Source organism: Stenotrophomonas sp. YJH_SMC_27 (genome assembly GCF_059369815.1).
In genome coordinates, this window is sequence record NZ_JCAFTA010000016.1 from 57162 (window position 1) to 110695 (window position 53534).

General features: G+C 67.3%; 47 protein-coding genes and 3 tRNA genes (1 of these 50 only partly in view). 23 read left to right on the forward strand and 27 right to left on the reverse strand.

The genetic code is table 11. The features are described 5' to 3' along the window. From AC5P7R_RS19295 to AC5P7R_RS19315, 5 genes are all read right to left on the reverse strand, one after another. On the reverse strand, window positions 1-980 hold the 5' portion of the coding sequence (locus tag AC5P7R_RS19295; RefSeq protein WP_021204188.1) for an acetylglutamate kinase. It extends 349 nt beyond the left edge of the window; the window shows 980 of its 1329 coding nt (coding positions 1-980); it begins with the start codon at window positions 978-980; the stop codon falls past the left edge of the window. A 25-nt stretch (window positions 981-1005) separates the two neighbouring features. Beyond that, window positions 1006-2094: an acetylornithine deacetylase gene (locus tag AC5P7R_RS19300; protein ID WP_021204187.1), complete on the reverse strand. Its 1089-nt coding sequence runs from the start codon at window positions 2092-2094 to the stop codon at window positions 1006-1008. A gap of 148 nt (window positions 2095-2242) precedes the next feature. Beyond that, window positions 2243-3436, reverse strand: coding sequence for an argininosuccinate synthase (locus AC5P7R_RS19305; protein WP_019660501.1), 1194 nt, complete (start codon window positions 3434-3436; stop codon window positions 2243-2245). A gap of 62 nt (window positions 3437-3498) precedes the next feature. Next, on the reverse strand, window positions 3499-4509 hold the full coding sequence (locus AC5P7R_RS19310) for an N-acetylornithine carbamoyltransferase (RefSeq protein ID WP_019660502.1): 1011 nt from the start codon (window positions 4507-4509) through the stop codon (window positions 3499-3501). A 318-nt stretch (window positions 4510-4827) separates the two neighbouring features. Next, window positions 4828-5391 (reverse strand): glycine zipper 2TM domain-containing protein, encoded by a 564-nt coding sequence (locus tag AC5P7R_RS19315; RefSeq protein ID WP_026347073.1) that lies wholly within the window; start codon window positions 5389-5391, stop codon window positions 4828-4830. A 187-nt stretch (window positions 5392-5578) separates the two neighbouring features. Between AC5P7R_RS19315 and cysS the strand changes: the two genes are divergently transcribed. Genes cysS through AC5P7R_RS19330 form a run of 3 tightly spaced genes read left to right on the forward strand, consistent with a single transcriptional unit; the run spans window position 5579 to window position 8709 of the window. Beyond that, a complete protein-coding gene (gene cysS / locus AC5P7R_RS19320; protein ID WP_021204184.1) occupies window positions 5579-6955 on the forward strand; it encodes a cysteine--tRNA ligase in 1377 nt (458 codons plus the stop codon). A 57-nt stretch (window positions 6956-7012) separates the two neighbouring features. After that, window positions 7013-7465, forward strand: a complete 453-nt coding sequence (locus AC5P7R_RS19325; protein WP_021204183.1) for a SufE family protein — start codon at window positions 7013-7015, stop codon at window positions 7463-7465. Beyond that, window positions 7462-8709, forward strand: coding sequence for an MFS transporter (locus AC5P7R_RS19330; protein ID WP_495214142.1), 1248 nt, complete (start codon window positions 7462-7464; stop codon window positions 8707-8709). The genes AC5P7R_RS19325 and AC5P7R_RS19330 overlap by 4 nt, the downstream gene beginning before the upstream one ends. 599 nt (window positions 8710-9308) lie before the next feature. Here AC5P7R_RS19330 and dksA read toward each other — a convergent pair. Then, entirely contained in the window at window positions 9309-10535 is a 1227-nt protein-coding gene (gene dksA / locus AC5P7R_RS19335; protein WP_227853535.1) for an RNA polymerase-binding protein DksA, read from the reverse strand. Between the two features lie 271 nt (window positions 10536-10806). Between dksA and yidD the strand changes: the two genes are divergently transcribed. Genes yidD through AC5P7R_RS19350 form a run of 3 tightly spaced genes read left to right on the forward strand, consistent with a single transcriptional unit; the run spans window position 10807 to window position 13257 of the window. Beyond that, window positions 10807-11061, forward strand: coding sequence for a membrane protein insertion efficiency factor YidD (yidD, locus tag AC5P7R_RS19340; RefSeq protein WP_014037867.1), 255 nt, complete (start codon window positions 10807-10809; stop codon window positions 11059-11061). Window position 11062: 1 nt separating this feature from the next. Then, window positions 11063-12409: a dihydroorotase gene (locus tag AC5P7R_RS19345; protein WP_019660508.1), complete on the forward strand. Its 1347-nt coding sequence runs from the start codon at window positions 11063-11065 to the stop codon at window positions 12407-12409. Further along, window positions 12409-13257, forward strand: coding sequence for a M23 family metallopeptidase (locus AC5P7R_RS19350; RefSeq protein WP_021204180.1), 849 nt, complete (start codon window positions 12409-12411; stop codon window positions 13255-13257). Before AC5P7R_RS19345 ends, AC5P7R_RS19350 begins: the two co-directional genes overlap by 1 nt. 158 nt (window positions 13258-13415) lie before the next feature. Here AC5P7R_RS19350 and AC5P7R_RS19355 read toward each other — a convergent pair whose 3' ends face one another. The 5 genes from AC5P7R_RS19355 to efp all read right to left on the reverse strand — a co-directional run bounded on the left by AC5P7R_RS19355 (window position 13416) and on the right by efp (window position 17638). Then, on the reverse strand, window positions 13416-14120 hold the full coding sequence (locus tag AC5P7R_RS19355; protein ID WP_019660510.1) for a squalene/phytoene synthase family protein: 705 nt from the start codon (window positions 14118-14120) through the stop codon (window positions 13416-13418). Window positions 14121-14131: 11 nt separating this feature from the next. Further along, a complete protein-coding gene (locus AC5P7R_RS19360; protein WP_021204179.1) occupies window positions 14132-14827 on the reverse strand; it encodes a phosphoglycolate phosphatase in 696 nt (231 codons plus the stop codon). Continuing rightward, window positions 14824-15540, reverse strand: a complete 717-nt coding sequence (gene ubiG, locus AC5P7R_RS19365; protein WP_019660512.1) for a bifunctional 2-polyprenyl-6-hydroxyphenol methylase/3-demethylubiquinol 3-O-methyltransferase UbiG — start codon at window positions 15538-15540, stop codon at window positions 14824-14826. The genes AC5P7R_RS19360 and ubiG overlap by 4 nt, the downstream gene beginning before the upstream one ends. A gap of 24 nt (window positions 15541-15564) precedes the next feature. After that, window positions 15565-16908, reverse strand: a complete 1344-nt coding sequence (locus AC5P7R_RS19370) for a TRZ/ATZ family hydrolase (RefSeq protein ID WP_019660513.1) — start codon at window positions 16906-16908, stop codon at window positions 15565-15567. A gap of 163 nt (window positions 16909-17071) precedes the next feature. After that, window positions 17072-17638 carry an elongation factor P gene (gene efp, locus AC5P7R_RS19375; RefSeq protein ID WP_005410381.1) on the reverse strand — a complete coding sequence of 189 codons (567 nt, stop codon included), beginning with the start codon at window positions 17636-17638 and terminating at the stop codon, window positions 17072-17074. A gap of 96 nt (window positions 17639-17734) precedes the next feature. Here efp and epmB point away from each other — a divergent pair, with 96 nt between their 5' ends. Next, entirely contained in the window at window positions 17735-18775 is a 1041-nt protein-coding gene (gene epmB, locus AC5P7R_RS19380) for an EF-P beta-lysylation protein EpmB (RefSeq protein ID WP_227853534.1), read from the forward strand. A 79-nt stretch (window positions 18776-18854) separates the two neighbouring features. Here epmB and AC5P7R_RS19385 read toward each other — a convergent pair whose 3' ends face one another. The 3 genes from AC5P7R_RS19385 to AC5P7R_RS19395 form a co-directional block, all read right to left on the reverse strand. Next, complete coding sequence (locus AC5P7R_RS19385; RefSeq protein ID WP_111097869.1) at window positions 18855-20981, reverse strand: putative bifunctional diguanylate cyclase/phosphodiesterase; 2127 nt, start codon at window positions 20979-20981, stop codon at window positions 18855-18857. Next, on the reverse strand, window positions 20978-21880 hold the full coding sequence (locus AC5P7R_RS19390; protein WP_425605100.1) for a phosphate/phosphite/phosphonate ABC transporter substrate-binding protein: 903 nt from the start codon (window positions 21878-21880) through the stop codon (window positions 20978-20980). Before AC5P7R_RS19390 ends, AC5P7R_RS19385 begins: the two co-directional genes overlap by 4 nt. Before the next feature lie 77 nt (window positions 21881-21957). Then, on the reverse strand, window positions 21958-22728 hold the full coding sequence (locus tag AC5P7R_RS19395; protein ID WP_031270736.1) for an RNA methyltransferase: 771 nt from the start codon (window positions 22726-22728) through the stop codon (window positions 21958-21960). Between the two features lie 120 nt (window positions 22729-22848). Between AC5P7R_RS19395 and AC5P7R_RS19400 the strand changes: the two genes are divergently transcribed. After that, window positions 22849-23676, forward strand: a complete 828-nt coding sequence (locus tag AC5P7R_RS19400; RefSeq protein WP_005417749.1) for an inositol monophosphatase family protein — start codon at window positions 22849-22851, stop codon at window positions 23674-23676. Window positions 23677-23923: 247 nt separating this feature from the next. Here AC5P7R_RS19400 and htpX read toward each other — a convergent pair whose 3' ends face one another. After that, window positions 23924-24790, reverse strand: a complete 867-nt coding sequence (htpX, locus tag AC5P7R_RS19405; RefSeq protein ID WP_207049767.1) for a protease HtpX — start codon at window positions 24788-24790, stop codon at window positions 23924-23926. Window positions 24791-24883: 93 nt separating this feature from the next. On the opposite strand from htpX, the gene gluQRS reads away from it, so the two are divergent. The 3 genes from gluQRS to phaR all read left to right on the forward strand — a co-directional run bounded on the left by gluQRS (window position 24884) and on the right by phaR (window position 27277). Next, window positions 24884-25804, forward strand: a complete 921-nt coding sequence (gene gluQRS / locus AC5P7R_RS19410; protein ID WP_227853533.1) for a tRNA glutamyl-Q(34) synthetase GluQRS — start codon at window positions 24884-24886, stop codon at window positions 25802-25804. A 16-nt stretch (window positions 25805-25820) separates the two neighbouring features. Continuing rightward, on the forward strand, window positions 25821-26561 hold the full coding sequence (phbB, locus tag AC5P7R_RS19415; protein WP_005417754.1) for an acetoacetyl-CoA reductase: 741 nt from the start codon (window positions 25821-25823) through the stop codon (window positions 26559-26561). Window positions 26562-26743: 182 nt separating this feature from the next. Next, complete coding sequence (phaR, locus tag AC5P7R_RS19420; RefSeq protein WP_031270734.1) at window positions 26744-27277, forward strand: polyhydroxyalkanoate synthesis repressor PhaR; 534 nt, start codon at window positions 26744-26746, stop codon at window positions 27275-27277. A 74-nt stretch (window positions 27278-27351) separates the two neighbouring features. Here phaR and AC5P7R_RS19425 read toward each other — a convergent pair whose 3' ends face one another. The 6 genes from AC5P7R_RS19425 to AC5P7R_RS19450 form a co-directional block, all read right to left on the reverse strand. Continuing rightward, complete coding sequence (locus AC5P7R_RS19425; RefSeq protein WP_227853532.1) at window positions 27352-28305, reverse strand: TraB/GumN family protein; 954 nt, start codon at window positions 28303-28305, stop codon at window positions 27352-27354. A gap of 1 nt (window position 28306) precedes the next feature. Then, entirely contained in the window at window positions 28307-29239 is a 933-nt protein-coding gene (locus AC5P7R_RS19430) for a DUF1684 domain-containing protein (protein ID WP_021204167.1), read from the reverse strand. Between the two features lie 11 nt (window positions 29240-29250). Then, entirely contained in the window at window positions 29251-31155 is a 1905-nt protein-coding gene (gene mutL / locus AC5P7R_RS19435) for a DNA mismatch repair endonuclease MutL (protein ID WP_021204166.1), read from the reverse strand. A gap of 160 nt (window positions 31156-31315) precedes the next feature. Then, window positions 31316-32884: an N-acetylmuramoyl-L-alanine amidase gene (locus AC5P7R_RS19440; protein ID WP_021204165.1), complete on the reverse strand. Its 1569-nt coding sequence runs from the start codon at window positions 32882-32884 to the stop codon at window positions 31316-31318. 82 nt (window positions 32885-32966) lie between these two features. Continuing rightward, window positions 32967-33449 carry a tRNA (adenosine(37)-N6)-threonylcarbamoyltransferase complex ATPase subunit type 1 TsaE gene (gene tsaE / locus AC5P7R_RS19445; protein ID WP_019660526.1) on the reverse strand — a complete coding sequence of 161 codons (483 nt, stop codon included), beginning with the start codon at window positions 33447-33449 and terminating at the stop codon, window positions 32967-32969. After that, complete coding sequence (locus tag AC5P7R_RS19450; RefSeq protein ID WP_134729894.1) at window positions 33446-34930, reverse strand: NAD(P)H-hydrate dehydratase; 1485 nt, start codon at window positions 34928-34930, stop codon at window positions 33446-33448. Before AC5P7R_RS19450 ends, tsaE begins: the two co-directional genes overlap by 4 nt. Before the next feature lie 23 nt (window positions 34931-34953). On the opposite strand from AC5P7R_RS19450, the gene queG reads away from it, so the two are divergent. Continuing rightward, window positions 34954-36024 carry a tRNA epoxyqueuosine(34) reductase QueG gene (gene queG, locus AC5P7R_RS19455; protein WP_019660528.1) on the forward strand — a complete coding sequence of 357 codons (1071 nt, stop codon included), beginning with the start codon at window positions 34954-34956 and terminating at the stop codon, window positions 36022-36024. A 44-nt stretch (window positions 36025-36068) separates the two neighbouring features. Beyond that, window positions 36069-37400, forward strand: a complete 1332-nt coding sequence (xseA, locus tag AC5P7R_RS19460; protein ID WP_111097875.1) for an exodeoxyribonuclease VII large subunit — start codon at window positions 36069-36071, stop codon at window positions 37398-37400. A gap of 528 nt (window positions 37401-37928) precedes the next feature. Here xseA and AC5P7R_RS19465 read toward each other — a convergent pair. Both AC5P7R_RS19465 and AC5P7R_RS19470 read right to left on the reverse strand, forming a co-directional pair. Beyond that, entirely contained in the window at window positions 37929-38825 is an 897-nt protein-coding gene (locus AC5P7R_RS19465) for a M48 family metallopeptidase (RefSeq protein WP_019660530.1), read from the reverse strand. An 88-nt stretch (window positions 38826-38913) separates the two neighbouring features. Next, window positions 38914-40800: a formylglycine-generating enzyme family protein gene (locus AC5P7R_RS19470; protein ID WP_021202163.1), complete on the reverse strand. Its 1887-nt coding sequence runs from the start codon at window positions 40798-40800 to the stop codon at window positions 38914-38916. Window positions 40801-40884: 84 nt separating this feature from the next. Between AC5P7R_RS19470 and rnd the strand changes: the two genes are divergently transcribed. Both rnd and AC5P7R_RS19480 read left to right on the forward strand, forming a co-directional pair. Further along, entirely contained in the window at window positions 40885-41964 is a 1080-nt protein-coding gene (rnd, locus tag AC5P7R_RS19475) for a ribonuclease D (RefSeq protein ID WP_459390056.1), read from the forward strand. A 90-nt stretch (window positions 41965-42054) separates the two neighbouring features. Further along, the gene (locus tag AC5P7R_RS19480; protein WP_021202165.1) at window positions 42055-43128 is read left to right on the forward strand and encodes a hypothetical protein; all 1074 of its coding nucleotides are present in this window, start codon (window positions 42055-42057) and stop codon (window positions 43126-43128) included. 75 nt (window positions 43129-43203) lie between these two features. Here AC5P7R_RS19480 and AC5P7R_RS19485 read toward each other — a convergent pair whose 3' ends face one another. Continuing rightward, a complete protein-coding gene (locus AC5P7R_RS19485; protein WP_206621272.1) occupies window positions 43204-45534 on the reverse strand; it encodes a TonB-dependent receptor in 2331 nt (776 codons plus the stop codon). Between the two features lie 228 nt (window positions 45535-45762). On the opposite strand from AC5P7R_RS19485, the gene AC5P7R_RS19490 reads away from it, so the two are divergent. Further along, window positions 45763-45838: transfer RNA gene (locus tag AC5P7R_RS19490), tRNA-Ala, on the forward strand. 62 nt (window positions 45839-45900) lie between these two features. On the opposite strand, the gene AC5P7R_RS19495 is transcribed toward AC5P7R_RS19490, so the two are convergent. Beyond that, window positions 45901-46071, reverse strand: coding sequence for a hypothetical protein (locus AC5P7R_RS19495; RefSeq protein WP_171952866.1), 171 nt, complete (start codon window positions 46069-46071; stop codon window positions 45901-45903). Between the two features lie 159 nt (window positions 46072-46230). Between AC5P7R_RS19495 and AC5P7R_RS19500 the strand changes: the two genes are divergently transcribed. Further along, window positions 46231-46716 carry a hypothetical protein gene (locus AC5P7R_RS19500; protein ID WP_171952867.1) on the forward strand — a complete coding sequence of 162 codons (486 nt, stop codon included), beginning with the start codon at window positions 46231-46233 and terminating at the stop codon, window positions 46714-46716. A 6-nt stretch (window positions 46717-46722) separates the two neighbouring features. On the opposite strand, the gene AC5P7R_RS19505 is transcribed toward AC5P7R_RS19500, so the two are convergent. After that, window positions 46723-47484, reverse strand: a complete 762-nt coding sequence (locus tag AC5P7R_RS19505) for an SDR family oxidoreductase (protein WP_111098301.1) — start codon at window positions 47482-47484, stop codon at window positions 46723-46725. Window positions 47485-47616: 132 nt separating this feature from the next. Between AC5P7R_RS19505 and AC5P7R_RS19510 the strand changes: the two genes are divergently transcribed. Next, window positions 47617-48459, forward strand: a complete 843-nt coding sequence (locus AC5P7R_RS19510; protein WP_031269378.1) for a bifunctional transcriptional activator/DNA repair enzyme AdaA — start codon at window positions 47617-47619, stop codon at window positions 48457-48459. Between the two features lie 37 nt (window positions 48460-48496). Here AC5P7R_RS19510 and curA read toward each other — a convergent pair whose 3' ends face one another. After that, complete coding sequence (curA, locus tag AC5P7R_RS19515; RefSeq protein ID WP_021202171.1) at window positions 48497-49522, reverse strand: NADPH-dependent curcumin/dihydrocurcumin reductase; 1026 nt, start codon at window positions 49520-49522, stop codon at window positions 48497-48499. Between the two features lie 363 nt (window positions 49523-49885). Here curA and AC5P7R_RS19520 point away from each other — a divergent pair. From AC5P7R_RS19520 to AC5P7R_RS19540, 5 genes are all read left to right on the forward strand, one after another. Continuing rightward, window positions 49886-49961 (forward strand) — tRNA-Phe (locus AC5P7R_RS19520). A 71-nt stretch (window positions 49962-50032) separates the two neighbouring features. Next, window positions 50033-50108 (forward strand) — tRNA-Phe (locus tag AC5P7R_RS19525). A gap of 160 nt (window positions 50109-50268) precedes the next feature. Further along, the gene (locus AC5P7R_RS19530; protein WP_019660542.1) at window positions 50269-50820 is read left to right on the forward strand and encodes a lipocalin family protein; all 552 of its coding nucleotides are present in this window, start codon (window positions 50269-50271) and stop codon (window positions 50818-50820) included. 162 nt (window positions 50821-50982) lie between these two features. Beyond that, window positions 50983-51459: an LEA/WHy family protein gene (locus AC5P7R_RS19535; protein ID WP_010486516.1), complete on the forward strand. Its 477-nt coding sequence runs from the start codon at window positions 50983-50985 to the stop codon at window positions 51457-51459. 65 nt (window positions 51460-51524) lie between these two features. Continuing rightward, a complete protein-coding gene (locus AC5P7R_RS19540) occupies window positions 51525-53315 on the forward strand; it encodes an acyl-CoA dehydrogenase C-terminal domain-containing protein (protein WP_495214144.1) in 1791 nt (596 codons plus the stop codon). Window positions 53316-53534: the final 219 nt, after the last annotated feature.

Below are 53534 nucleotides of genomic sequence, written 5' to 3' on the forward strand. Positions count from 1 at the left end.
TAGTCCGGCACCAGGGTGCGGCCGAAGCTGGATTCGATCAGGCCCTTCAGGCGCGGCAGGTCCAGTTCGTCCCAAGCGGTGGCGCGCAGCACTTTTTCGCCCTTGCGCACCAGCGTGCCCGAGCCCTTGTGGGTGAACAGTTCCTTGGCCAGGTCGGCCGGGCGGGTGATCGACACCGACGATTCCAGCGGCAGGCGATCGAGCAGATCCTTGATCTGTTCGATCTTCACCTTCATGCCGCCGTGGATCCACGGCTGCGCGATCAGGTGGTCGTACTCGGTGGACAGGTTGATCGAATCGATCACGTTGCCCGCCTCGTCCAGCAGGCCGCCGGTGCCGGTCAGGAAGATGATCTTGTACGGCTGCAGTTCCTGCACCAGCTCGTTGGCGGCGAAGTCGGCGTTGACGTTGAGGATCTGGCCACCGGCGGTTTCACCCAGGCTGGTGATGACCGGGATCGAGCCCGCACGCAGGCTGGCCTCGATCGGCGCCAGGTTGACCTTCTTCACCTCGCCGACCAGGCCGTAGGTATCCACGTCCAGGTACTCGGCCTCGAACACGCCACCGGTGATGGAGGTGGCGCGCGCGCCGTTCTGCTGCAGCGCCTCGACCAGGCGCAGGTTGGACTGCTGGAACACCCGGCGCACGATCGCCAGTGCTTCCGGCGAAGTCACGCGCAGGCCGTTCACGGTCTGCTTGTCGATGCCGGCCGCCGACAGCTCGGCATCCAGCTGCGGGCCGGCGCCGTGCAGCACGATCGGGGTCAGCCCGACTTCCTGCAGGAACGACAGCGAAGAGGTCAGCGCGTCGAGATCGTCGCGCAGCACCGCGCCGCCGACCTTGACCACGGCGAAGCGCTTGGCATCCAGCTGCGAAAAGCGCTTGAGGTACTGGCTGATCTCCTTCGCGCTGGCCATGCTGGAAAGCAGGCGCACGATGGTCTGGCGGGTCTGGCGGTGGGGCTGGAGGGCAGGAGACATTTCGGTTTCGTCGGAAAGGGAAGAATCAGGCGCCGGCGGCGATGATGCGGTGCACGGCGTCGGTGTAGCGCTGCAGCTGGTCCAGCGTCACGAACTCATCGGCGGTGTGGGCCTGGGCAATATCGCCCGGGCCAAACACCAGGGTGGTGTAACCGGCGGCGGAGAACAGCGAGGCCTCGGTCCAGAAGTCCACGGCGTTGCCGATCGGCAGCTCAAGCGCGTCGGCCACGTCACGTGCCAGCAGGCGGCGGTTCTCGGCTTCGGCGATGTCGCCGGCCGGCAGGCTGGGGCCACGGAAGGTCTCGGTGAATACCGCCGCTTCCGGCTCGGCGAACCCGGCGAAGGTGGCCAGCAACGCGTCGATGTTCATCGATGGCAGCGGCCGGAAACCGAAGCGCACTTCGGCAGCGGGCGCGATCATGTTGGCCTTGATCCCGCCTTCGACGCGACCGATGTTGAAGCGCAGGCCCGTCAGCCCACCGAAGCGCGCCGAAGCCAGCGATTCCACATGGTCCAGCGCGCGGTTGCCCCAGCGCATCGCCTGGTGCAGCGCGCTGGCAGCCGCATCCTGCTTGCCCGAGGCGTGCCCGGCACGACCGGCGAACTGCATCAGCACCGAGCTGATGCCGCGATGCGCCAGCACCGCTTCGCTCATGGTCGGCTCGGCCACCAGCACCGCTTCATACGGCAGGCCACGGGCCAGGAACGCGGCGATGCAGCGCGGATCGTTGGCTTCTTCATCGCTGGAGAACAGGAAGGCCGCGTCACCGTCGCTGGCATTGGCTGCGGCCACCAGTGCGGCGGCCGCGCCCTTGATGTCACACACGCCCAGACCGACCACGCGGTCGTCCAGGCGGCGCATCACGTGCGGGTCGGCGCTCCAGTGCGGCGAATCGGGCACGGTATCAAGATGTACGTTGAACAGGTACTTCGGCGTCCCGCGCACGGCGTACAGGCTGACCGCACCGTCGCCGTGGTCGATCACCTCAACGTTGAAGCCGGGCAGGTTCGCGCGCAGGTAATCGAAGATGCCACCGGTGGTGATCGCGCGCGGCGGGTTGCGGGTGTCGAAGGACACCAGGACCTGCAGGTGATCGAGCGTCTGTTCAAGCATGAAACAAAGATCCTGTGGAATTCCGCCGGGCATGGCCCGGCGCTACCGTGATGCGTCTGGTGGAGAGCCCCCTTCTTGTTGAAGGGGGCGCGCCAACGGCGCAGGGTTAAGGTGGAATGCGCGGGAGACGCGCGCGCAATTCAATCGCTCAGCGATTGACTTGCGCGTAAAGCGTCGAGCTCATACCGAACAGCTTGATGAAGCCTTCAGCCTCCTCCACGCCCCAGTCGGCCGACTGCGCGTAGGTGGCACCCTTGGTGTTGAGCAGGTGCGGCGACTTCACGGCCACCGCATCGACGCGGCCACCACGGGTTTCCAGCACCACTTCACCGTTGACCTTGGCCTGCGAGGACTTCAGGAAGGCTTCGATGTCGGTCTTCAGCGGGTCGTGGTAGAAGCCTTCGTACACCAGCTCCACCCACTTGCGTGCCACGTCCGGCTTGAAGCGGTTCTGCTGCTTGGTCAGCACCGCATCTTCCAGCGCGCGGTGTGCGGCCAGCAGCGAGACCAGGCCCGGGGCCTCGAACACGATGCGGCCCTTCAGGCCGATCACGGTGTCGCCGGTGTAGACGCCGCGACCCACGCCATACGGGGCGAACAGCTTGTTGAGCTGGGCCAGGATCTGGTCGCCCGGCAGCGCCTTGCCGTTCAGTTCAACCGCTTCGCCTTCAATGAACTTCAGGGTGACGGTCAGCGCTTGTTCCGGCCATTCGCTGCGCGGCGAGCACCAGCCACGCGCACCTTCGCCCGGGGCTTCCCAACGGTCGATCTCGCCACCGGACATGGTCACGCCCAGCAGGTTCTCGTTGATGGTGTAGGCCTGCTGCTTGGCGCGCACGCCGAAGCCGCGCTCTTCCAGGTATTTCTGCTCGTAGGCACGGGTCTGGGTGTGTTCCTTCTGGATCTCGCGGATCGGCGCGATGATCTGGTAGTCACCCAGCGCCTTCACGGCCAGGTCGAAGCGGACCTGGTCATTGCCCATGCCGGTGCAGCCGTGGGCGATGATGTTGGTGCCCAGTTCGGCGGCACGCTTCAGCGCGGCATCCACGATCAGGTAGCGGTCCGACACCAGCAGCGGGTACTGGCCCTGGTAGCCTTCGCCGGCCCACACGAACGGCTTGACGAAGCCTTCCCAGATCGCCGGGCCACCGTTCACAGTGACATGGCTGGTCACGCCCAGCTCGGCGGCACGCTTCTCGATGAAATCGCGCTCTTCATCATCCACGCCGCCGGTGTCGGCGAACACGGTGTGCACGTTGTAGCCACGCTCCTGCAGGTAGGGCACGCAGAAGCTGGTATCCAGGCCGCCGGAGAAGGCGAGAACGACGTCTTTATTGCTCATGGGGAGGGTATGTCCTGGTAGCGCCGGGCCGTGCCCGGCGGAAATGATTGAATCGGAAAAAATCAGCGCCCGGCAACCGCGGCCATGATCGCCTTCTGCACGTGCAGGCGGTTCTCGGCTTCGTTGATGGCGATGCACTGCGGCGAATCCATCACCGCATCGGTGGCCTTCACGTTGCGACGCAGCGGCAGGCAGTGGCTGAACACACCGTTGTTGGTCAGCGCCATCTTGCGTTCGTCGACGATGAAGTGCTTGAACTGGTCGCGGATCGGCTTTTCCGGTTCCCAGTTGCCAAAGAACGGCAGCGCTCCCCAGCTCTTGGCGTAAACCACGTCGGCGCCGGCGTAGGCGCTGTCGACATCATGGCTGATCTTCAGCGAACCACCGCTTTCGGCCACGTTCTGCTCGGCCCAGCCCATGTAGCGCTCGTCGAGGATGTAGTCGGCGGTCGGGCAAAGCAGTGTCACGTCCATGCCCATGCGGGTGGCGATGGTCAGCGCCGAGTTGGCCACGGCGGTGTTGAGCGGCTTGGGGTGGTAGGTCCAGGTCAGCACGTACTTCTTGCCACGCAGGTCCTGGGTGCCGAAGTGCTCCTGCAGCGCCATGATGTGCGCCAGCTCCTGGCACGGGTGGGTGATGGTCTCCATGTTGATGACCGGCACCGGCGAATACCTGGCGAAGCTGTTGAGGACGATGTCCTGGCGGTCGTACGCCCAGTCCTGGAACTTCGGGAACGCACGCACGGCGATGATGTCGCAGTAACGGCCCAGCACCTTGGCCACTTCCGCGATGTGTTCCTCGGTATCGCCGTCCATCACCGTGCCGAGGTTGAACTCGATCGGCCACGCATCCTTGCCCGGCTGCAGCACCACCGCATGGGCGCCGAGCTGGAACGCGCCCAGTTCGAAGCTGGTGCGGGTGCGCATGGACGGGTTGAAGAACACCAGCGCGATCGACTTGCCCTTGAGCTGGTCGCCGAGCTTGTTGCGCTTGAACAGCGCGGCCTGGGTCAGCAATGCGTCGAGATCGCTGCGGCTCCAGTCCTGGGTGTTCAGGAAGTGCTTGGGGGACATCTTCTTTCCTTGCGTGGCGGCGCCGGGTTCGACGCGGTGGAAGGGAAAACAGGAAGCAAAGGTGAAACGAAAAGGTTGCAGTTGCAGCTTTCAGAACGCGGAAACGAAAAAACCCAGCCGGCGGGCTGGGTTTTTTTCGGACGAACAGCAAAAAGCTCCGGTTACCCAGCGAGAATGTGGGGTTCCGGTCGACGCGCACGCGAGGTCATGCCCGACGCCTGTCGGGCTGCGCTGCTGTCGTGCTGGAAGTCGGTGAGCTTCATGGCCGAATATCTTTGCATGCGGCCGTGACCGGCGCAAGGGGCCGGGGTCGCAGAATCAGGGATTGCCGGCGGCGCCCTGCTCAGGACCGACCCAGGGGGTGATCGACACCCGGATCTTGAGCCGGTTGCCCGGGTCTTCCGGCAGCCGCGACCGATACTTGGTGCCCTTGTAGACGTAGTCCACGTCGTAGGCGATGGGCCGGCGGAATTCACGCCCCACCGGCACGATGCGGCAGTCACGGGTCAGCATCGGGCCATTGTTGGCAGGCGCCGGGGCCGGCGTTTCGGGGCCGGCCTCTTCGGAGGGCTCCTCGTCGCTGCGCTTGAATATCGAGCGCACCGAGTCCCAGAAACGGCTGATCCGGCCCTTGTCCTCGACCGGCTCCTCGCCGGTCACGTTGACCGGGGCCAGGGTGCGGGTCGACACCGGCTCGCAATGCTCCTCGGTACGGGTCGCGCGCAGGGTCTGGAATACCGGCTCGACGTTCAGTACCTGGGCGTAGTCGAACTTCACGTTCTCCACGATCACCACCCGGTTGCGGGGCTCGGCCTCCTGCGCCAGCACCACGGCGGGCAGCGCCGACAGGCAGGCCAGGGTCAGCAATGCGGTGGATTTCAGTGGCGACGGGAGCAAGGACACGGCGATAGTGTAGGCAGTGGCGAGCGCAAGGGGCTGAACATTACCCGTCCACGCCGCTCCTGCCCACCCCACCCTGGCTCCCTCCGGCGTCCACCGGTGGCAACCAGCGCCCCCAAAGGGAGCGACACGTTCTAAAATCACAGACTTGTCCCCCAGCCACAGCCCCATGACCCTGCGCCTGCACAACAACCTGACTCGCCAGCTCGAACCGTTCACCCCGCTCGACCCGGCCTGTCCGACCCTGTATGTGTGCGGCCCCACGGTCTACAACTACGTGCACATCGGCAACGCCCGTGGCCCGGTGGTGTTCGGGGTGCTGGCCGACCTGCTGCGGCGGCGTTTCGGCGCACTGCGCTACGCCCGCAACATCACCGACGTGGACGACAAGATCAACACCGCCGCGCGCGAGCAGGGGGTGCCGATCAGCACCATCACCGACAGGTTCGCCGCCGCCTACCGTGAAGACATGGCCGCGCTGGGCGTGGTGCCGCCTGACATCGAACCGGAAGTGACCGCGCACATGCCGCAGATCATCACCATGATCGAGCAGTTGATCGCCAGTGGTCATGCCTATGCCGCCGAAGGCCACGTGCTGTTTGCGGTGGCCAGCTTCGATGGCTACGGCAAGCTCTCCCGCCGCGACCCGGAAGAAATGCTGGCTGGCGCCCGCGTCGATGTCGCCCCCTACAAGCGTGATCCGGGCGATTTCGTGCTGTGGAAGCCATCCAGCGACGACCTGCCCGGCTGGGAATCGCCCTGGGGCCGTGGCCGCCCGGGCTGGCACATCGAATGCTCGGCGATGGCCGCCGCCCACCTGGGCGAGACCATCGACATCCATGCCGGCGGCGTCGACCTGCAGTTCCCGCACCATGAAAACGAGATCGCGCAGAGCGAATGCGCGCATGGCGGCAGGATCTTCGCCCGCTACTGGCTGCACAACGGCATGCTCAACTTCGGCGGCGCCAAGATGAGCAAGTCACTGGGCAACATCGAGCGCGTGCATGACCTGGTTCGCCAGCATCCGCCGGAGGCACTGCGCCTGGCCCTGCTGTCGGCCCACTACCGTCAACCACTGGACTGGTCCGATGCGCTGATCGAACAGTCGGTGCGTACGCTGGACCGCCTGTACGGCACCCTGCGCGAACTGGCCTCGGTCGAGGCCAGCGCGGTGATTCCGGCCACGGTCGAAGCGACCCTCGACGACGACCTCAACACCCCGCAGGCGCTGGCCGAAGTGGCCCGCATCGCGGCCGAGGCGCGTCGTGCCACGGACCCGGCCGAACAGTCGCGCCTGAAGGCCGAGCTGCTCGGTGCCGGCCTGGCGCTGGGCCTTCTGCAGGCCGATCCGGCGCAGTGGTTTGGTACCGCTGCGGGCGCTGACGGCGACGATGCCCGTATCCAGGGCCTGATCGACGAGCGCGCTGCGGCCAAGAAGGCGCGCGACTTCGCCCGTTCCGATGCCATCCGCGACCAGTTGGCCGCCGAAGGCATCGTGCTGGAAGACACCCCGCAGGGCGTGCGCTGGTCGCGCAAGCGCGGCTGACCTGCTGCCCTGCCCCGTGGCCGGCCCGCCGGCCACGCCCCCACTGTAGAGACTGTTGTGACCGACTCCCCGTTCCCGCTTGAACCCACCGCCGCCGAGGCCCAGACCGCCATCGCCGAGGAATTCGGCTTCTTCGGCGACTGGTCCGAGCGCTACCAGTACCTGATCGACCTCGGCCGCAAGCTGCCGGCCTTCCCGGAAGAATGGAAGACCGAAGAGCATCGCCTGCTCGGCTGCCAGTCGATGGTCTGGATCGTGCCGGAAGGCAATGCGCAGTCGCTGCGCTTCCATGCCATCAGTGATTCGGCCATCGTCTCCGGCCTGATCTTCCTGGCGCTGCGCGTGTACTCCGGGCGCTCGGCGCGGGAGATCCTGGACACCGAACCGAGCTATATCCAGGACATCGGCCTGGCCCGCCACCTGTCTCCGACCCGCAGCAATGGTGTGGCTGCGATGCTGGCCTTCATCCGCGAGACCGCGCAGACCCAGCTGCAGCGCGATCCGTCGTGAACGAGCCTGCCACAGCCGAGGACACCGCGCTGGGCCTGCTGTCCCGGCCCGGCTTCGCCAAGCTGCTGGCCTACCGCATCTTCGCGATGCTGTCCTACCAGGTGGTGGCAGTCACCGTCGGCTGGCACATCTACGAAGTCACCCGCAATCCGTTCTCGCTGGGCCTGATCGGCCTGGCCGAGGTGCTGCCGTTCTTTTGCGTGGCGCCATTCGCCGGCTACCTGGTCGACCATCTGCCGCGGCGTCGGTTGGGCATGGCGGCCTGTTCCGGGCTGATCGCCACCGCGCTGGTACTGACCAGGGTGGCCAAGGGCTGGCTGCCGTTTGAAGACGTGTGGCCCATCTATGCAGCCATCGCCCTGACCGGCATGGTCCGCGCCTTCCTGTCACCTATCTACAACGCACTGTTCGCCCGCGTGCTGGCCCGCGATCAGTTCGCGCGCGGCGCAGGCCTCGGCGCGGTGGTGTTCCAGGCCGGCATGGTCGCCGGCCCGGCGCTGGGCGGCGTGCTGGTCGGCTTCGGCGGCAAGGGCCTCTCCTACGCGGTGGCTACGGCCTTTGCGCTGGTGGCGATGGCCTGCCTGGCTACATTGAAGGTGGAAGAACCGGTGCACACCGGTCCGGCCGCGCCGATCTTCAAGAGCATCGCCGAAGGCGCGCGCTTCGTGGTCGGCAACCGGATCATGGTCGGGGCGATGGCGCTGGACATGTTCTCGGTGCTGCTGGGCGGCGTGGTGGCGATGCTGCCGGCCTTCCTGCACGAGATCCTGCACCACGGTCCGGAAGGCCTGGGCATCCTGCGCGCGATGCCGGCGCTCGGCTCGGTGTGCGTGGGCCTGTGGCTGGCCCGCCACCCGCTGCACCGCAATGCCGGCCGCGTGTTGCTGTTCGCGGTGGCCGGTTTCGGCCTGTGCGTGATCGGCTTCGGCCTGTCGCAGCACTTCTGGCTGTCAGCGCTGATCCTGCTGTTCTACGGGGCCTTCGATGGCATCTCGGTGGTGATCCGATCGACCATCCTGCAGTTGGCCACGCCGGAAGAGATGCGCGGCCGGGTGTCGTCGATCAACGGCATCTTCATCAGTTCGTCCAACGAGCTGGGCGCGTTCTATGCAGGCACGATGGCGAAGCTGCTCGGCCTGGTGCCGGCCGTGGTGCTGGGTGGGTTTGCGGTGCTGAGCGTGGCCGGGATCACCGCGTGGAAGAACCCGACGCTGCGGAAACTGAATTTGCGTGATCTGCAGTAGCGTCGGCTCGTCGTTTCCGCGACAGCCGCTTTACGTGCGCCGACGCATTGGTAGCGCCGGGCCATGCCCGGCAGCCCTTTTCCGCGACCGCGGCGGGGTGTCACTTTCTTTTCGCGAAAAGAAAGTAACCAAAGAAACGCTCCGCCATCCGCGAGCCGGCGCTGCGCGCCGGTGCCCTGTGCTCCTCGGTGAATCAGGGGACGGCGCGGAGAGCCAGCCGACTAGCAGTCGGCTCTACAGGATAGAGCGGCCTCTTCGCCCTTGATTCCCCTGCGGTGCTCGGCTCGCTACAAGGCGGACTCAACAGCCGCGAGCGCACGCATGACCGCTCTTGTCGGCCTGAGCCGAGCGTGGGCTCGGCTCTACATCGGCCGCGCACGCAGGAAACCGTCGAGAGCCTGCGGGTGGGTCCGGGCAGGACCGTCCGCGGCATGGATGCCGCGGCCGAGCTTACAGGGATGTACTTGCAGCGTGTCCTGCCCGGACCCACCCGCAGGCTCCCTCTGATACGCGGAAGGCGCCGTTCTACCCAGCCAACCACCCCAACAAAAAACCCGGCCGAGGCCGGGTTTTTCGCATGACCACACAACGAGCAGGAATCAGTCGCCCTGCTGCTTCTGCAGGTGCTCCCAACGCTCCTGGGCGTCGATGGTGCGTTCAGCCGTGAGGCGCGCTTCGAGGCGCTCCAGGCCGATTTCTTCACCGGTGTCGACGCAGTAACCGTAGTCGCCCGCTTCCAGGCGCTTCAGGGTGCTGTCGATCTTGCCGATCAGCTTGCGGTAGCGGTCGCGGGTACGCAGTTCCAGCGAGTTCTCGGTCTCGCGGGTCGCGCGCTCGGCTTCATCGCCGATGTCACGCACTTCCTCACGAAGATTCTCGATGGTCTGCTTGGACTCTTCCACCAGGTCCGCGCGCCAGTTCTGCAGACGCTGACGGAAGTACTCCTGCTGCAGCGGGCTCATGTATTCCTCTTCCGAGGACGGCTTGTAGCCAGCCGGCAGGATCGGGCGGCCGGTGGCCTCGTCGGTCTTGTACTCGACCACCTTGTACTTGCTGCGCGGGGCCGGTGCAGCCGAGCGGGCGGCGACGGCCACGGCAACCTTGCCGACAGGGCGCGACACGGTCTTCGGGGCGGAATCGGATTTCACGGCGGTTTTGGCAGGCGATTTCGAAACGGGCACGGGATTCTTGGATTGCGGGGCCTTCGAAGCGGCAGGAGCGGCGGCCGGGGCCGGCTTGGAAGCCGGCTGGGCTGCTGCCACTGCCACGGTCTTGGCCGGGACAGGCTTGGCCGGAGCCGGCTTGGCAGCAGGCTTCGGTGCGGACTTCACTACTGGGGCCGGGGCCGGTTTCACGGCCGGCGCGGCAACATTCTTGGCACCCTTCTTTACAGCGGCAGGCGTGGCGACCGGCTTGGCCGCAGCGACCTTCTTTGCTACGGGCTTGGCGACCGGCTTGGCTGCAGCCTTCTTCACCACCGCCTTCGGCGCCGGCTTGGCGGCGGCCTTCTTGGCCACCGGCTTGGCGACGGTCTTCTTCACCGGCGCAGCCTTGCTGACGGCCTTTTTCACCGGCGCCTTCTTGCTGGCAGCGGCTGGCTTGGCCTTGGCGGGCGCAGCGGCTTTCTTCGCCACCGGCTTGGTTGCCTTGACCGGCGTTTTCTTTGCGGTGGCCTTCCTGGCCGCCGGTTGCGAGGACGCTGCCTTGGTCGCCGGCTTGCTGGCCGGCTTCTTGGCAACGGGCTTTGCCGCCAACTTCTTCACAACAGGCTTGGCGGTTTTCTTGGCGGCCGTTGCGGCCTTCTTTGCAGTTTTTTTAGCAGCCACGAAACGCTCTTCCTTGGATTCCCCGGGGCCCGGGAAAGCGGGCCTTTATAGCCTACCCGACCCGCAGCAGCAACCTCGGCACCCTGCCCCATTCAGTCCTGGAGCCAAGGCGCCCAATGGGCAGTCCGACGAACACGGACCGCCTTGCGCGGTACGGAACCTGGCCAGCACCCGACGGTGCTGGTACCGGTCGCAGGCCATCGGCGACATGCGACCAACGGCCCATCCTGCACAAATGCGGCCTTCATGCCAACTGGCATAAGATGACTGGGTGATCTCGCGCCTGCTCATCGCCCTGCTGCGCTTCTACAAGCGCTTCATCAGCCCCTTGCTGGGGCCCCGCTGCCGTTTCGTGCCGAGCTGTTCTGAATACGCGATGGACGCGATCTCGCGGCACGGCCCGCTGCGCGGCAGCTGGCTGGCTGCGCGCAGGCTGGGCCGCTGCCACCCGTTCCATCCCGGCGGCTTCGACCCCGTGCCCGAGTCCCCCAACGCCCCCTCTTGCCGTTGCACAGGAAAACATTGACATGTCCTCCACCCTCATCACCAATGCCCGCATGGTCAACGAAGGCCGCACCTTCGACGGCGACCTGCGCATCGAGAACGGCCGCATCGCGCAGATCGGCAATGGGCTGGCGCCGCGCGACGGCGAGCAGGTGGTGGACGCGGCCGGGCGCTGGCTGCTGCCCGGCATGATCGATGACCAGGTGCACTTCCGCGAACCGGGCCTGACCCACAAGGGCGACATCGCCAGCGAATCGGCGGCCGCCGTGGCCGGTGGCCTGACCAGCTTCATGGACATGCCCAACACCAACCCGCCGACGCTGGATTCAACCATCCTGGAAGCCAAGTACGAGCTCGCGCGCGGCCGCGCCTGGGCCAACTACGGCTTCTACCACGGTGCCAGCAATGACAACCTGGACGCGATCCGTGCCCTGGACCCGAAGAAGGCCCCGGGCGTGAAGGTGTTCATGGGTGCTTCGACCGGCAACATGCTGGTCGACAACCCGGAAACGCTGGACGCGATCTTCCGCGAATGCCCGACCCCGATCATCACGCACTGCGAAGACACGCCGATGATCGATGCCAACCTGAAGGCCTTCCAGGAAAAGTACGGTGATGCGCTGACCCCGGACATGCACCCGGACATCCGTTCGCGCGAAGCGTGCATCAAGTCGACCCGCCTGGCGATGTCGCTGGCACGCAAGCACGGCACCCGCCTCCATGTGCTGCACATCTCCACCGCCGATGAGCTGGCGCTGTTCGAGAAGGGCCCGCTGATCCGCGCCGATGGCAGCCGCAAGCAGATCACCGCCGAAACCTGCGTGCACTTCCTGCACTTCGCGCGCCCGGACTACGCGACCAAGGGCAACCTGATCAAGTGCAACCCGGCGATCAAGGAAGTGTCCGACCGCGAGGCAATCACCGCTGCGCTGGCCGATGACGTGCTGGACGTGCTGGCCACCGACCACGCGCCGCACACCTGGGAGGAGAAGCAGAAGCCCTACGCGCAGGCGCCGTCGGGCCTGCCGCTGGTGCAGTACGCGCTGGTGGCCGCGCTGGAGCGGGTGCACGAAGGCAAGCTGACCCGCGAGCAGGTGGTGCAGAAATTCGCACATGCGCCGGCGCAGCTGTTCGACGTGGAAGAACGCGGCTTCCTGCGCGAAGGCTACTTTGCCGACCTGGTGCTGGTGGAGGACGTGCCGTTCACCGTCAAGCGCGAGGACGTGCTGTCCAAGTGCGGCTGGTCGCCGTTTGAAGGCACCACTTTCCGCTCGCGCATCGCCTCCACCTGGGTCAACGGCCAGCTGGTGTGGGACGGCAGCAAGCTGGTGGGCGAACCCGCCGGCCAGCGCATGACCTACGACCGCTGATGCGTTCGGCACTTCTGTTCGGAGCGCTGCTGCTGGCCGCGCCCCTGTTCACCGCACCGTCGGCGCAGGCACAGGACGGCATCGGCAGCCTGATCGACAGCCGCGTGGTGTTCCCGGCCAGTGCGTCACAGGGCGCGCTGGTGATCGGCAAGGTGCCCGCTGGCAGCCGCGTGCAGTACGCCGGCCGCCAGCTGCGGGTGAGCGGCTATGGCAGCGTCGTGTTCGGCATCGGCCGCGACGAGAAGGGTCCGCTGCGCGTGCAGGTGCAACGCCCCGATGGTGGCAGCGAGACCGCAACCATCGCGGTGACGCCGCGCGACTGGCCCACCGAGCGGATCAACGGCGTACCCCCGAAGACGGTCAATCCGCCGCCGGCGATCGCCGAGCGGATCAAGCGCGAACAGGCGCAGGTAACCGCTGCACGTTCGCGCGACGACGACCGTACCGACTTCACCCAGACCTTCATCTGGCCGGTCCAGGGCCGCATCAGCGGCCGCTTCGGCAATGCGAGGGTGTACAACGGCCAGCCCGGTGCCGGTCATTCCGGCATGGACATCGCGGTGCCGACCGGCACGCCGGTAAAGGCACCGGCCGCCGGCATCGTCACCTTCGCCGGCCCCGACCTGTACCTGACCGGTGGCACGTTGCTGCTCGACCACGGTTTCGGGGTCAGCTCCAACTTCCTGCACCTGTCGCGCATCGACGTAAAAGTCGGCGACCGTGTGGAGCAGGGTCAGGTGATCGCTGCCGTCGGCGCCACCGGCCGTGCCACCGGCCCGCACCTGCACTGGGGCATGAACTGGTTCGAGACCCGTATCGACCCGCTGCTGGTGCTGGAGCGCAAATAACGCCCATCGCCCGGTGCAGCGGTGAGCCACTGTTGTAGAGCCGAGCCCACGCTCGGCTGCTGTCGCGCAGAGATGAGCCGAGCATGGGCTCGGCTCTGCAGACAGCATTCAATCAACCGCGCGAGGTAGCGCCGGGCCATGCCCGGCGGAGCGCGGGATCAGCCGCGCGCCGCCCACCACACGCGCAGCAGGGTGCGCACCGGAGTGGCTTCGATCGGCTTGCCTGCGGCCTGCGCGGCCACACGGGCACGTGCCAGGCTGGACCACACGCGGCGCGGGCGCGGGCCGGGCACGCGGGTGCCCCACCCCTTCAACAGATGCTGCGCCCAGCGCTGCGCAGCGGTGCTGGCATCACCGTCCAGCAGGCTGCGCGGCACACCGGCCACGCCGGCATCCTGCAGGCGCTGGGCCAGGGTCTGCAGCTGCACCGCGCGACCGGCACCGGTGCGCGGCTTGTCCGCGAACAAGGTTGCCTCCACTGCGGCTACGGCCTCGGCGTAGTTGGCCAGCGCGCGCTCGGCGCCGGCTGCATCGGGCGCGACGGTGCGTGCTTCAACCAGATCCGGCAGCGCTTCGGCCAACTGCGCCCACGGCGCACGCACCGGCTCCAGCAGCCGGCCCAGCGGATGGCGCGAACGATGCCCGGCCCAACTGCGCAGCTCCTCGCCCCACCACGCCAGCTTGGCGTCGGCCGGCAACGGGTCGCCGCTGGTGTTGAGCATGTCGTCGAACTCCTGCAGCAGCGCAAACCACGCCACGGCCAGCTCGCGTTGCGATTCGGCCACGAACGGGGCGGCCACCGACCATTCCGGCCAACGGCTGCGCCACTTGTCGAGGAAACTGTCCAGCGCGGTACTGCTCACTACACCATTCCTTACGGCTGGGCCGGGGCTGCCGGCCGGGTCGGCCAGAGACTGGCCAGTTGCAGAAGTTCAGCGTTCTCGACCAGCACGTCGGCCTGCCAGGCCAGCGGATCGTCGCTGTGCAGGCGGTAGCCCCACAGCGCCGCCACCGACGGCATGGCCGCGGCCCGCGCGGCGATGATGTCGCGCTCGTCGTCACCCACGTACACGCAGTCTTCGGCAGCAACGCCAATAGCCTGCGCAGCGTGCAGCAGCGGCAGCGGGTGAGGCTTGCGCTCGGCCAGGCTGTCACCGCCGACCAGCACCGCGCAACGCTGCTGCCAACCATGTTGCGGCAGGATCAGGCGCGCCAGGTACTCCGGCTTGTTGGTGACGATGCCCCACACCGTACCGGCCTCATCCAGCGCGGCGAGCATGCCGGCCACGCCGTCGAACAGCACTGCGTGCTGGCCGATCAGCGCTTCGTAGCGCTGCAGGAATTCCGGGATCAGCGCGTCACGTGCGGCGACGTCCAGTTCCGGGAAGGCAGCCGAGACCATCGCCCGCGAGCCCTTCGACACCACCGGGCGCAGTGCAGCCGGATCGATGGGTGCACGACCACGTTCGGCCAGCATCGCGTTGCAGGTAGCGACGAAGTCCGGCGCGCTGTCCAGCAAGGTGCCATCCAGATCGAACAGCACCGCGCGCGGGAAGCGTGCAGAGGTCATGCCGGCTTGACCGCGTAGGCCAGATAGTTGATGTCGGTGCGGCTGCTCAGGCGGGCATGGTTGCGCCACGGCTCGTAAGCCATGCCACTGACATCCACCAGCTGCACATCAGCCTCGCGCAGCCAGCGCGCCAGCTCGGCCGGCTTGATGAATTCCTGGTAGTGGTGCGTGCCCTTGGGCAGCAGTCGCGCCACGTACTCGGCGCCGACGATCGCCACCGCGAACGCGGCGGCGGTGCGGTTGATGGTCGACAGGAACAGGTGGCCGCCCGGCTTCAGCAGGCGATTGCAGGCGTCGATGATCGCGCCCGGGTCGGGCACGTGCTCAAGCATTTCCATGCAGGTGACCACATCGAAACTGCCCGGCTGCTCGGCGGCCAGATCCTCGGCGGCCTGCACGCGGTAGTCGACCTTGGCGCCGCTTTCCAGCGCATGCAGGCGCGCGACCTTCACCAGCTCCGGGGCCAGGTCGATGGCGGTGACATCGGCGCCGGCCTGGGCCAGCGCTTCGCTCAACAGGCCGCCACCGCAACCGATGTCGAGCACACGTGCGCCGCGCAGCGGCACGCGGTCGGCCACGTATTTCAGGCGCACCGGGTTCAGCGCATGCAGCGGCTTCTGCGGGCCGTCAGCGTCCCACCAGCGGTTGGCCAGCGCGGCGAACTTGTCCAGCTCGGCCTGATCGAAATTGGAGGAAGCGTGGGGGGCAGTCATGAGGGGTCCTTGCGGCGCCAGGGATCAGGCGCGGATATGACGGATGCGCTCGCGCCACTGGCGCGCGTTGGCGATGATGCCCGGCAGGTCCATGCCGACCAGCTCGCGCTGCACCAGCTTCGGCTTGCCGGCGATCCAGACGTCGCTGACCTGCTGGCGGCCGGTGGCGTACACCAGTTGCGACAGCACGTTGTGCAGCGGCTGGGTTTCCAGCGCAGACAGGTCGACGCAGACCAGGTCGGCCTGCTTGCCGACTTCGATCGAGCCGATGCGGTCACCGAAGCCCAGCGCGCGTGCGCCACCCAGCGTGGACGCGCGCAGCGTGGTTGCCGCATCCAGTGCAGTGGCGTCGTCGGCCACGGCCTTGGCCAGGATCGCCGCGGTGCGGTTCTCGCTGAACATGTCCAGGTCGTTGTTGCTGGCGCAGCCATCGGTACCGATCGCCAGGTTCACGCCTGCGCGCTGCAGGGCGCAGGCCGGGCAGAAACCGGAGGCCAGCTTCAGGTTGGATTCGGGGCAATGCACCACGCTCACGCCGCGCTCGGCGCACAGGTGGATTTCTGCATCGGTCAGCTGGGTCATGTGCACCGCAATCAGGCGGTCGTTGACCAGGCCGAGCCGATCCAGCCGCGCCAGCGGGCGCTGGCCGTGCAGCCTGATCGAATCGTTGATTTCCTGCGCGGTCTCGTGGGTATGCAGATGCACCTGCATGTCGAGCTGGTCGGACAGCATCCGCACCCGCTCGAAGTTGGCATCGTTGACCGTGTAAGGCGCATGCGGCGCGAACGCGGTGGCGATCAGCGGATCGGTGCGCCACTGGTCGTGCAGTTCACCGGCCTTGGCGAAGTACTCGTCGTCGGTCTTGGCCCAGGCGGTGGGGAAATCGATGATGACCGCGCCCACCAGCGCGCGGAAACCGTGTTTCTTGTAGACCGCGGCCTGCACGTCGCCGAAGAAGTAGTTCTCGTTGGCGCAGGTGGTGCCGCCGCGCAGCATCTCGGCGATGGCCAGGGTGGTGCCGTCGGCAACGAATTCGGGGCCGATCACCGCCGCTTCCACCGGCCAGATGTGCTGCTGCAGCCAGGTCATCAGCGGCAGGTCGTCGGCGACGCCGCGCAGCAGGGTCATCGGGTTGTGCGTGTGGGCGTTGACCAGGCCCGGCATCAGCGCGGCCTCGGGGCGACTGACTACCTGGGCGGCACGGAAGCGCGCGCGCGCCTCGGCACGCGGCAGGATGGCCACGATCTCGCTGCCACGCACGGCGACGGCATGGTCTTCCAGCACCACCGCATGCGGCTCGATCGGAACGACGTAACCGGCTTCGATGAGCAGGTCGCAGGCTTCGGGGAGGTGCGGGCTATCGCTCATGCGGGCTCACTGGCTATTGGAGAAGGGCCTGGCGGGAGGCGGTAGCGCCGGGCCATGCCCGGCGGCTGTCCGCTGCGGCGCCATGGGCGCCAGCAACGGGTTCCGGGTTATGCCCGGAAAGCCGAGCATGGCTCGGCTCTACAGGTAATCCGGCTGCGCCGGATTACTTGACGCGTGCGGAGTACTCGCCCGAACGGGTGTCGACGCGGATCACTTCGTCCTGGTTGACGAACAGCGGCACGCGGACCACGGCGCCGGTTTCCAGGGTGGCCGGCTTGCCGCCGCCGCCCGAGGTGTCGCCACGGACGCCCGGATCGGTCTCGGTGATCTTCAGCTCGACGAAGTTCGGCGGCTGCACGAAGATCGGCTCACCGTTCCACAGGGTGACCACGCAGGACTCTTCGCCCTTCAGCCACTTCTCGGCGCCGCCCATGCCGGCCTTGGTGGCCTGGACCTGCTCGAAGGATTCCGGATCCATGAAGTGCCAGTACTCGCCATCGCTGTACATGAAGTTCATGTCGGTGTCGACGACGTCGGCTGCATCCAGCGAGTCGGTCGACTTCATGGTCACTTCCTGGGTACGGCCGTCCTTGATCAGGCGGTACTTCACGCGGGTGAAGGCCTGGCCCTTGCCCGGCTTGACGTATTCGGTGTCGATGATGACGGCCGGTTGGTTGTTGACCAGGATCTTCATCCCGTTCTTGACGTCGTTCATGCCGTAGCTGGCCATGCGTAAACTCCTGAGTGGCAGAAACGCCGCGGGTGCGGCGAGCCGTTAGAATGGAAAGCCCACCGGATGCCGGTGGGCGACTGTTTTTCTGCCCCCATGATAACCGCAGGCCCCCTCTCCATGCAGCTTTCCGCCTTCCCCCGGCCCCAGTCGCCAGGCGCGCCCGCGCGCTGGCAGCAGCTCTGGCGCCAGGCACTGCGCGACCCACAGGCCCTGCTGGCCCGGCTGCAGCTGGACCCGGCCGCGCTGGGCGTCTCGGAAGCGGCCATGGCCCAGTTCGCGCTGCGCGTACCGGAGGGGTTCGTGGCCCGCATGCGCAAGGGTGATCCGGCCGATCCGCTGCTGCGCCAGGTGCTGCCGATCGACGAGGAAATGCGTCCCGCGCCCGGGTTCAGCTTCGATGCGGTGGGCGATGGCGCCGCCAGGAAGGCCACCGGCGTCATCCAGAAGTACCGTGGCCGCGCCCTGCTGGTCGCCACCGGCAGCTGCGCGATCAACTGCCGCTACTGCTTCCGCCGCCACTTCGACTATGGCGCGGAGAACGCCGCCAAGGGTGGCTGGCAGGAGGCCGCAGCCGCCATCGCCGCCGACCCGGACATCGACGAGGTGATCCTGTCCGGCGGTGACCCCCTGTCGCTGGCCACGCACAAGCTGGTCGAACTGACCGATGCCCTGCGCGCCATCCCGCATATCCACCGCCTGCGCATCCACACCCGGCTGCCGATCGTGCTGCCCGAGCGCGTGGACGATGAGCTGGTCTCCTGGCTGGGCAGTCTGCCCTGGCCGCTGGCGATCGTGGTCCACGCCAACCATGCCAATGAATTCGACGCCAGCGTGGACGCGGCGATGGCCCGCCTGCGCGCTACCGGCGCCCAACTGCTGAACCAGGCGGTGTTGCTGCGCGGGGTCAATGACAGCGTGCAGGCCCTGCAGGACCTGAGCGAGCGCAGCTTCGACGCCGGCGTGCTTCCCTACTACCTGCATCAGTTGGACCGGGTCGAGGGCGTGGCCCACTTCGAAGTGGATGACGCCCAGGCCAAGGCGCTGATTGCCGGCCTGACCGCGCGCCTGTCCGGTTATCTGATCCCGAAACTGGTGCGCGAACTGCCCGGCGACCCGAGCAAGCGTCCGCTGTAGCCCCAAAAAAGGGGACGGAGGGGATTAAGTCGCAAATGCACAAGCGACTTAATCCCCTCCGTCCCTTTTTTTGTGTCGGTCAGAGGCCCGATTCGATCATCCGCACCACTTCGGTGGCGGTCACCGGATGACTCAGCCAGTAGCCCTGGCCAAGATCGCAGCCGCGCTGCACCAGCAGGTCGAACTGCGCCTGCTGCTCGATGCCCTCGGCCACCACGGTGATGCCCAGTGCGTGGGCCATGGCGATGATCGCCGTGGTCAGCGCCAGATCGTCGGGATCGCGCTGCATGTCGGCCACGAAGCTCTTGTCGATCTTCACCCCGTCCACCGGTACCTGGCGAAGATGGCTGAGACCGGAGAAGCCGGTGCCGAAATCGTCCAGCCAGACCTTCACGCCGGTGCGGTGCAGCTTGTCCAGCAGCTGTGCGGCCACCATCTCGTCGCCGATCACGGCGGTTTCGGTCAGCTCCAGATGCAGGCGCGAGGCCGGTAGCCCGGACTCATGCAGGCACTGCGCCACCAGTGCCGGCAGTTCGCCGCCGCGCAACTGCCGTGGCGACACGTTGACCGACACGAACAGGTCGTCCCCGGCCGTCCCGCGCGGCCATTGCGCGGCCTCCATGCAGGCCGCACGCAGCACCTTCGGGCCAATGACTTCGATAAGGCCACTCTGCTCGGCCACCTCGATGAACACCGAAGGCGGGATCGTGCCCAGGGTCGGGTGCTGCCAGCGCAGCAGCACTTCAACGCCGACCATGCGGCGGTCGCGCATGCGGAAGATCGGCTGGTAGGCCAGGCGCAGTTCGCCGCGCTCCCAGGCGCCGCGCAGCTCCTGTTCCATATGCACGCGACGCTCGACTGCATGGTCCATCGCCCGGCTGTAATAGCGATAGCAGTTCTTGCCCGCCATCTTTGCCTGGTACATGGCAATGTCGCCGTTCTTCAGCAGGGTGGTGGCATCGGCCGCATCGTCAGGGAACAGGGTCACGCCGATCGAGGTACCCAGGAACAGTTCCCGGCCCTGCACCACCAGCGGCTTGCCCAGCTCCCGCACCAGCACTTCAGCCAGCAGCCGCGCATTTGCGGCCACATCACCATCGCCCACCAGGATCACGAACTCATCTCCGCCGAAGCGCGCCAACAGGGCTTCATCGCCCCCGGCTTCGGTGACCGCGCGATCGATACGCTGTGCAAACTGCAGCAGTGCTTCATCGCCAGCTTCGTGGCCAAGGGTGTCATTGACTCGCTTGAAGTCGTCGATATCGGCGAACAACAGGCCCAACCGGTGATTGGCGGCACGGGCAGCCATCAACCGATGATCAAGCGCCTCGCGGAATGCCAGCCGGTTGGTCAGCCCGGTCAACGCGTCGGTATAGGCCATGCGCCGCACTTCGCGGTCATGGCGGGCGATCGCATCACGCATGCGGGCAAAACCGCGCACCAGTTCACCCACCTCGTCGTCGCGGGTGTTCTCGGCCAGCGGCGTCTGGTAGTCGCCCGCCTCGATGCGACGGGCAGCGACGGCAAGATCACGGATCGGCGCAACCAGAGTACGCTGCACGTACAGGATCACGACCACGCCGATCACCACCAGTAGGCCCAGCATCAACAGCAGCCAGCCCAGGTGACGGCTGCCGACCTGCTGCAGGCGTTCGCCCAAGGTGGCGTTGGCTGCCTGCTCGCGCTGCTGCACCTCATCCAGCGCCATGCCGACGCGGACGCCGCCAATGCGCTGGTTGCCAACCATGATCGGCATGGTGTTGTCGAGCACCTTCGGCGACTCCTGCACGACCAGCGCCTGCGCAGCCGCGGCCTTGGGTGCAAGAGGATCAGCCATCGGCTGGCCGAAACCGGATACTTCGACCGAGCCGTCGTGAACCAGCCGGCCGCGTTCGTCGAACACCAGCACGTAGCGCACCACGGGCTGGCGCGCAGTACTGCGCACCAGTACGCCAACCTGGTCCAGGTCACGGTAGTACAACGGGTTGGCCAGGGCGTCGGACAGTTCACGCGCCATCGCCTCGCCGCGGCTGCGCACGCTGCGGTCGAACAATTCATGGATGACGCCACCGCTGAGGTTGCGCACCTCGCCCTGCATCGCCGCCTGCCGCCCCAACAACACTGCCAGGATCGCGATCACCACGACCATTGCCCCGCCCATCGCGAGCAGGAACCGGGCCTGCATCCCCGAGCCAAGCCACTTCATTCCACTTCCATCCGCACGCGCGTCAATCCTTGTTTCAATTCATCCAGCCGCTGCTGCGCATGCGCATCGACACGGTGGAACCCGGAAGTGCCAAAAAACCGATGCAGCGCTCCCCGTGCCCGCGGGTCGCCGGCCGCCTGCAGCAGCACTTCCTGCAGGCGATCGCGCACGCGTGGATCAAGGTCGGCGCGGACCATCTCCACCGCACGCGGGTAGGGTTCGGTGCGCAACAGCTCGCGGAAGTCGCGCCGGAACGCTGCTGGCATCCGCCGTTCGTCATTCCAGTCCACGCTGCTCACCGCTCCCACGTCAACCACCCCCTTGTGCACGAACGTCGCGATGTTCAGCTCGCTGCGTGCAAATACGTAGCCCACGCTGTCCCGGCCCGGCATGTCCCATGCACCGGCCAGGATCTGCGGCGACAGGCCTTCCTGCAGCAACGTCATCACCGGCACCAGGTAGGCACTGGTGGACGCCGTGTTCTGCAGGGCCAGGCGATGGCCCCGCAGATCCTGCATGCGCTGGATCGGGCTGTCGCGGCGCACGAAGAAAACCGTCTGGTACTCCCGCACACCGTTGCGCTCGGTCAGCAGCAGCGGACGGGCGCCACTGCGCTGGCCCAGCGCCACCGCCGTACCCGAGGTTTCCGTGACCCAGTCGACACGACCGCGCCGCAGATAGCTGGCCATCTGCTGTGGATCGCGTGCCATCAGGATCCTTCCCTCCTTGATGCCAACGTCGTGCATGCGCGCCACCACGTAATCCAGCAAGGGCTGAAGCTGCTCGTAGTGGGCCTTGGGATCATCGCTGATCCGGCCCAGCACCAGCACGTGGTCCGGTGCTGCACGCACCGTCCCGGCCAGCAGGACCATGGCCAGGCTCAGCAGTCCCCCCTGCATTGCCTTTCGCAGACCCGACACAGGCTTCATCCCCCCCTGGGTATCCAGACAGACTACCCGAAAAAATGAGAACGTCGTCAGCTGTTCTTGTTGCCTGCTTGTGCCAGTCGCGCCATGCGCTGGGTGTCGGCGAGGATGCCGCGCAACAGGCGCACTTCCTGCTCGCTTGGCTCGCTACGCAGGAACAGGCGGCGCAGCTTGCGCATCGCCGATTCCGGCGCGCGGCCCTTGTGGAAATCGATCTCGTCCAGCGTGTCGCCGAGCTGGGCGAAGAAGCTCTCCATCTGCTCATGGCTGGCGGCCTGTTCGCGGAAGCCGGGCTCGGCATTGGGGGCCGGCTGCGCGCCCAGCAGCTGCATGCGCGTTTCATAGGCCAGCACCTGTACGGCGGCCGCCAGGTTGAGCGAGCTGAACTCAGGATCGGACGGGATGTGCACCGCCGCATGGCAGAGCTGCAGTTCCTCGTTGGTCAGGCCGGTGCGCTCACGACCGAACACCAGCGCCACCTCGGCGCCCTCGCCCGCCTTGGCCACCGCGCGGGCGGCGGCATCGGCCGGCAGGTACTCCTCCAGCTGCACGCGGCGGGCACGCGCGGTGCAGCCCAGCACCAGGCGGCAATCGGCCACGGCCTCGGCCAGGGTGGCGACCACCGGGGCGTCCCCCAGCACATCTTCGGCCCCGGCCGAGCGGCGGAAGGCCTCCTCGTCCAGAGGCTTTTCGGGAGCGACCAGCACCAGGCGGGCCAGGCCCATGGTCTTCAGGGCACGGGCGGCGGCCCCCATGTTGCCGGGATGCTGGGTACCGACCAGGACGAATCGGAGGCGGGTGGCGGCGGGAAACTGGGACATGAACAGGGAAAAGGTCGAGCTGGACGATGACCAATGGTAAACTGTGCGGCCGGCCACTGCGCCGGACCCGCTCTTTTCCCCCGCCAGTCCATCTCTTCTGCCTTTCCGGGAGCCCACGCCATGCAGAAACCCGCCGTCACCGTCATGGTCAAGGCCGCCCGCCTCGCCGGCAACGTCCTGTTGCGCAACATCAACAAGCTCGAGGCACTGAACGTGGTGCAGAAGGGCCGGATGGACTACGCCAGCGAAGTGGATGCGGACGCGGAAAAGGTCATCGTCAAGGAACTCAAGCGCGCTTACCCGGACTACGGCATCTTCGGTGAAGAAGGTGGCGTGCAGGGCGAGCGTCGCCAGATGTGGGTCATCGACCCGCTGGACGGCACCAGCAACTACCTGCGTGGCGTGCCGCACTACTGCGTGTCGATCGCGCTGGTCGAGAACGGCGAGCCGACCGACGCGGTCATCTTCGACCCGCTGCGCAATGAACTGTTCACCGCCAGCCGTGGTGCCGGCGCCGTGCTGAACGACCGCCGCATCCGCGTGGCCGACCGCAAGGATCTGGAAGGCACGATGATCCACACCGGTTTCGCCCCGCGCGAGCGCAGCCGCGCCAGCGCCCAGCTGAAGGCGGTCGACGCCCTGCTGGTGCACGGCGAGGACATCCGCCGCACCGGTTCGGCCGCATTGGACCTGGCCTACGTGGCCTGCGGCCGCGCCGACGCCTACTTCGAAGCCGGTGTGAAGGCGTGGGACATCGCCGCCGGCCTGCTGCTGGTCCGCGAGGCGGGCGGCAAGGTCTGTGACTTCAAGGGCGCGACCCTGGGCCGCATGGACAACCGTGGCCCGGAGACCCACCAGATCGTAGCCGGCAACCTGAAGGTGGCCGAGTCGCTGCAGAAGGTGCTGGTGAACACCGGCTACGCCGCCGAGTTCGACGCGAAGTTCTGAGGTTTCGCGTAAAGCGGTTCATGGAGACGGCGCCTGCGAAGGTGCCGTTTTCGTTTGTGCGCACGGAGAGTCGTTTCCGCGACCGCGGAGGGGTGTCACTTTCTTTGCGCGCAAAGAAAGTGACACCCCTCCGCGGTCGCGGAAATGATCCTAGGCATCGCCTGGCGCCACCAATGCGTGCGCGCGCAAAACAAAAACGCCCGGCGCGGGGCCAGGCGTTCCTGCACTACCGTGGAAGCACGGAGGCTTACGCCACCGTCGAGGCGCGCAGCGCGGCGATGCGCTCTTCCAGCGGCGGGTGGCTCATGAACAGCTTCTTGGCCGTCGAACCGGCAATACCGAACGCGGCGATCTGGGTCGGCAGCGTGCTCTGGCCGTGGTTGAGCTGCAGGCGCTCCAGCGCGGCGATCATCTTCTGGCGGCCAGCCAGCGAGGCACCGCCTGCATCGGCGCGGAACTCGCGGTGGCGCGAGAACCACATGGCAATCATCGTCGCGAACAGGCCAAACACCATCTCCAGCACGAACACGATGATGTAGTAGGCGAAGCCACGGCCACCGCCTTCGCGGTTGCCCGACAGCGCGCTGTCGATGATGCCGCCGACCACGCGGGCCAGCACGATCACGAAGGTGTTCAGCACGCCCTGCAGCAGCGCCATGGTGATCATGTCACCGTTGGCGACGTGGGCAATCTCGTGGCCCAGCACCGCTTCGGCCTCGTCCTCGCTCATGTTGTGCAGCAGGCCGGTGGACACCGCCACCAGCGCGTTGTTGCGGTTGGCGCCGGTGGCGAAGGCATTGATCTCCGGGCCCTCGTACACCGCTACTTCGGGCATGCCGATACCGGCCGCCTTGGCCTGGCGCTCGACGGTGGCCAGCAGCCAGCGTTCGGTCGGGTTGCGCGGCTCGGTGATCACCACCGCACCGGTGGAGCGCTTGGCCATCCACTTGGACAGCAGCAGCGAGATGAAGGAGCCACCGAAACCGAAGATGCCGGCCATGATCAGCAGACCGCTCATCTTGCTCGGGTCGGTTCCCGCCAGCGACATCACGATGCTGGCGAGGATCAGGACCGCGAAGTTGGTCGCCAGGAACAGGGCAATGCGGGTAAACATGGGAAAATCCGGCTCGGAAGGGGTCGATACCGGTCAATTTGCGGCGTGGTCAGCTTGAATTCAAGCGCCAACCTGACCGACGATTCAGCCAGCATGACCTCCCCCATTCCCTGCGGCCGTTTCGCGCCCTCGCCGACCGGCCTGCTCCATCCCGGATCCCTGCTCGCCGCCTTCGGCAGTTGGCTGCTGGCCCGCCACCATGGCGGCCTGTGGCGGCTGCGCATCGAAGACGTCGATCCGCCGCGCACCGTGCCCGGTGCCGCCACATCACAGCTGCAGGCGCTGGCCTCGTTCGGCCTCGCCCACGACGGCCCGATCCTCTGGCAGAGCACCCGCGGCGAGGCCTACCAGGCCGCACTGGACGTGCTGCTGGCCAGCGATCTGGCCTTCATCTGCCACTGCAGCCGCAGCGAGTTGGCCGCCAACGGCGGCATCCATCACCGCTGCGTTGCGCGGCAACGGCGACCGGACCCTGCCGTCCGCTTCCGCGTGCCGCCGGGCAGCATCGTGCACTTCGACGATGGCCTGCGCGGCCCGCAGCAGCAGGACGTGCATGCCGAGGTTGGCGACTTCGTGTTGCGCCGTGCAGATGGCTGCTGGGCCTACCAGTTGGCCGTGGTGGTCGATGACGCCGAACAGGGCGTGACCGAAGTGGCGCGCGGCGCCGACCTGCTCGATTCCACCGCGCGGCAGATCCTGCTGCAGCAGGCGCTGGGCCTGGCCGTGCCACGCTACTGGCACCTGCCGCTGCTGCTCGATGCCCCGGGGCACAAACTGTCCAAGTCGCTGGCGTCGCTGCCGGTGGACAGCACGCGGCCGGTGCCGGTATTGCGCGCGCTCTGGCAGCTGCTGGGCCAGGCGCCTGCCGCACTGGACGGCGCCGATGAGCGGGATGCGCTGCTGGAGGCTGCGCAACGGGCGTTCGACCCGGCGCGGCTGCCGCGGACCGACGTCCTGTTGCCGGCCGGCGCACTTTCCGCGCCGATGTTGCAGAATCCCCCTTCCCCCACCTGATTCCGGACAGCATTCCATGACATCTCGCGTCGCACTGGTCACCGGCGGAACCGGCGGCATCGGTACCGCCATCTGCCAACGCCTGGCCGACCAGGGCCACCGGGTCGCCACCAATTACCGCGACGAGGACAAGGCCCGCGCATGGCAGCAGGCGATGACCGAGCGCGGCTACAGCGTGTCGATCTTCCCGGGCGATGTCTCCGATCCAGGCAGCGCCGAGGCGCTGGTGCGTGCGGTCGAGGCCGAGCTGGGCCCGGTCGAGATCCTGGTCAACAACGCCGGCATCACCCGTGACACCACCTTCCACCGCATGCGCGCGGACCAGTGGCACGATGTGATCAACACCAATCTCAACTCGGTGTTCAACGTCACCCGGCCGGTCATCGAAGGCATGCGCCGCCGCGGCTGGGGCCGGGTCATCCAGATCAGCTCGATCAACGGCCTGAAGGGCCAGTACGGCCAGGCCAACTATGCTGCGGCCAAGGCCGGCATGCACGGCTTCACCATCTCGCTGGCCCGCGAGAACGCCGGCTTCGGCATCACGGTCAACACCATTTCGCCCGGCTACGTCGCCACCGACATGGTGATGGCGGTTCCGGAGGACGTGCGCGCCAAGATCATCGCCGACATTCCCACCGGGCGCCTCGGCAAGCCGGAAGAAATCGCCTATGGCGTGTCTTTCCTGGTGGCCGAGGAAGCCTCGTGGATCACCGGCAGCAACCTGGACATCAACGGCGGCCACCACATGGGCTGGTGAGCCGCGCAGGGGGCGCCGCGGCATGCACCGGCGGCCCCTGCCGATGGTCATGCTGCGCAGCACGCAAACCCTTGTTGCGCAACATGATCGCCCCTGAAAGCCAAGCCTGGCGGGGGCTGGGGCGGTTGCAACCGCTGCTGCACTGCGCCATGCTGCGCGTCTACTGTGACGAGTACCGCTTCATGGCTGCGACCCGCATCATCAAGAAGTATCCGAACCGCCGTCTCTACGACACCGAGATCTCCAGCTACATCACCATCGAGGACGTGCGCCAGCTGATCCTGGACGGTGAAGACTTCGAAGTCCGCGACGCCAAGAGCGGCGACGACCTCACGCGATCGGTCCTGCTGCAGATCATCGCCGACCAGGAACAGGACGGCGAACCGATGCTGTCCACGCAGCTGCTGAGCCAGCTGATCCGCTTCTACGGCGATTCCCTGCAGGGCTTCATGGGCAACTACCTGGAGCGCAGCATGCAGGTCTTCCTCGACCAGCAGCAACAGTTCCGCCAGCAGATGGGCAACCTGCTGGGCCAGACCCCGTGGGCGATGATGAACCAGCTGACCGAGCGCAACCTGGAGCTGTGGCAGGAATTCCAGCGCAGCATGGGCAGCGGCTTCGGTGGCCCGCGCCCGGGCGGCACCGGCACGGGCACGGGCACCGGCAACAAGCCGAACGAACCGGGCACCGGCACCGGCAGCAAGACCCGCCGCTGAGCCGCTTCACAGGCTGACACGAAAACGGCGCGCCCCTGGCGCGCCGTTTCTGTCTGGATCGCGCCAACGATACGTCAGCGTTTCGCCTTGCACGCCGAGCACACGCGCTCGACCTTGTACCCTTTCGCCTTCAGTTTCTCGACCACGCCATCACTGCCCAGCAGGTGCAGCGTGCCGACCACCACCAGCGTACCGCCCTGCCCGGCCTGCAGGTACGGCTGCAGCTTCGGCACCCAGGCATCGTTGCGCCCGGTGTTGATGCGCTGGTACAGCTGCGGGTACTGCTGGCGCATCTCTGCCGCCATCTTGGTCCACAGCAGGCGATCATCACCGCGGCGCCACGCATCATGCAGCAGCCGCGCCTGCTCATCGGCCTTGCCGGCCTGGTCCAGTGCTTCGGCCAGCATCTGCCGCTGTTCCTGCAGCGTCATTCCGTCAAGCATGCCGATCTGGGTATCAATGTCCTCCAGTCCCGCCGTCTTGCGGCCGGTCTTCTGCGCGCGCTCCATGAAGTGGCGGTCCAGGCCCAGCGCCGGGTCCAGGCCGAGCTTCTGCATCTGCCCGATCGAAATGCTCAGGCCGACGAACCAGGGCTTCATGCCCTGCATCTGCGCCAGCGGCAACTGGTTCTCGGCAGCAAAGGCCTGCAGCTTCTGCCAGGTGGCCGCATCCAGATCACGCTTCAGCTCGCTGCCATCGGTGCGGATCGCCGCCTGCACCATGCGGCTGGCCAGCTGGGGCGACTGCATGTCTTCCGGCGACAGTTCGAACACTACCCGCTGTGAGGCCTCGAACGCCTGTTCGACATCGGGCGACAGCGGGTAGTCCTGCGGCTTCAGCAGGTGGAAGGAACCGAGCAGGTAGAGGCGTGAGTCGCCTGGGCCAGTCACTTTCCACAGCAACGGCACCGGCGGCCTGGCCGCCGCTGCGCCAGCGGTGTCGGCTTGCAGGGTACGTGCTGCAACCAGCGGTGCCAGCGCACAGGCCGCCAACAGAACGGCGGCACACAACAGTGATCTGATCGGCATCTCAGCCTTCTCCTTCAGGCAGGTGGTAGACCTTCTCGCCCGCTTCCACGCGCAGGTCCAGCCGGTTTTCAGGCGGCGCCAACGGGCAGGTTGCATAGGCGGTGAACGCACACGGTGGGTTGTAGGCATGGTTGAAATCGATGCGCACCGTACCATCGGCGCCTGGCGCATCGGTGTCCAGGTAACGCCCAGCCGGATAGCTGCCGCGACCGCTGGTGCGGTCGGCGAAGATCAGGAACAGCGGCTGCCCGGGTGCACCTATCGCCTCCAGCCGCCAGTTGCGGCCATCACGCTGGAACTCGACCGCGCCCGCGTTCGGCATCTCGGTGGTCAAGCCAGTGATATCGACGATCGGCAGGGTCTTGCCTGGCGGGTGCGCGATGAAGCGCGCCTGCACCTGCCAGTCAGGACCGCCCGGCCAGTACTCCAGGCCGGCGAACCCACGGCGTGCAGGCGCATCGGCGTGCTTGACCCGCAGCGCATCGCGCGGACCGCGACGGATGATGCTGAGCTGGCCTTTGCCACCATCGAAGGCCAGCAGCGTCGGCTGCGGATCCTTGTCGGTGTCGATGCGGATGCGGCCGCGGACCGGTTTGCCCCCATGGCTGACGTCCGTACCGGCTTCGGGAGTGAACCACCATTGGCTGCCTTCGCGGCGCAGCAGGCCCAGCTTGTCCGGCCCCACCGCCAGGCGGATGCCATTGGTCGCGCCACTGCCGACAAAGTGCGATCTGTTCTGCAGCCAGTGCAGGCCGACCAGCGCTGTCCAACCGTCCGGGCGGGTCAGGTCCTGATAGCGTGCCACCCGCCACTGCTGCTGCCCGGCGGCATAGGACGGATCCTCCGCGGCCGAAGCCGGTGCCGGCGGCGGCGCGGGGCTGCAGGCGGCCAACACCATGGCGACCAGCAGGCCGCCCATTCCCCGATAACGCATCGATGCTCCCCTCAACGTCCGCGCAGGAACCAGCGGTCGATCTCCGCCAGCGAAAAACGGGCCCAGGTCGGCCGGCCGTGGTTGCATTGGCCGGACCGCTCGGTGATCTCCATGTCGCGCAGCAGCGCGTTCATCTCCGGCACGGTCAGGCGACGGTTGGCACGCACCGCGCCGTGGCAGGCCATGGTCGACAGCAGCTCGTCGCGCGCGCTGGCCACGCGGCGGCTCTGGCCGTGCTCGCGCAGGTCGGTCAGCACGTCGCGCAGCAGGCCTTCCGGTTCGGCATGCGCCAGCAGTGCCGGTATGCTGCGCACGTGCAGTGAACCGGGGCCGGCACGGGTCACTTCGAAGCCGAGTGCGGCCAGCGTGTCGGCTTCGCTTTCGGCGGTATCGGCCTCGCGCTCGCCCACCGCCAGCGTGATCGGCACCAGCAACGGCTGCGACTGCAGGCCGATGCCATCGTGCGCGTTCTTCAGGCGCTCGTAGCCGATGCGTTCGTGTGCGGCATGCATGTCGACCACGATCAGGCCTTCGGCGTTCTCGGCCAGGATGTAGATGCCGTGCAGCTGCGCGATCGCATAGCCCAGCGGCGGCACTCCGGCATCGGCACTGGTGACCGGCAGTCCGTTCTCGGTCGGCATCGGCGGCAGCGCCGCCCCGGGCTCGGCACCGGCCGGCGTGGCATACAGCGCGGCGTAGGCCGCCGGAGCATCAGCAACCTGCAGCCCAAGGGGCTGCTGCGGGCGCCAGCCGGAAAAGCCACCGCCGCCTGCGCCCGAGCCGGCACCGGGCGCAGGCCCACGCACCAGCCCGAAACCCGATGCGCCCGCGCTCGATGCCATCGATGCAGCAGCGGCGTCCACCGGATGCACCGGACCCGCACCGATCTCCTGCGCCGACATGCCCGCGCGGGTATCAGCCAACGCGTCCTTCAGCGTGCGATAGACGAAGTCATGCACCAGCCGCGAATCACGAAAGCGCACCTCGTGCTTGGCCGGGTGCACGTTGACATCAACACGGGTCGGGTCCAGTTCGAGGAACAGCACATAGGCCGGCTGCCGACCGTGGTACAGCACATCGCCGTACGCCATCTTCACCGCGTGGGCGACGCTGCGATCGCGCACCGAACGGCCGTTGACGTACAGGTACTGCTGGTCGGCGCTGGCACGCGAGTAATGCGGCTGCGCGATCCAGCCATGCAGGCGCAGGCCGGCGCCACTGTGATCCACGCGCACGGCCTGGTTGGCGAAATCCTCGCCCAGCGTTTCTGCCAATCGCGTATCGGAATACAGATCGCCCGGCTTGTAACGGCGCGAGGCCTTGCCGTTGTGGGACACGCGCAGTTCGACGTCCGGCCGCGCCAGGGCCAGCGAGCGCAGCCATTCTTCGATATGGCCCAGCTCGGTGCGCTCGGCGCGCAGGAACTTGCGCCGCGCCGGTACGTTGTAAAACAGCTCGCGCACTTCCACCGTGGTACCCGGCGCATGCGCGCGCGGCGTCACCTCACCGATCTTCCCGCCTTCGATCTGCAGCGCGGAACCATGCTCGTCATGTGCGCGACGCGAGGCCAGGGTGAAGCGACTGACCGAGGCGATCGACGGCAGCGCTTCGCCACGGAAACCGAGCGTGGCCACCGATTCAAGATCGTCCAGATCGGCGATCTTGCTGGTCGCGTGGCGCGATACCGCCAGCGGCAGCTGCTCCGGCGCGATGCCACTGCCGTTGTCGCGGATGCGGATCAGGCGTACACCGCCCTCTTCAAGATCGATATCTACGCGGCTGGCACCGGCGTCGATCGCGTTCTCGACCAGCTCCTTGACCACCGAAGCGGGACGCTCGACCACTTCGCCAGCGGCGATCTGGTTGATCAGGATCTCCGGCAAGGGCCGGATCGGGCGCGGACCGGGCGCGCTCATGGGAGATGATGGGCAGCAGACTTCATGGGTCGATGATAGCGGAGCGCCCGTGGGTAGAGTCGACTGTCAGTCGACTGCTCTCCGCCCGGGCGCCGAAAAGCCCCGCGCTGCGCACGTAGTCAACCAACAGTCGACTCTACCGCGCTCTACAGGAAGCGGATTACTTGCTGCCGCCGGCCATGGTGGCTGCGGCGTCGATCTCCGCCTGGGCACGGGCCGCGTACAGCGTGCCCGGCGGTGGCTGGCGGCTGAAGAAGGTGTGCACGCCATCGAGCACGGCACCGGCGATCTTGCGCTGGTAGGCCGGGTCGGTCAGGCGACGCTCTTCATCCGGGTTGGAGATGAACGCGGTTTCCACCAGCATCGCCGGCATGTCCGACGTACGCAGCACCGCGAAGTTGGCGCGCTCGATGTTCGGCTTGTGGTTGTTGCCGATCCGCTTAAGGCCGCCCAGCACGTGGCCGGCGGCGTCTTCGGACGCCTTCATGTAGCCGCTCTGCGCCAGGTCCAGCAGCACATTGGCAAGCGTGCCCTCGGTCTGCTGCAGGCGAACGCCACCGACCAGATCGGCCGCGTTTTCCTTGTCTGCCAGCCAACGGGCGCGCTGCGAAGAGGCACCCTTGGTCGACAGCACGTACACCGACGAACCGGTGGCCGAACGGTTCTCGGCCGCGTCGGCATGGATGGAAATGAAGATGTCGGCCTTGTTCGCACGCGCCTTCTGCGCGCGCATCGGCAGCGGAATGAACACGTCACTGTCGCGGGTCAGGTAGGCCTTCAGGCCCGGCGTCGCATTGACCTGACGGGCCAGTTCCCGCGCCACCGCCAAAGTGACATCCTTCTCACGCTTGCCGGTCGGGCCGATCGCGCCCGGATCCTGGCCTCCGTGACCGGGATCGATGGCCACCACCAGATGGCGCATGCCGGCCTGCATGCGGATGCGGGAGGCATCACTGGGCATGGCCGGGCGCGGCGGTTCCACCGGCGTCGGTGCCGGCGCAGGCACCGTGGCCGGCGGCGTGGTCACCACCGCTGCGGTGCGCTGCCCAGCGAGGATCGCGGCCGGCGAGGAAGAAGGCGAACTGCTGGCCACGGTACCCGCCGCCGCGACCTGGGCCGGCGCGGTGGATGGCGCCGGGGTAGGCGTGGCCGGCGCGGCGGCGGTGGCACTGGCCTGCTGCCGCACCTGGGCAGTCAGCAGCGCCGTGGCACGCGCGGCATCGGTACGCGCCTGCGCGCTCTCCGCCGGCGTCGGCGTCGGTGCGGGCGTGTTGGCCGGCGCCTGCGGCGGCACCGCTGGCGTCGCTGCCGGACGGCTGGCGGCCACGGCCGGGCCATCGCCCGGCCATTCGATCACCAGCTTGGATTCATTGCCCTCGCGCTGCATCTGTGGGCGGAACGGCGCCACCGATTCAGCAAGGTCGAAAACGACACGGAAGGTACCCGGCACCGGCTGTCCGGTGCGCACCGCGGTGACCACGCCCTGCGCCGCTGGCATTTTCAGGTTGCGTACGGCGCTGGAGTCCGGGAAATCGACCACCAGGCGGTTCGGTCCGGCCAACGACATCGTCTTGTAACCGCCACTGCCCACCAGCGAGATCTCGGCACGGGTGCCGGTGGCACCGGTATTCAGCAGGACCTGGCGAATTTCACCGGCCCACGCGCTGACGCTCGCCAGACCCAGTCCGACGGCGGCACAGATGGCGATGAGACGGTTCCCCGGGCGCATGGCTCAGGATTCAATCACCGCGCTGAACGGAATGCAACACCTTTTTCCTTAATAATCCGTAACCTGCCGGTGTTTGTTCTCGTCAGCCGACAGATATGGCCTGCAAGTCGCCTCCTTGGGGAAGCCGTTTCAGCCATTCATGCCCCGCGTCGCTGGCGCCAGTGAGACGAACGCGACGCCCTTGTCCCTCGATCTCCAGCGCCACCACCAGGTCGGTTGGCGGCAGCGCACCGGCACCGCGTTCCGGCCATTCAACCAGCCACAGTACCGCGCTGCCCTCGTCCAGCCCGAGGAAATCGAGTTCGCCGGCCTGCCCGATCCGGTACAGATCCAGATGCCAGGCCTCGCCACCGCCGGCCAGCGGATAGCGCTCGACCAGGGTGTAGGTCGGGCTGCGGATGGCGCCCTGGACACCCAGCGCGCGCAGCAGTGCGCGGGCCGTGGTGGATTTGCCGGCCCCCAGGTCGCCGCGCAATTCGACCAGCGCCTGCGGCGGCCGCGTGGCCGCCAGCCATTGCCCGAGCAGTTCAGTGGCATCGCTGTCGGCAAGGAAGAAATCGATCATCGGGAAAGTTCCGGGTTGGCCAGTCGCCGCAACGGCGACAGCAGATCAGTAGGAAGCAGGCCGCGCGCGCCATCGGCGGCCGCGGCGTCGCCCGCGAGCCCATGCAGCAGCGCACCGGCCGCGGCGGCGTCGAAGGCGGCCAGGCCCTGCGCGCGCAGGCTGGCGATGATGCCGGTGAGCAGATCGCCCATGCCTCCCACGGCCATGCCGGGATTGCCTGCAGCGATCAGCCGTGGCGCCTGCCCGGGCGCCGTCACGATGCTGCCTGCGCCCTTCAACACCACCACGGCGTGGAAGCGTTCGGCCAACGCCTGCGCACAACGGTAGCGATCGGCCTGGATGTCAGCGGTACTGCAGCCGAGCAGGCGCGCGGCCTCGCCCGGATGTGGCGTAAGGATGGCGTCCGGCAGCGCGCGCGGATCCTGCGCCAGCAGATTCAGTGCATCGGCATCAACCACCAGCGGCTTGTCGCTGTCCAGCACCTGCGCAAACAGCGCGCGTGCCCATTCGTCCTGGCCCAGGCCGGGGCCGATCGCCACCACCCTGGCCTTGTCCAGCAGCGCCGGCAGCACATCGCCGTCTTCCAGTGCATGGGTCATCGCCTCGGGCAGCCGAGCCAGCAGTGGACCGACGTGGTCGCGGCGGGTGCCCAGGCTCAGCAATCCGGCGCCGGCACGCAGCGCGGCCTCGGCCGCCATGGCGCTGGCACCGCCGCTGCCATGGTTGCCGCCGACGCACAGCACGTGCCCGGATTCGCCCTTGTGGCTGTTGGCGCGGCGCGGCGGCAGCAGTGCCGGCAAGCGCGCCTGGGTCCAGTGCTCCACGGCAGGTGACACGCCCTGCCATGCGGCCGCGGGCAGCTGCAGCGGCGCCAGCGCCTTCTGGCCACAGTGATCCAGCGCATCGCCGGTATACAGCCCGCGATGCGGCACGATGAACTGCAGGGTCAAAGCAGCCTTCACCGCTTCGCCCGGTACGGCGCCCCGATCGGCATCGACGCCACTGGGGACGTCCAGCGCCAGAACCGGTGCCGCCTGCGCGTTGAGGGCGACGATCAGCGCCTGCGCCACACCTTCCGGCACGCGATCGAAGCCCAGACCGAACAGGGCATCGACCCAGATATCGGCCTCGGGCAGCACGCCGTCGAAATCGGTGAGGGTGCCGCCACCGGACTTGAATTCCGATGCGGCACGCTGCGCCAGCGACGTCGCCGGTGGCTTGCCCGGCAAGGCGATCACCGTCACCGTACGCCCGGCCTGTCGTGCATGGCGGGCCAGCACCAGGCCATCGCCGCCGTTGTTTCCTGCGCCAACCACCACGCCGATCCGCTGCGCTTGTGGCCAATGCTGCAGCAGGCACTGCCAGGCGGCGTGGCCGGCCTGCGCCATCAGGCTCCAGCCGCCCTCGGCAGCCAGTGCCGAGGCCTGCGCATCAAGCGCACGCGCGGCAGCGGAATCGAACAGAGCGGCAAGGTTGGCCATGCGGGGATTTTATACTGGTGCATATGTCTCCCGCCCCCGCCCCTGTCGATCCGGCCCAGGCCGTACAGCGCATCCGCGAACTGGCGCGTGCGCATGGCTTCCAGCGCTGCGGCATCGCCGGCATCGAGCTGGGCGAGGACGAGGCGCACCTGGCCGACTGGCTGGGCCAAGGCCTGTACGGCACGATGGACTGGATGGCGCGCCACGGCACCCTGCGCGCGCGCCCGGCCGAGCTGCTGCCCGGCACGGTGCGGGTGATCTCGGTAGGCATGGACTACAGCCACAAGGACGACACCGAAGCCTGGGCAACCCTGGCCGACCCGGGCCGCGCCTACGTGGCCCGTTACGCCTTGGGCCGCGACTACCACAAGCTGATGCGCAACCGCCTGCAGAAGCTGGCCACGCAGATCAACGATGAAGTGGCACCGCTGGGCTACCGGGTATTCGTCGATTCGGCGCCGGTGCTGGAGCGCGCACTGGCGCGCAACGCGGGGCTGGGCTGGATCGGCAAGCACACCTGCCTGATCGACCGCAACGGCGGTTCCTGGTTCTTCATCGGCGAGATCTACATCGATATCCCGCTGCCGATCGATGCGCCGGCTACGGCACACTGCGGCACCTGCACGCGCTGCATCGATGTCTGCCCTACCCGCGCGATCACCGGCCCGCAGCGGCTGGACGCGCGGCGCTGTATTTCCTACCTGACCATCGAGCACGACGGTGCCATCCCCGAAGACATGCGGCCGTTGATCGGCAACCGCATCTACGGCTGTGACGACTGCCAGCTGGTCTGCCCCTGGAACAAGTTCGCCAAGCGTACCGACGAAGCCGATTTCCGCGCGCGCAACAACCTCGATACCGCGCGCCTGGACCAGCTGTTCGCCTGGGACGAAGCCGAGTTCCTGCGCCGCACCGAAGGCAGCCCGATCCGGCGCAGCGGCCATGAGCGCTGGCTGCGCAACATCGCCGTGGCGCTGGGCAATGCGCCGTCCTCGGCCGAAGCGCTGGCTGCCCTGCAGACCCGCATCGACGATCCCTCGCCGCTGGTGCGTGAACACGTGCAGTGGGCACTGGGCCAGCACACGGTGCGCTGACGTGCGATCCTGAGCCCCCGTTCCGCCCGCAGGACGCCGTTCCCATGCAGCCACGCAACAACGACATCCTCACCCCCAGCCAGCTCAACACCCTGGCCCGCGACCTGCTGGAAGGCAGCTTCCCGGCGATCTGGGTCGAGGCCGAACTGGGCAGCGTGGCGCGTCCCGCCTCCGGGCATCTGTATTTCACCCTGAAGGACGCACGTGCGCAGCTGCGCGCGGCGATGTTCCGGATGAAGGCGCAATACCTGAAGTTCGTGCCGCGCGAAGGCATGCGCGTGCTGGTGCGCGGCAAGGTGACCCTGTACGACGCCCGTGGCGAGTACCAGATGGTGCTGGACCACATGGAGGAAGCCGGCGAAGGCGCACTGCGCCGCGCCTTCGAGGAGTTGAAGGCACGGCTGGAGGCCGAAGGCCTGTTCGACCCGGCACGCAAGCGGCCGCTGCCGGCGCACGTGCAGCGCCTTGCGGTGATCACCTCCCCCACCGGCGCCGCTGTGCGCGACGTGCTGAGCGTGCTCGGCCGCCGCTTCCCGCTGCTGGAAGTGGACCTGCTGCCGACCCTGGTGCAGGGCAGCAGCGCCGCTGCACAGATCACCCGCCTGCTGCAGGCCGCCGATGCCAGTGGCCGCTACGACGTGATCCTGCTGACCCGTGGCGGCGGTTCACTGGAAGACCTGTGGGCCTTCAACGATGAAGCACTGGCCCGTGCGATCGCCGCCAGCCGCACCCCGGTAGTGTCGGCGGTGGGCCATGAAACCGACTTCAGCCTGAGCGACTTCGCCGCCGACCTGCGTGCACCGACGCCATCGGTGGCAGCCGAGCTGCTGGTACCGGACCAGCGCGAACTGGCCCTGCGCCTGCGGCGCACCGCGGCACGCATGGCGCAGCTGCAGCGGCACACGATGCAGCAGGCGATGCAACGTGCTGACCGTGCCCTGCTGCGCCTGAACGCGCAGAGCCCGCAGGCGCGACTGGACCTGTTGCGCCGCCGCCAGCTCGATCTGGGCCGGCGCCTGCATGCCGCGTTCAACCAGCAGCAGGAGCGCCGTGCTGCGCGCCTTCGCCATGCAGCGGCGGTCCTGCGCGGGCACCACCCACAGCGCCAGCTCGACACGATGCAACGCCGCCTGGCCGCCCTGCGCGGACGACCGCAGGCAGCGATGCAGCGTCTGCTGGAACGCGATGCGCTGCGCCTGCGCGGGCTGGCGCGTTCGCTGGAAGCGGTCAGCCCGCTGGCGACTGTAGCGCGCGGCTACAGCATCCTGACCCGCAGTGACGATGGCACGCTGGTGCGCCAGGTCGATCAGGTGCAGCCCGGCGACGCATTGCAGGCGCGCGTGGGCGACGGCGTGATCGACGTGCAGGTCAAGTAAAGGGGTTCGGCAGGGCTGCGCCCTGCACCTGCAGAGGCAAATGCAACAGCCGAAGCAACAGCGAAAGCGGCTCTGGATTGCTGATAGCTTGGCGGGGTGGTGTGGCTGTGCAGGACACGCCGTAAACCATCCCTGGGGGCTCGATGGCGCCATCCATGGCGCCAACGGTCCTGCACAGCCACACCGCCCCACCCTCGACAGTGTCCCGATGACGGTCGGTAGATCCACGCCATGCGTGGATGAATCTCTTTCAGACATCGAATCAATTCGGGGTCAGATCCGTTTTCCTGCGGAAAACGGATCTGACCCCAAGCGCCATTCCGGCAGATCGCGGACATCTGTCGAAGGCGGGGTGGGTCCGGTTGCGGGGGCGTGAGCCGCATGGATGCGGCGACCGAGCTTACATGGACGTACTTGCAGCGGCCCCCGCAACCGGCCCCCCCCCCCCCGCCATCCCACGGAATGCACGCTGTTGCTGTTGCTGTTGCTTCGGCAGGTGCAGGGCTGCAAGCCCTGCCGACCAACCCCCTACTTTGCCTGCTCGCAGAACTTCTGCCGGTACTCGAGCGCCTTCGGCATCAACGCCTGCAGGTTCTGGATACGGGTACCCGGGTTCGGGTGAGTCGACGCGAACTCCGGCGGTGACTGGCCACCACTGGCCTGGCCCATGCGCTGCCACAGCGGCACCGCCTCGCGCGGGTCGAAGCACGCCGCCGCAGCCAGCATCAGTCCCACTTCATCGGCCTGCGTCTCGTGGCTGCGCGCATAGGGCAGCAGATACCCGTAGCCCATCGCCGACATCATCATCTGTTGCTGCTGCGCATCCATGCCGCTGGCGGCGCCGGCCATCTGCCCGATCTGGGTCAGCTTCTGCTGCGCCATCCGCTGCGCACCGTGGCGCAGCAGCGCATGGGCAATCTCGTGGCCCATCACCACCGCCATCGCGTCGCGCGTGCGCGCCACCGGCACCAGGCCGGTATAGACCGCCATCTTGCCACCAGGCAGGCAGAATGCGTTGGCCTGTTCAGATGGGATCACGTTGACTTCCCACTGGAAATCACGCGCGAAATGCGCCGGCTGAACGCCGTGCTCCTGCGCCAGTGCAGTCTCCACCACATCAACCTTGGCAATCAGGCGCTGGGCGATGTCGCGCACATCGCGGGCGATCGGCGCGTTGGAGTCCATCGGCGGCTCCTCCGAGAGGATCTGCTGGTAGGCCTGCAGGCCCAAGGCGGTCTCCTGGCGGGCGTCCAGGCTGCTGTCAATCATCACCTTCTCGCCGGTGTAGGGGTCCACCGTGCGATTGGAAAACCAGTAGAAGAGCGCATAGCCGGCGGCCAGCAGCAGCACCCACCAGCGGATGTTGCCAAACAGGCCGCGACGCTGCGGGCCTTGGGGCGAGCGGGAAAAGGGATCATTGCGCATCAGGGGTCGTCCAGCAGGCCCCGCCGGCCGGCGGGCACGGCGCAATCTTAGTGCGCGGGCGCCAGCAGCGGGTGAAGCCCGGCGCCGCTCAGATGCCCCGCACCAGGCGGAAACCGATGCGCGCGCTGGTGGTGTCCGAATCCTGCGACTGCCGCCACGCCGCACGGGTCTGCTCCGGCGCGTTGGCCCAGTTGCCCCCGCGGATCACCCGTGCGCGACAGCCCGGGTTGAACCAGGCCGCGCCATCGGAGGGCGCGCGCCGGTAGCTGGCATGCCAGCAATCGGCCACCCACTCGCTGAGATTGCCCGCCATGTCGTGCAGGCCGAAGGCATTGGCCTGGAAACTGGCCACCGGCGCGGGCCCCCACCAGCCATCGCCATAGCCGATGAAGGCGTTGTGCCAGTGCCGTCCCGATGGCGAGACATCCTTGCTGCCAGTGAAGTTGCCAGCACCGGGCGGCGGCGTGCCGGCGGCGCCCCACGGATAGCGGCCACTGCTGCCGGCGCGCAGCGCGTATTCGAACTCGGCCTCGCTGGGCAACCGGTAGCTGCGCCCGGTCTGCTCGGACAACCACGCCGCATAGTTTTCGGCATCGCGGATACTGACATGCATCACCGGCGAATTGGCCATCGCGAGGCCACCGTCGTAGTCCGAACGCCAGTCCACGCCGCTGCGGCGGATGAAGTTGCCGCTGCGTTCGTCATAGACCACCGAATGGCCGCGACGGGTCGCACGCGGGCGCGCATTGGTCGCCTTCACGTAGCGCTGGAAATCGCTGACCGTCACCTCGGTGATCGCCATCGCGAAGCCTCGATCAAAGCGTACATAATGCGATGGCCGCTCGGCATCGCTGGCGCCCGGCTCGGCATCACCGGCCCCCATCTGGAAGCCGCCGTGCGGGACCACCACCATCTGCGGCCCGCGCCCGCCATCGCGCATGGCATCGCTGAATACCTGCCCCGGGCGGAAGCTGCCGTAGTGCGTGGCCAGGTCAATGCGCTCACGCAGCTGGGCCACCACCGGGTCTCCCGGCAGGGCGATGCGCAGGGCCTCGGCCAGCTTCTCGCGTGCCGGCTTCAGGCCCTGCGGCGTGGACAGGTCGCGCAGGCCGTCATCGCGCAGCTGCAGCAACACCGCCGCACGGATCTGCTCGATGCGCTCGAACGCGTCGGCAATGGTCGGCGATGAGTCGCGCACCTTGCTGGCTTCGGCCAACCAAGTGCCCGCGCTGGCGAAATCGCGCGCGCGTGCAGCATCTTCGGCGCGGCGGATCAGCCCGCTTTCGGCTGCGGCCAGTCCCTGCCGCGCGCGGCTGTTGTTCCCATCCAGTGCCAGTGCCTCGCGGAAGTTGCCAATAGCCCCGTCCCCGTCTTCGCCGATCCGGCCCGAGCGCAGGTCCTCTTCACCAGCGCGGTTGTAAGCCACCACCCGCTGGGCAAGCTCCACCCGTCCCTGCAGCGCGCGCACCTTCCCGTCCTTCGGCGCCAGCGTCAGCAGAACCAGCGCCTGGCGGCTGGCCTCGGCCAGCGCCTCGCGCTGCCTGAGCGGCCGCACCAGCAGCGCATCCGCCTGCTGCTGCAGCCGCTGGCGGGCACGCTGCAGGCCTTGGCGGGCCTGGCGGTCATCCGGATCCTCTTCCTGTACCGCCAGCCACAGTGGAATGGCGGCATCGGCATCCTCGTACAGCCGGCCCTCGTTGAAGGCCTGCCCGGCCGCGCGGCGCAACTGCGCCAGGCTTCGCCCCTGTCGGTCCACCCGCGGCGGCGTCCATTGCTGCACATCCTCGGCGGCATCCTCGCCGGCGATGGTCACGCTGCCCTGCCCGGCCTGTGGACGCTCGTCGCTGTCTGTGTTCGCAGACAGGCGCGTCCCTTCCCCGGCACTCGGGTCCACTGCCGTGGGGGGCGACGGCGTGCAGCCGGCCAGGGCCACGGCCACGGCGGTGCACAGCACGGACGACAGCGGAAAACGCAAGCAGGATCTCCTTCGGCAGGGACGCGCACCGACGTTAGGCTATTCTCCCCTGCCTGAGCAAACCCGAGTAGTAGGCCCTGACCCGTGGCAACCTGGATCACCACCCCCGCCGAGCTGGATGCGTACTTCCAGCAGCGTCCGGCCCGCATCGGCCTGGACACCGAATTCATCCGTGAACGCACCTTCTGGCCGCAGTTGGCTTTGGTGCAGATGGCGGTCGGGCAGGACATCCTGCTGATCGATCCGCTGATTCCCGGCATGACCGAGGCGCTGGCGCCCTGGCTGGCCGATGAATCGATCACCAAGGTGATGCACAGCGCCAGCGAAGACCTGGTCGCCTTCAAGTGGGCGTGCGGCGTGCTACCGCGGCCATTGTTCGATACCCAGATCGGTGCTGCGCTGGCTGGCATCGGCGGCGGCATGGGTTACCAGAAGCTGGTGGCGGAAATCACCGGCGTGGCGTTGGCCAAGGGCGAAACGCGCTCGGACTGGATGCGCCGTCCACTCTCGGAGTCGCAACTGCAATACGCCGCCGACGACGTCGAGCACCTGTTCGCGCTGCATGACGCCATTGATGCCAAGTTGCAGGCACTGGGCCGCCAGCAGTGGCTGCACGACGACGGCGAGCGCCTGCTGGCCAGCGTCGCCAATGACGAGGACCGCTGGCCGCATCTGGCGATGCGCTCAGCGCAGTTTCTCGATGCTCCCGCGCAGCGCCGCCTGCTGCGCCTGCTGCGCTGGCGTGATGTGCAGGCACGCAGCAGCGACCGCCCGCGCAGCTGGATCCTGGACAACGAACTGGCCGCCACGCTGGCACGCACGCCACCGGCCGATGCCGCCGCGCTGGCCACGCTGTTTGAACAGTTCCCGAAGGCACCGCGCAAGCTGGCAGGCGCGGTCTGGCAGGCACTATCCACGCCGCTGGCCGATGAGGCCGAGGCACCGCTGGCACTGCCCGCCAACGACAGCAACAAGCAGGTACTGAAGAGGCTGCAGGACGCCGTTGCCGAACGCAGCCGCGAGCTGGGCCTGCCGGATGGCGTGCTGGCCTCCCGCAAGCATCTGGAAAGCTATCTGGAACGCCGCAAATGGCCGGCCGCACTGGCGGGCTGGCGCCAGCAGGAACTGGAATCGCAGCTTCAGGCGCTGCTGCCCGCACGTTGATGGCACAAGGCGCCGGACCACGCCGGCGTCGTGCACCTCAAGCCTGCAGGGGCCGTGCTAGGGTTTGGCGGTACTGACAAGGAGACGTCGATGCAGACCCTCAAGATCGCGACCGCCTGCGCACTGCTGCTAACCACGTTGGGCCTGGCATGCTCTGGGCAGGCCGCACCGCTTTCCTATGCACAGGAAAAGGAGAACACAGCCAAGCTGGTGGACATCATTGACGGTGCCACCCGCGACGGTCTGGTTGCTGTGCTGGTGCCGGCCCCGTATGTCGTGCACAACGGCGGGCCAGGTGTCGGCTCCCCGGTCCCCGGCTTTCATCTGGGCAACCGCTCGACCGACCTACCCGGGTTCTCGACGCGGGTGTCCTTCCAGCACAAGGATATTCCCTCCCAAGGCTATGTGCAGCTGTTCAACACCAACGAACTGGAAACCGGCCCGCAGCGGACGGTGTTGATGGACGTGTTCGAGGTGCATCTGATTCCGCCGGGCACCTATCTGCTGAACGGTGCGGAAAACTACCGCCTGAACACCCGCGTGGCCAAGCTGAAGCCGCTGGGGACCACGGACGAAGTATCGAAGGACATCGGCGTCACCCGCCTGGCCGACGTCGATTACCGTTTCTATTCCTGGAAGAAGGTCTGGGTACCACCCGGCGTCCTGACCGATCAGCACTCCCAGCAGGTCTGCATCTCGGTGCATGTGGCCTCCGGCAACTGCGTGGCATGGGGCACCCAGAACTACGAAACCTCGCGCCCGACCGAAGGCTACTGGGATGACAGGATCGTCCCTGAAGACATCCCTGCCGTACGCATCCAGGCGGTCATCGCCAAGGCCCACGCGCCACTGGCCTTCACTGCCCGCGAAGGGCAGATCCTGCTCAGCCCCTTCATTGTTGCCGCCGACGGCGATATCGATTTCAACGCCAACGACTGCGCACCGGTCGACAAGCTGATGGGATGCGCCCTGCGCCGCTTCACGGTGCACTACCAACCCGCGCCGCTGGACGCTGCACGCAAGCACATCGCAATCACCTCGCGCGGCCTCAACGGCAAGCAGCGCAAGGTACTGGAGCGGATGGAGGCGATGCAGCTGCAGGTGCTGGGCCCCAGTGCGCCGTCCGATGCAGCGCTGGGCAAGGGCGTCAGCGCCACGCCTTGAGCACGGATGATGCCTGGCCAGCAACGAAAAACGGCGCTCGATGAGCGCCGTTTCCGGTACACGACGGGGTAAGGCTTACCAGTTCATGTTCAGCGAGACACCCACGGTGCGCGGTTCGTTGTAGACCGCCGCCATGTAGTTCTCGATCACACCCTTGAGGTTCTTCTCGTTGGTGATGTTGCGCGCGAACAGCGCAACTTCGTAGGCACCGTAGTTGCCCGAGTAGCCGATCTTCAGGCCACCTTCGAAGTCACCCTTGGAGTTGAACTCCTTGCTGTCGTACAGCACGAAGCTGGTGTAACCCTGCTTGTTCCAGTCGGTGGACACGAACATGGTGCCAGCGTCGCTGACCGGGAAGTCGTAGCGGGCAGCCAGGTTCACGTTGTACTTCGGTGCGTTCGGCAGCGGGTTGCCGTCGATCTGCGCGAAGGTGTTGGCGCCGACCTTGATGGTCGGGTCATTCACCGTGCACACCACCTGGCCGTTGAGGCCGCAGACCTGTGCGTAGACGCGCTTGTCCTTGATCTCGCTGTGCAGCAGGCTCAGGCCGGCGCTCAAGGTCAGGTTCGGGATCGGGCGCAGCTCCATGTCGGCTTCGAAGCCGTAGGCCCTGGCCTTGTCGGCGTTGAACAGCACGCCGTTGCCGTCCGAATCGTTGCCGTTGAGCTGGATGTCGTTGACGGTGTAGGTGAACGCGGTGGCGTTCAGGCGCAGGCGGTTGTCCCACAGGCTGCTCTTCACGCCCGCTTCCCAGGACAGGATCGTCTCGGAATCGGCGGTGGTGAAGTCGGCATTGAACACTGCCGAACGACCCTGGATGGTCGGGCCACGGAAGCCACGCGCGACCTTGGCGTAGACGCTCACGTCCGGCGTGATCTGATACATCGCGCTCAGATCCCAGCTCGGGGTGGTGTCGGACATCTTGACGTCGGTGCGGCCCTTGTAGGTGACCACGCCGGCAGCGGTGTCGGCGGTCTTCAGCAGGCGGGTGTGCTTCTCGTCCCGGGTCTGGCGCAGGCCGGCGGTGACGGTGAACTTGTCGGTGAAGGCGTAGCTCAGCTGGCCGAAACCGGCCCACGAGGTGTTCTTGTTGCGCAGGCGCACCCAGTTGTTCGGGTTGCGTGCCGCGCCCTGCAGGAACCAGGCGCGCTGGTAGAAGTCGGTGGTGTCGCTGCCGTTGAAGTAGAACGCACCGGCCTGCCACTGCAGCGCGCTGTCGTCATGGCTGGCCAGGCGGAATTCCTGGGTCCACTGGTCCAGGTCGCGGATGCGGCCCATCGACTGGCCGTAGCCGTTCGGCACGCCGTTGACCGGGAAGTTCACCGCAGCACCGCCGTCGGTGTCGCCACGGCTGTAACCGGAGGTGGTCTCGTAGGCGGTGATCGAGGTGAAGTCGATCGCGCCGAAGTCGTAGCGTGCCTTCACCGAGCCGCCGTAGGTCTTGTAGGCCTGCGGGTTGTTGTCGGCCTCGTCGTAGGCGACCTTGTCGCGCGGCACGTCGGTCTTGTTCGAGCCCTTGGTCAGCGCACCGCGCAGGAACAGGGTCGAGGTGCCTTCATAGTCGCGGGCGTGGGCCGAGGCCAGGATCGAGAACTGGTCGCTCGGGGTCAGCAGCAGCTGGGCGCGCACGTTGCGGTCGTCGAAGCCGCCCATGGCGTTCTTCTTCGGGCTGACCGTGCCATCGGCGCTCGGGCCCTTGTAGGTGTTGTCGACGTAGTCATCGCGGTGCTGGTACAGCGCCGACACGCGGAACGAGGCGATGTCGTTGATCGGGCCGCCGAAGCCGCCGTCGATCGACACGCTGTTGTAGGTGGCGTAGCTGGCGCTGACGCGGCCGGTGTAGTCCTGGGTCGGCTTCAGGGTGTCGAACTTGACGATGCCGGCGGTGGTGTTGCGGCCGAACAGCGAGCCCTGCGGGCCGCGCAGCACTTCCACCTGGTCTACGTCATAGACCGGGTTGGACTTCAGCACCACGTGCTCCAGCACCACGTCGTCCTGGATGATCGACACCGGCTGCGAGGCTCCCAGGTAGAAGTCGATGTTGCCCAGGCCGCGGATGTAGAAGCGCGGGAAGATGCGGCCGGTGGTGGTTTCCGCATACAGGCTCGGCACGCGGCCGGACAGTGCCAGCAGGGTGTCGTCGCCGCCGGCGGTGAAGTCGCGCATGCGCTCCCCCTGCACCACACCCACCGAGACCGGCACTTCCTGCAGGTTCTGCTCACGGTGTTCGGCGGTCACGGTGATCGTGTCCAGGCCGGTCGGGGTCGGCGCGCTGTCCTGCGCGGCGGCGCCGAAGCTGCCGACCAGGGCCAGACCGGCACAGGCCAGGGCCAGCGGGTGACGGCGGAAGGAAACAAGGGAAGACGACAGACCCGACAGGCGGCGGGAATCGGAATGGGAGGGCATGGAATGCTCTGAGGAGGCGTCCGTGCGGCCTGCGCGAGCCGGGCGGCAAAAGGGAGGAGAACTGCGCAAGCGGCCATTATCCCCCAAATTGTTACGATTTCGTTGCGCGGACCCCGCCGCGGCGAACCGAACGGTTTCGGCACCATTGCGCGCGCTCACGCCGCGTCGTCCGGCGTCCGGATCGGCTTGGCAAGGCGCGGCCACTTGGCTACACTTGAGTCCTGCCGTGGGGCCATAGCTCAGCTGGGAGAGCGCGTCGTTCGCAATGACGAGGTCAGGAGTTCGATCCTCCTTGGCTCCACCACTTTTCAGAAGAACCCGCAGATCGCCATGATCTGCGGGTTTTTTCTTTTCAGCGCCTCCGGCTCAGGCCGGCTCCTGTTCTCCATCCTTGCGTTGCGGGCCGCGCGAGTGCGTATCACGCACCTGTTGATCGCGCTGCCCCGGCCGCTGCTTGGCCACATCGTCCTGCTTCCTGTCCTGGCGGCTTTCCTGGATGCCCTGCTTCGGGTCCTGATCCCTGCTTTGCTCGTTCATCGAAAACTCCCTCGCCGGCAGCAGGCCAGCGCTGCCACCACGCTAGAGGTTGCCGGGTGAGCCGCAGGTCAGTCCCGCGCCAACATCCTGTGCAGGAAGCGGCTTGCCGCCACCGCCCCGCCCAGCCAGAATCCGGGGCACCACGCTCACCGGTGTGCCATGCCCTCCTCTGCCCAGCACGCAGCCCACGCGTTGCCGATGCTCCTCAATGCGACCGACGGCAGCATCCAGCTCGGCAACCTGCCAGCATTGATCGGCCCCACCTTGTTACTGGACGAAGCGCGTGCCGCCTTTGCCCCGCTGGTCCGAGGGGAGCGCGATGTCGGCACCGGCTACGTCTGGCTCAGCCTGCACCAGCTCAGCCTGGGCGGCGCGCCCGCTGGCATCAGCCTGTGCTTCTTCGGGCAACAGCTCAACATGGTGACGATGGGCGTCGATCTACCCGGTGCGACGTTGGAAGACGGCTGGCCGACCCAGGCGGCAATCGATGCCGAAGTCGCCTTCATGCGCCGCACGCTGGGTGCGGCGCTGGGGCGCAAACTGGCCGGCGGCCACGCCCGCTTCGACTGGGGCGAGGCATGGGCCCGTTTCGATCCGAAGGGCTTCATGGCCAGCAGCGGTATCCGCTACCGGCCACGTCGGTGACCGTCCTCAGGTGCGGGTAATCGATACCCCGCCCTCCACACGCATCGCGGTACCGGTAACGAAACTGCTTTCATCGCTGGCCAGGAACAGCGCCGCATTGGCGATCTCCTCCGGCTCGGCCAAGCGCTTGAGTGCGTGCAGCGAGCGCACGAAGTCACGTGCATCGCCGGTGGGCGCCGCCTGCCGGCCCATCTCGGTATCGGTACCACCGGGCAGCAGCACATTGCTGCGTACGCCGCGCGCACCGTATTCGGCGGCGATCACCTGGCTCAGGCCGATCAGCCCGGCCTTGCTTGACGCATAGGCCGCCATGCCCGGGAATCCCACGGTGTGACCGACGAAAGTGCCAACGAACACCAGCGAGCCGCCGCCGCGCGCCAGCAGTGCCGGCAACTGCGCACGTGCGGCATGGAACGCGGCATCCAGATTGGTGGCCATCACTTCACGCCAAGCGTCCACCGGGAACTCCGCTGCCGGCACGCCCGGCCCGAGCATGCCGGCATTGTTGAGCGCGATGTCCAGGCCGCCGAAGGACTGCTGGGCCAGATCGACCAGCGCTTGTGCCGTGCCCGGGTCAGCCACGTCAGCGGCATGCGCCACGGCTTCGCCACCGGCGGCGCGAATCTGCTCGACCAGCGCCTGCAGCGGCTCCGGCCGCCGTGCGTTGAGCACCAGCTTCGCCCCTTCGGCGGCGAAGCGCAGCGCGCTGGCGCGGCCAATGCCAGCGCTGGCACCGGTGATGAGAGCGATCTTGTTGTTCAGGCGCATGGTCGTGGTGCCGGTTGTGAAGTGGCCGCCACGATGCCGCGCCTTCGGCCTGCCAACACTCCGTTTCCGGGCCTGGCCCGTCGGTGCAGGAAACGGAGTTTCCGCAGAACCGGCGCGTGCCAGAATCCGGCCATGGACAGTACCGCCACCACCGCCCTCGATGCCCGCGTCGAACGGGTCTGCCGCCACCTGCAGACCAGCCTCGACGAACCCTCACTGCAGGAACTGGCCGACATCGCCGGCTGCAGCCCGACCCGGCTGCACCGCCTGTTCAAGCAGGCCACAGGGTTGACCCCCAAGCAGTACGCTGCCGCGCTGCGCGCCGACCGCCTGCGCACCGGGCTGGAACAGCAGGAACGCATCACCGATGCCTTCCATGATGCCGGCTTCGGTTCCAGTGGGCGCTTCTACGAGAACGCACCGAAGTTGCTGGGCATGACGCCCAAGCAATGGCGCGCAGGTGGTCGCGGCGAAGTCATCCACTTCGCGCTTGCCGAAAGTTCACTGGGCAGCGTGCTGGTGGCCAGCAGTGCCACCGGCGTGGTCGCGATACTGCTCGGCGACGATCCGGAGACGCTGCTGCAGTCATTGCAGCAACGCTTCCGCCAGGCCGAACTGATTGGCGCCGACCAGGGCTATGAGCAACTGGTGGCGCAGGTCGTGGGCCTGGTCGAGGATCCTTCGCGGGGCGCCACGCTGCCGCTGGATATCCGCGGCACCGCATTCCAGCAACGGGTGTGGCAGGCGCTGCAACAGATCCCGCGTGGACAAACCGCCTCCTATGCGGATGTCGCTGCGCGTATCGGTGCGCCACGCTCGAGTCGTGCGGTGGCACGTGCATGCGCAAGCAACCCGCTGGCGGTGGCAGTCCCCTGCCACCGCGTGGTGCGCCGCGACGGCGACCTGTCCGGCTATGCCTGGGGCGTGGCACGCAAGCGCGAACTGCTGCGCAGGGAAAAGGCCTCGACTGCCTGAAGTGGGTGCCGACCTTGGTCGGCACACCGCCAAGCCCTCAATCCAGCTTCACCACCAGCTTGCCGAAGTTGCGTCCCTGCAGCAGCCCGAAGAACGCCTCCGGCGCATTCTCCAGCCCTTCCACCACATCCTCGCGGTACTGGATGCGGCCTTCGCGCAGCCACTGCCGCATCTCACGTTCGAAGTCCGGCCACAGATGGTTGAAGTCGTGCACGATGAAGCCACGCACGGTCAGGCGCTGGCGCAGGATCTGGCTGAACAGTGCCGGCAACCGGTCCGGGCCGGGCTGCTCGACGCCCCGCTCGTTGTAGGTGGCGATGGTGCCGCACACCGGAATGCGGGCGAAGTTGTTGAGCAGCGGCAGCACTGCATCCAGCACATGGCCACCGACATTCTCGAAGTACACGTCGATGCCGGCAGGTACCGCCGCGCGCAGCTGCTCGGCAAAATCAGCCGCGCGATGATCCAGCGCCTCGTCCACGCCCAGCGTCTGCAGATAGGCACGCTTGGCCTCGCCACCAGCGATAGCCACTACGCGCGCGCCCTGCAGCTTGGCCAGCTGCGCTACGGTCGCGCCGACCGGCCCCGTTGCGGCAGCCACCACCAACGTCTCGCCCGGCTTCAGACGGGCGATTTCATGCAGGCTGGAATAGGCGGTGAAGCCGGGCATGCCATATACCCCCAGCGCCGTACTCAGCGGCAGTCCGGCCGGGTCCAGGCGGCGCCCCAGTGCCGTGGCCGGCAGCACCGCGTGGGTCTGCCAGCCACCCGGCGCCAGCACCAGCTCACCTGCAGCTACACCCTCGGCGTTGGACTGCAGCACCTCGGCCACGGTCTGCCCTTCCATCACCGCGCCCACCGCCACCGGCGCGGCATAGGACGGTCCCTCATCCATGCGTCCACGCATGTACGGGTCCAGTGAGAGGTAGCGATTGCGCAGCAGCACCTCGCCGTCGCCCAAGGGCGGCAGCGCGGCATGCTCCAAGCGGAAATTGGCTGCAGTAGGCGCCCCCAGCGGACGCGACGCCAGCACGATGCGGGTGGTGGTCAATGAGTCGGACATGACGACGATCTCTGCTGTTGCCAGCGTCAGGAAGAGAACGCCGACACTACGCCGCAGCGTGCCCCAATGGCGGTCACGAAAACAGCGTTCCATGTCAGGTGTCGGTGCCGTCCACGCGCTGGCCCCGCCACACCGCTTTTGTCGATCACCGTGGCCCGCTGAATTCCGCCGCAGGCGATGATCACCGCGCCGCCGCGCCCCGATGAATCGGCTCCAGCGCGCCCCCGCCCCGCGACGGCGGATCAAGTACTTGCGCCTGCGCAGACGGCAATGTGAAGGTTTTTTGCCAAAATGCTTGCCGTGGGCGACTGACCTCCGTAATATGCGCGTCCTTGGCAGCGACCTCGCTGCAATGAACTACGTGGCCGAGTAGCTCAGTTGGTAGAGCAGGGGATTGAAAATCCCCGTGTCGGCGGTTCGATTCCGTCCTCGGCCACCACGTTCGACAGCCTGCAGAAATGCGGGTCTTTTTTTCGGGAATCGCAGTTGATCGTGATTGCCACACAGTTTGGCCGAGTAGCTCAGTTGGTAGAGCAGGGGATTGAAAATCCCCGTGTCGGCGGTTCGATTCCGTCTTCGGCCACCATCTTTCGAGACCTGCAGAGATGCAGGTCTTTTTTCTGTCCGTGCTTCGCGCACTGCACAAGTTGCGGATGCGGCGCCTGCGCACACGCCCGGTTGACGAAACATTTACACCGGCATGCGCGGCGGCACCTACGCTCCAGACTCCTGCCCGGAGCCTAACGATGCCTCTGCGCCCTGCCCTGCTCGCCTGCCTGCTGCTGGCCGCCTTCCCGGTGATCGCCACTGAACCTGTGCGCGCGGTCGAGCGCCTGGACATCGATCGCTATGCCGGCCAGTGGCACGAGATTGCGCATCTTCCGGTTTCGTTCCAGAAGCAATGCGTGGGCGATATCACCGCCAACTACGGGCTGCGCCGCGATGGCCGCATCAGCGTCACCAATGCCTGCCGCAACGGCGACGGAGAACGCGTGGTTGCTGAAGGCGTGGCGCGCCCGGTTGCCGGCCATCCCGGCCAGTTGCAGGTGCGATTCGTTCCGGACTGGCTGAGCTGGGTGCCACTGGTCTGGGCCGACTACTGGGTCCTGGCACTGGACCCGGACTATCAGTGGGCGTTGGTCGGTGAACCGGACCGAAAGTACCTGTGGATCCTCTCGCGCCTGCCGGAAATGGATCGCGCCCAGTTCGAACAGCTGAAAGCCAAGGCCGAGACGATGGGCTACGACCTCGGCCCGCTGCGCCTGATGGCCCCGATTCGCGATACACCCGCCGACTGAACCTCCCCGCATCCGGCGCACTACGCGCGCGCCATGCGGCGCCGCGCACGCCCGGCCGCCATCTTCACGCGCTACCCTCTGCGACGGGTCGCCACAGGCGACCCAAACGACCATACGCCGTAGTATGCTTATCCAACGCACCCCTTCAGAGGAACTGCGCCCATGCTCCACCGTTTCCGTATCGCCTTGATCGTCCTGTGCACCCTCGCCCTTGTTGCCTGCAACAACGGCATCGTCAAGCGTGTTTCGGAACCGGCGGCCAGCCTCCAGCAGCTGACCGTGCGCGCCGACGGCAACTGGACCGTGGCCCTGCGCCTGCAGAACTACAGCTCCATGCCCATGACCTTCGATGACGTCGCGCTGGCGCTGACCGTCGGCGACAGCGACGCCGGCACCCTGCAGGCCAAGCCGGGCATCTCCATTGGCGGCACCTCAGCCGATGTCATCAATGTTGACCTCGTGCCCAGCTCGGCCGCACGCCTGGTGGTGGCCGACGCGCTGGCCAGCAACCGCACCCTGGCTTACGGCCTGAAGGGAACGGTGGCGGCCACGCCGCAGGAAAAGAAGCAGCGCAGCTTCGATATCAGCAGCCGCAGCACCCTCAACCAGGCGCCCGGCCTGCCGGGCGTGCTGCGCTGATTTCCACCTTCCGTCGCGGCGCCTGGCGCCACTCTCCCCTGCCCTGATCAAACCGAGACGTACCGATGAGCAGCTACACCGCCCCGCTTTCCGACCTCCGTTTCGCCCTGCACGACGTGCTCAAGGTCGAACCCCTGTTCGCCCGCCTGGGCTTCACCGACGCCACCGCCGACGTGGTCGATGCCGTGCTGGAGGAAGCCGGCCGCTTCAGCGCCACCGTGCTGGCCCCGCTCAACAGCGTCGGCGACGAGATCGGCTGCGTGCTCGACCAGGCCACCGGTGAAGTGACCACCCCGCCCGGCTTCAAGCAGGCCTACGACCAGTTCGTCGATGGCGGCTGGACCGGCCTGACCGCCTCGCCGGAACTGGGTGGGCAGGGCCTGCCGCACACCCTGGGCGTGCCGCTCAACGAAATGATCAACGCCGCCAACCTGGCGTGGGGCAACTTCCCGCTGCTCTCGCACGGCGCCATCGAAGCGCTGAAGCAGCACGGCGAAGCCTGGCAGCACGAGGCCTTCCTCAAGCCGCTGATCGAAGGCCGCTGGACCGGCACCATGTGCCTGACCGAACCGCACTGCGGCACCGACCTGGGCCTGCTGAAGACCAAGGCCGAGCCGAATGCCGATGGCAGCTACGCGATCACCGGCACCAAGATCTTCATCACCGCCGGCGAGCACGACCTGACCGGCAACATCGTGCACCTGGTGCTGGCCAAGCTGCCCGACGCCCCTCCGGGCGCCAAGGGCATCTCGCTGTTCGTCACCCCCAAGTTCAAGGTCGACCGCGAAGGTAACGTCGGCGAGCGCAACGCACTGCGCTGCGGCTCGATCGAGCACAAGATGGGCATCAAGGGGTCGGTCACCTGCGTGATGAACTTCGATGGCGCACAGGGCTACCTGGTCGGCCAGCCGCACAAGGGCCTGCAGGCGATGTTCACCATGATGAACACCGCGCGCCTGGGCGTTGGCCTGCAGGGCATCGGCCTGTCCGAGCGCGCCTACCAGAACGCACTGAAGTACAGCCGTGAGCGCCTGCAGTCGCGCGCCCTGAGTGGCGCCAGGTTCCCGGACAAGCCGGCCGACCCGATCCTGGCCCACCCGGATGTGCGACGCATGCTGCTGACGGTGAAGTCGCTGGTCGAAGGCAGCCGCCTGCTGGCGCTGCACGCTGCCACCCTGATCGACATTGCCCACCATGCCGGCGATGCCGCCGAGCGCGAGCGCGCCGACACCCTGGTGAGCTTCCTCACGCCCATCTCGAAGGCCTGCCAGACCGAATGGGGCATCGAGAACACCTACAACGCCCTGCAGTGCTTCGGTGGCCACGGCTACATCCGCGAACACGGCATGGAACAGCTGGCCCGCGATGCGCGCATCACCACGCTGTATGAAGGCACCACCGGCATCCAGGCGCTGGACCTGATCGGCCGCAAGACCGCCTCCAGCCAGGGCGCCGGCCTGAAGCTGATGCTGGCCGAGATCGAAGCCTTCGCCAAGGAACACGAGGGCAACGAAGCGCTGGCCGAGTTCATTGGCCCGCTGCGCGCCAAGGCCGCCGAATGGGGCAAGCTGACGATGGACGTGCTGCAGCGCGCGGCCGGCAATCCGGACGAACTGGGCGCAGCCAGCTACGACTACCTGTTCTATTCGGGTTACGTGGTGCTGGCCTACTGGTGGACCCGCAGCGTGGCCGCCGCCGATGCCAGCGCGCACGGTGCCGCTTTCGCCCAGGGCAAGCGCGAAACCGCGCGCTTCTACTTCGCCCGCGTGCTGCCGCGCACCCTCAGCCACGCCGCCGCCATCCAGGCCGGCGCCGCCCCGCTGATGGCAATGGACGACGAGCGCTTCGGCGCCTGAGCCGGGCTGCCGCCCGGCACCCGCGGTAGTGCCGGCCGCTGGCCGGCAACCGCAAAGCAACAGCTGGATCCCGGTGGATGGCGGGGCGGTGTGGGCTGGCAGGACACGCCGTAAACCCCGCTCCGCGGTCCGGCCCAGCCGCTGGCGGCTGGGCGTTCGGGCGCTTGCGAAGCAGTGCTTCGCAAGCAAAGCGCCCTCACCCCTGGGGGCTCGATGGCG

Excerpts from the sequence above, each read along its gene's own strand:
- AC5P7R_RS19390 (WP_425605100.1), bottom strand. The coding sequence starts at position 21,880 with ATGCAGGGGGGACTGCTGAGCCTGGCCATGGTCCTGCTGGCCGGGACG.
- AC5P7R_RS19345 (WP_019660508.1), top strand. The coding sequence starts at position 11,063 with ATGTCCTCCACCCTCATCACCAATGCCCGCATGGTCAACGAAGGCCGC.
- AC5P7R_RS19510 (WP_031269378.1), top strand. The coding sequence starts at position 47,617 with ATGGACAGTACCGCCACCACCGCCCTCGATGCCCGCGTCGAACGGGTC.
- AC5P7R_RS19465 (WP_019660530.1), bottom strand. The coding sequence starts at position 38,825 with ATGCGCAATGATCCCTTTTCCCGCTCGCCCCAAGGCCCGCAGCGTCGC.
- cysS (WP_021204184.1), top strand. The coding sequence starts at position 5,579 with ATGACCCTGCGCCTGCACAACAACCTGACTCGCCAGCTCGAACCGTTC.
- AC5P7R_RS19480 (WP_021202165.1), top strand. The coding sequence starts at position 42,055 with ATGCAGACCCTCAAGATCGCGACCGCCTGCGCACTGCTGCTAACCACG.
- AC5P7R_RS19385 (WP_111097869.1), bottom strand. The coding sequence starts at position 20,981 with ATGAAGTGGCTTGGCTCGGGGATGCAGGCCCGGTTCCTGCTCGCGATG.
- AC5P7R_RS19370 (WP_019660513.1), bottom strand. The coding sequence starts at position 16,908 with ATGAGCGATAGCCCGCACCTCCCCGAAGCCTGCGACCTGCTCATCGAA.
- AC5P7R_RS19350 (WP_021204180.1), top strand. The coding sequence starts at position 12,409 with ATGCGTTCGGCACTTCTGTTCGGAGCGCTGCTGCTGGCCGCGCCCCTG.
- AC5P7R_RS19360 (WP_021204179.1), bottom strand. The coding sequence starts at position 14,827 with ATGACCTCTGCACGCTTCCCGCGCGCGGTGCTGTTCGATCTGGATGGC.
- gluQRS (WP_227853533.1), top strand. The coding sequence starts at position 24,884 with ATGACCTCCCCCATTCCCTGCGGCCGTTTCGCGCCCTCGCCGACCGGC.
- AC5P7R_RS19495 (WP_171952866.1), bottom strand. The coding sequence starts at position 46,071 with ATGAACGAGCAAAGCAGGGATCAGGACCCGAAGCAGGGCATCCAGGAA.
- phbB (WP_005417754.1), top strand. The coding sequence starts at position 25,821 with ATGACATCTCGCGTCGCACTGGTCACCGGCGGAACCGGCGGCATCGGT.
- AC5P7R_RS19300 (WP_021204187.1), bottom strand. The coding sequence starts at position 2,094 with ATGCTTGAACAGACGCTCGATCACCTGCAGGTCCTGGTGTCCTTCGAC.
- AC5P7R_RS19540 (WP_495214144.1), top strand. The coding sequence starts at position 51,525 with ATGAGCAGCTACACCGCCCCGCTTTCCGACCTCCGTTTCGCCCTGCAC.
- AC5P7R_RS19485 (WP_206621272.1), bottom strand. The coding sequence starts at position 45,534 with ATGCCCTCCCATTCCGATTCCCGCCGCCTGTCGGGTCTGTCGTCTTCC.
- AC5P7R_RS19305 (WP_019660501.1), bottom strand. The coding sequence starts at position 3,436 with ATGAGCAATAAAGACGTCGTTCTCGCCTTCTCCGGCGGCCTGGATACC.
- AC5P7R_RS19425 (WP_227853532.1), bottom strand. The coding sequence starts at position 28,305 with ATGCCGATCAGATCACTGTTGTGTGCCGCCGTTCTGTTGGCGGCCTGT.
- AC5P7R_RS19310 (WP_019660502.1), bottom strand. The coding sequence starts at position 4,509 with ATGTCCCCCAAGCACTTCCTGAACACCCAGGACTGGAGCCGCAGCGAT.
- AC5P7R_RS19505 (WP_111098301.1), bottom strand. The coding sequence starts at position 47,484 with ATGCGCCTGAACAACAAGATCGCTCTCATCACCGGTGCCAGCGCTGGC.
- tsaE (WP_019660526.1), bottom strand. The coding sequence starts at position 33,449 with ATGATCGATTTCTTCCTTGCCGACAGCGATGCCACTGAACTGCTCGGG.
- AC5P7R_RS19535 (WP_010486516.1), top strand. The coding sequence starts at position 50,983 with ATGCTCCACCGTTTCCGTATCGCCTTGATCGTCCTGTGCACCCTCGCC.
- epmB (WP_227853534.1), top strand. The coding sequence starts at position 17,735 with ATGATAACCGCAGGCCCCCTCTCCATGCAGCTTTCCGCCTTCCCCCGG.
- phaR (WP_031270734.1), top strand. The coding sequence starts at position 26,744 with ATGGCTGCGACCCGCATCATCAAGAAGTATCCGAACCGCCGTCTCTAC.
- htpX (WP_207049767.1), bottom strand. The coding sequence starts at position 24,790 with ATGTTTACCCGCATTGCCCTGTTCCTGGCGACCAACTTCGCGGTCCTG.
- efp (WP_005410381.1), bottom strand. The coding sequence starts at position 17,638 with ATGGCCAGCTACGGCATGAACGACGTCAAGAACGGGATGAAGATCCTG.
- xseA (WP_111097875.1), top strand. The coding sequence starts at position 36,069 with ATGCAGCCACGCAACAACGACATCCTCACCCCCAGCCAGCTCAACACC.
- AC5P7R_RS19450 (WP_134729894.1), bottom strand. The coding sequence starts at position 34,930 with ATGGCCAACCTTGCCGCTCTGTTCGATTCCGCTGCCGCGCGTGCGCTT.
- AC5P7R_RS19440 (WP_021204165.1), bottom strand. The coding sequence starts at position 32,884 with ATGCGCCCGGGGAACCGTCTCATCGCCATCTGTGCCGCCGTCGGACTG.
- AC5P7R_RS19500 (WP_171952867.1), top strand. The coding sequence starts at position 46,231 with ATGCCCTCCTCTGCCCAGCACGCAGCCCACGCGTTGCCGATGCTCCTC.
- AC5P7R_RS19530 (WP_019660542.1), top strand. The coding sequence starts at position 50,269 with ATGCCTCTGCGCCCTGCCCTGCTCGCCTGCCTGCTGCTGGCCGCCTTC.
- AC5P7R_RS19430 (WP_021204167.1), bottom strand. The coding sequence starts at position 29,239 with ATGCGTTATCGGGGAATGGGCGGCCTGCTGGTCGCCATGGTGTTGGCC.
- curA (WP_021202171.1), bottom strand. The coding sequence starts at position 49,522 with ATGTCCGACTCATTGACCACCACCCGCATCGTGCTGGCGTCGCGTCCG.
- ubiG (WP_019660512.1), bottom strand. The coding sequence starts at position 15,540 with ATGACTGCCCCCCACGCTTCCTCCAATTTCGATCAGGCCGAGCTGGAC.
- AC5P7R_RS19395 (WP_031270736.1), bottom strand. The coding sequence starts at position 22,728 with ATGTCCCAGTTTCCCGCCGCCACCCGCCTCCGATTCGTCCTGGTCGGT.
- queG (WP_019660528.1), top strand. The coding sequence starts at position 34,954 with ATGTCTCCCGCCCCCGCCCCTGTCGATCCGGCCCAGGCCGTACAGCGC.
- AC5P7R_RS19400 (WP_005417749.1), top strand. The coding sequence starts at position 22,849 with ATGCAGAAACCCGCCGTCACCGTCATGGTCAAGGCCGCCCGCCTCGCC.
- mutL (WP_021204166.1), bottom strand. The coding sequence starts at position 31,155 with ATGAGCGCGCCCGGTCCGCGCCCGATCCGGCCCTTGCCGGAGATCCTG.